Here is a 57,671-nt window from a genome sequence, read left to right as displayed (position 1 = left end):
GCCTGCCAGAGCAGGCGGTATCTCGAGCGGCAACGGCGCTTCCTCGCGGTCGCGCGCGAGCTCACAGCCGGAGACCGGCAGCCGGACCACGAACGTGGCCCCACGCCCGGCGCCTTCGCTACGCGCCTCGATATGCCCGCCGTGCATTTCGACGAGCTGCCGCGCGATCGACAAGCCGAGACCGAGGCCGCCATGCTGACGCGCGATGCCGGCATCCTCCTGACAAAAGCGCTCGAACACATGCGGCAGGAACTCGGGCTTGATGCCCTGCCCGTTGTCGACGACCGCGAGCTCGAGCTCGCCCTCGCCACGGCGCAACGCCACCTCGACGACGCCGCCCTTGCCCGTGAACTTGACGGCGTTCGACAGCAGGTTCCAGACGATCTGCTGCAAGCGCGAGGGGTCGGCCAAGATGAGTGCGTCCGCGTCGAGCTCGGACACGACGCGGATGTCCTTGGCTTGCGCGGCCGGCGCAACCGAACGGATCACGTACTCGACGATGTCGACGAGATCGACCCGCTCGACCTCGAGCCGCAGCTTGCCGGCCAGAATGCGCGAGAAATCGAGCAGATCGTCGACCATGCGCGCCTGGGCGCGGGCATTGCGGTCGACGACTTCGAGCCCCTTCCTGACGGCATCGGAGACACTCGTGTCGCGCAGCAGAAACTGCGTCCAGCCGACGATCGCATTGAGCGGCGTGCGCAGTTCGTGTGACAGCGTCGCGACGAATTCGTCCTTCATGCGCGAGGCCCGCTCCGCTTCGGTGCGTGCCGCGCGCTCGGCCGCGAGCAGCGCCTCGCGTTCCTCGGCCAATGCGCGGAAATGCGCCTCGCGCTCGTGTGAGCGCTGCGCTTCGGCAAGCTCGCGTTCGATGCGCAGCTCGCGCAGCACACGCTCGATGGCCTCGGGCAGATAGTCGAGATAGCCTTCGCTCTTGGGCACGACGTCGGCCACGCCCGAGCGCAGCGCCTCGATCACGCGCGCCTCGTCGGCAAAGCCCGTGCACAGGATCGCGGGCACGCCGGTCCCTTCGGCGCGCACGGCGCGCAAAAAATCGAGCCCCGTCTCGAGGCCGCCGAGCGCGTAATCGACGATCAGCACGTCCGGCATCTGCTCGCCCATCACGGCACGCGCATCCTCGGTGCTCGAGGCCGTGCTCACGCGATAGCCGGCCCGTCCGAGCGAGCGTGACGCGAGCCGCAGCAGGCCCGCATCGTCATCCACGAATAGCGCATGCGCATTCATCGTCCGCATGCCGGCAGCTTCACCACTTGCAGGAAGAAGCCGAGCCTGCGCACCGCCTCGATGAACGCGTCGTACTCGACGGGCTTGGTCACGTAGACGTTGCAGCCGAGCTCGTAGCAGCGCTCGATCTCGCGCGGATCATCGGTCGTCGTGAGCACGATGACGGGCAGCGACGCCGTGCGCTTGTCTTCCTTGAGCCGGCGCAGCACTTCGAGGCCGTCGATGCGCGGCATCTTCAGATCGAGCAGGATGACCGCGGCCTGTGCGCCCTCGGCCAGATACCGGCCGCTCTCGCCGAAAAAGTAATCGAGCGCCTCCTGGCCGTCGCGCAGGCGCGTAAAACCGTTGCTGAGACCGGCACGGCGCAGATTGCGCTCGATGAGCGTCGCGTGGCCGTCGTCGTCTTCGATCAGGATGATGCCGACCGATTGGCCCGCGGCAGTTCCTGGTTGCATTGTGTGGCTCCCCTGTTGATTCATACGACGACCTGTGCGGTCGCCTCCGGTAGCGATAGATAAAAAGTCGTCCCCTCGCCTTCCGTCGATTCGGCCCAGACCCGCCCGCCGTGGCGCTCGACCATGCGGCGCACGAGTGCCAAGCCGATGCCCTCGCCAGCCGCCACATTGCCGTGCAAGCGCTGGAAGGCGTTGAAAAGCCTCGGCATCGCGGCCGTCGGTATCCCCAGACCGTTGTCCTTGACGTAGAAGATCCGCAGCGAGTGCACACCGGGCGGCGCCGGCATCGCGCCGATCTCGATACGCCCCGCCCGCTCGGGATGCAGATAGTTGACGGCATTGCCGATCAGATTCGCAAACACCTGCTCGAGCGCAGTCGGGTCGCCCCAGACGGGCGGCAGCTCATGCACGACGATGTCGGCCTCGCACGCACGAATCGAGGCCTGCATCGCGTCGAGCACATGCCGGACGAGCACACTCACGTCGACTTCCTGGCGGCGATATTCGACGCGTCCCACGCGCGAGAGCCGCAGCAGCGAATCGATGATGTGCGCCGCACGCAGCACCGCGCTTTGCAGAAAGCGTAGCGCCTCGCCGATGTCTTCGTCCATGAGCCGCTCGACGCGCTCGCGCTCGTGCGGCCCCAGCGCCGACGCACGCACGGCCGCGCGCAGATCGTCGCACGCGTGCGTGAGCTCCTTCGAAAAACCCTGCAGGTTAACGAGCGGCGCACGCAAGTCGTGCGACACGCTGTAGATGAACATCTCGTTTTCCTGCGTCTGCTGATGCAGCGTCTCGTTGGTACGCGCGAGCTCGTCGGCACGGCGCGCGAGATCGCTCTGGAAACGCGCCTGCAAGCGCTCGGACTCGAGCAGCCGCCGGCTCGTCTCGTGCAGCAGCTCATCGAGTTGCGCGATTTCGTCGTTGCCCGGCGACGGCAACCCGAGCGGCTCGTTCACGGCCAGCCGCAGTGCGTTGTCCGAGAGCCGCGCCAGACGCCCGCGCAAACCGCGCGTGAACAAGAAGACAGCGAGCGCCGTCATCAGCAGCGAGCCGATCACGGCCGCCGCCGTCAGCTGCTGTTGTTGCGCAAGCGCGGCCGCCGCCTGCACCGAGCGCAGCGTATCGATGCGCAGCTCGTCGGCTTGAAACGCGGCCACCTGGCTGCGAAAGCGGTCGACGACGTCGATGCTCGACTGATTGCGAAAGCGCTGCAGCACGTCGTCGCGCCGCCCGTTGCGCAACAAGTCTTGGACGCGGTCGGACCATTGGCGGTAGGCCTGCACGGTCTGGCGAATCTGTGCGGCCCGCTCGACCTGCACGGGATTTTCCGCGACGAGGTCGACCAGTCTGTCGATATTGCGATCCAGATCGACCCACAGCGTGACAGGCGTGGCCGAATTGCGATCGTTCTGCAGCACGGCGCCGCGCATGCGCACGGACTCGATCAGCATCGGCTCGAGAATCGCGCTGGTCTGGCGCAGCACGTCCTTGCTGTGCAGTGCCCACTGCTCGGCCTGTTCGGCGTCGCTCTGCGCCTTCACGAGCCCCGACAGCAGTGCGAGTTCGAATAGCGTCGGAATCGCAATCAGCAACAGGCCTTTGGTCGTCAGTCTCATGCGCGGGTGGAGAAGATTCAGAAGCCGACGCTTCGCGCCGGCAATTGAAGCATTATGTCGACCTTTTTTGGGAATACAAAGCGCGCGTCAGCTCTTGAGGCGATATCCGGTTTTGAAAATCCACGCGACGATGCCCATGAAAATGAACAGGAACAGGGCCGTCATCGCAAGACTCACGCCAACGTGCACATCCGCACTACCGTAAAAACTCCAGCGAAAGCCGCTGATCAGATAGACGACCGGATTCGCGAGCGCAATGGTACGCCAAACCGGCGGCAAAATGCCGATTGAATAAAAACTGCCACCGAGAAACGTGAGCGGCGTGACGATCAAGAGTGGAATGACCTGTAATTTCTCGAAGCCGTCGGCCCAGATGCCGATGATGAAGCCGAACAGACTGAACGTGACCGACGTGAGCACGAGAAACAGCAGCATCCAGGCCGGATGCTCGATCCTGAGCGGCACGAACAGCGCTGCCGTGGCCATGATGATGAGCCCGAGCGCGACCGATTTGGTCGCCGCGGCGCCGACGAAGCTCACGACGAGTTCGAAGTACGACACGGGCGCCGAGAGCAATTCGTAAATCGTGCCGGTAAATTTTGGAAAGTAAATGCCGAACGACGCGTTTGCGATGCTTTGCGTGAGCAGAGACAGCATCACGAGCCCCGGCACGATGAACGCGCCATAGCTGATGCCGTCGATTTCACGAATGCGCGAGCCGATCGCCGCGCCGAACACGACGAAATAGAGCGACGTCGAAATCACCGGCGAAATGACGCTTTGCATCAGCGTGCGCCAGGTCCGCGCCATCTCGAACGCGTAAATCGCGCGAATCGCATAGAAATTCATGAAGCCTCCCGCACGAGATCGACGAAAATGTCTTCGAGCGAGCTTTGCTTGGTCTGCAAGTCGCGAAAGCGGATCCGGGCGTCGTCGAGATCGCGCAGCAGCTTGACGATGCCGGCGCGCTCGCTTTGCGTGTCGTCGTAGGTATAGGTGATCGCACCGCCATCGGCCGACAGGTCGAGTCCGTAGCCGGCCAGTTGCGCAGGCACGTCGCTGATCGGCGCCTCCAGCTGCAGCGTCAATTGCTTCTTGCCGAGTTTGCGCAACAGATGCGCCTTTTCCTCGACGAGAATGATCTCGCCCCGGTTGATGACCCCGATCCGATCGGCCATCTCCTCGGCCTCTTCGATGTAGTGCGTGGTGAGGATGATCGTCACGCCGCGCTCCTTCAGTGCCCGCACGAGCTCCCACATGTCGCGGCGCAGTTCGACGTCGACACCGGCCGTCGGCTCATCGAGAAAGAGCACCGTCGGTTCGTGCGCGAGCGCTTTCGCGATCAGCACGCGACGCTTCATCCCGCCCGAGAGCGTCATGATGCGGCTGTCCTTCTTGTCCCACAGCGACAGCGCGCGCAGCACCTGTTCGAGGTAGGCCGGATTGGCGCGCTTGCCGAACAGGCCCCGGCTGAACGAAACCGTTGCCCACACCGTCTCGAATGCGTTGGTCGTGAGCTCCTGCGGCACGAGGCCGATCAGCTCGCGGGCCCGCCGATAGTCGGTGACGATGTCGTGGCCGTTCACGAGAATCCGGCCTTCAGTCGCCTTGACGATGCCGCAGACCGTGCCGATCAGCGTCGTTTTGCCCGCGCCGTTCGGCCCGAGCAATGCGAAGATCTCGCCGCGGCGAATCTCGAGATTGACGCGCTTGAGCGCCTGGAAACCCGACGCGTACGTCTTCGAAAGATTGGAAATGGAGAGGATCGTGTGCATGATCCGCGACAAGATAGCAGATGCTGGTCGCCCTCGCCGGGAGTCGATCCATTGCGCATCGGCGCGCGGAACAGGGAGAAAAAAAAGGCGCCACGAAACCGTGGCGCCTTAAAGAAGTTCTAGCCATTCCGAGGGCCGTGCTAGAACCTGAGAGACGGTATTCGAAACGCTGCTGCGACACCGCTTGGGATGCGCCGTTTCGAAATGAGGTTCCATTCTTTCTCTTTCCTCTGCCCACGTCAAGATAAATTTTTCCGAATCCGGGTTCACCCCATGACAAAAGAAAACGATTTCACGATAAGTAATCGGTAATTTTTCCCTGACTCGAGGAGTTCGACTACGGAAGCGGGCCACCATCGGATCCTGATTTGAAATAAAGTTTCAAAAAACCTTCATAAAAAGACCGTGTCCACATTGATCCCCAACCGCGCCGTTGCGCGCCAGCCCGCCGAAAAGGAAACGTCCGGCGACGAAATCATCGCCCTCTCGCGCGGCCTGACCGTCCTGCGCTGCATCGCCATGGCCGATGCGCCCGTCAGCAATCGTGAGCTCGCCGAGCTCACGGGCATCCCGAAGCCGACCGTCTCACGCATTACGGCCACGCTGGTCGGCGCGGGCTTTCTCTTTCAATTGCCCGACAGCGAACGCTTCGTGCTGACGGCGGCCGTGCTCGAGCTCAGCAACGGTTTTCTGCGCAACTTCGACATTCGCACGCGAGCCCGGCCGTTCCTCGTCGAACTGGCCGAGCGCACGTCGCTGTCGGTTCACCTGGCCGTGCGCGATCGGCTCGACATGGTCGTCATCGACGCGATCCGGCCGCGTTCGGCCATCCTCGTGTCGCGGCTCGAAGTGGGCTCGCGCATGGACCTCACGCGCACTGCCGTAGGTCGCGCCTATCTGGCCGCGCTGGCCGAGCCCGAGCGCGCCGCCCTGCTGGCCGGCCTGCAAGCCGCCTCGGGAGACGACTGGCCGCATCTGCACGCCAGCCTGGCCGGCGCGCTCGAGCAAACGCGCGAGAATGGCTATGCCATCGCCACGGGGGAATGGTTCGAGGGGCTCAACGCAGTCGCGGCCGGCTTCGTCGGACCGTCGGGCGAGCGCTATGCGGTCAATTGCGGCGGCGCGGCGCATCTGTGCCCGCGAGAATGGCTGATCGAGCAAGTGGTGCCGGCCCTGCTCGAGTGCATCGAGCGAATCGTCAGGGAAATCGGCGGCGCGCCCCGGCTGCGGCTCGACGTCTGAACGCGGCGCGATTGCGCCCGCCGTGCACACAACGTTACACACGTAACTACTTGAAAAATACGTGACTGGACTCGCCACGAGCGGGCGACGTAGCATCATGCATCGACGTCGCTTGCCGCGCGGGCCGCGTCACGCCGGTGCGCTGCGCAGTCGCGTAAAGTGGCCCCTCGCGGTACGCTTCATCATCCGCAGCGCACCGCCGCGTCCGAGCCCCTCGGCCGGTACTCACCGCCCGCCTGCAGCGCTTTTGCTCCTTCCATTGAAGTAGAACAGATGGCCGATCAAGAAGACCTCACCGAATCGCAACGCGCCCATTCGCCCGTCCCGCCGCCGCGCCCCGACCTCACGCGTGCGGGTGGCCCGCGCCGCAAGCTGGGCGTCCCGATCGCCGTGGCGCTGATCGCCGCGCTCGCGCTGGTCGTGTGGCATCCGTGGAGCGGCACGAGCCCGGGCGCAAGCAACGGCCCGGCCAGCACGAGTCACGCGGGCCGCGGAGCCGGCGCGACGGGGGCCTTGCCGCAACCCGTGCACGTGGCGACCGCCTCGCTCGGCGACATGCCGATCGTGCTGACGGCGCTCGGCACCGTCACCCCGCTCGCCACCGTGACGGTCAAGACACAGCTCGCGGGTACGCTACAGAACGTCGCTTTCCGGGAAGGCCAGATGGTCAAGCAAGGCGACCTGCTCGCGCAGATCGACCCGCGTCCCTATCAGATCTCGCTCGAAAACGCCCAAGGCGCGCTCGCCAAGGACACGGCGCTGCTGCAAACGGCGCGGCTCGATCTGCGGCGTTATCAGACACTGCTCGCGCAGGACTCGATCGCAAGCCAGCAGGTCGACACGCAAGCGTCGCTCGTCAAGCAGTACGAAGGCCAGGTCCAGTCGGATCATGCCAGCGTCGACACCTACAAGCTCGACCTCACCTATGCGCGCATCACGGCGCCGGTGTCGGGCCGCGTCGGGCTGCGGCAGGTCGATCCCGGCAACTACGTGACGCCCTCCGACGCGAACGGCATCGTCGTGATCACGCAGTTGCAGCCGATCAGCGTGGTCTTCACGACCTCCGAGGACAACCTGCCCGCGATCATGAAGCGCATGCACGGGGGCGCGAAGCTCTCGACCACCGCGTACGACCGCAACAACACGATGCCGCTCGAGAGCGGCTACCTCGACACCGTCGACAACCAGATCGACACGTCGACCGGGACGATCAAGCTGCGCGCGCTGTTTTCGAACGACGAAACGCTGCTGTTTCCGAACCAGTTCGTCAATGCGCGGCTGCTCGTCGACACGCTGCATCAAGCCGTCATCGTGCCGACCTCGGCCGTGCTGAACGGCGCATCGGGGCCATTCGTCTACATCGTGAAGCCCGATCAGACCGTCACGGTACGGCAGGTGAAAGTCGGCCCCGTCGACGGCGAGCGCACGAGCATCGCCTCGGGGCTCGCGGCCGGTGATCGCGTCGTGATCGACGGCTCTGACCGTCTGCGCGAAGGCGCGAAGATCACGATCCCCAGCGATCAGGGAGCCGGCCAGCACGCGCATGCGGCATCGGGCGCGGGCGGCGCATCGTCCGCGCATGCCAAGTCTGGCAAGTCGCACTAACCGACGGTCGCGCTTCGCATGAATCCTTCCCGCGCTTTCATCCTGCGCCCGGTCGGCACCGCGCTGCTCATGGCGGCGATCCTGCTCGTCGGGCTCGTCGCGTTGCGCTTTCTGCCGATCTCGGCGCTGCCCGAAGTCGACTATCCGACGATCCAGGTCCAGACCTTCTACCCGGGCGCCAGCCCCGAGGTCATGACCTCGTCGGTGACGGCCCCGCTCGAGCGGCAGTTCGGCCAGATGCCCTCGCTCAATCAAATGGCCTCGCAGAGCTCGGCGGGCGCCTCGGTCATCACGCTGCAGTTTTCCCTGGATTTGCCGCTCGACGTGGCCGAGCAGGAAGTGCAGGCGGCCATCAACGCAGCCGGCAACCTGCTACCGGCCGACCTGCCCGCGCCGCCGATCTACGCGAAGGTCAACCCGGCCGACGCGCCGATCATCACGCTCGCGATCACGTCGAAGACGATGCCGCTGACCGACGTGCAGAACGTCGCCGACACGCGGCTCGCGGAAAAGATCTCGCAGGTCGCGGGCGTCGGCCTCGTGAGCCTGTCCGGCGGCCAACGGCCCGCCGTGCGCATTCAGGCGAACCCGCGCGCGCTCGCCTCTTACGGCCTGAACCTCGACGACCTGCGCACGACGATCGCGAACCTGAACGTGAACACGCCCAAGGGCAACTTCGACGGCCCCACGCGCAACTACACGATCAACGCGAACGATCAGCTGACCGATGCCAGCGCCTATCAGAGCGCCGTCGTCGCCTATAAGAACGGCCGGCCCGTCATGTTGACCGACGTCGCGAAGATCGTCGACGGCGCCGAGAACACCAAGCTCGGCGCCTGGGTCGGCACGCCGCAAGGCATGACGCAGGCGATTTTGCTGAACGTGCAGCGCCAGCCCGGTGCGAACGTGATCCAGGTCGTCGACGACGTGAAGAAGCTGCTGCCGCAATTGCAGGCCTCGCTGCCGGCTTCGCTCGACGTGTCGATCGTCACCGACCGCACGACGACGATCCGCGCCTCCGTGCGCGACGTGCAGTTCGAGCTCGCGATGTCGGTGGTGCTCGTCGTGCTCGTGATGTACCTGTTCCTCGCCAACATCTACGCGACGATCATCCCGAGCCTGTCCGTGCCGCTCTCGCTGGTGGGCACGCTGGCCGTCATGTACCTGTGCGGCTTCTCGCTCGACAACCTCTCGCTGATGGCGCTGACGATCGCGACCGGCTTCGTCGTCGACGACGCCATCGTGATGATCGAGAACATCGCGCGCTACGTCGAGGAAGGCGACAGCGCGCTCGAGGCCGCGCTCAAGGGCTCGAAGCAGATCGGCTTCACGATCATCTCGCTGACCGTGTCGCTGATCGCCGTGCTGATTCCGCTGCTGTTCATGGGCGACGTGGTGGGCCGGCTCTTTCACGAATTCGCGATCACGCTGGCCGTGACGATCGTGATCTCGGCCGTCGTCTCGCTGACGCTCGTGCCGATGATGTGCGCGAAGCTGTTGCACCACACACCGCCGCCCGAGAGCCACCGTTTCGAAGCGAAAGCCCACGCGGCCATCGACGCGATCATCGCGCGCTATGCACGCGCGCTCGAATGGGTGCTCGCGCGCGAGCGCGCCACGCTCGTCGTCGCGGTGCTCACGCTCGTGCTGACCGGCGTGCTGTATGCCTTCATCCCCAAAGGCTTCTTCCCCGTACAGGACACCGGCGTGATCCAGGCCATCACGCAGGCGCCGCAATCGATCTCGTACGGCGCGATGGCCGAGCAGCAGCAGGCGCTGGCCCAAGTGATCCTGCGCAATCCGAACGTCGTGAGCCTGACCTCGTTCATCGGCGTCGACGGCTCCAACGTCACGCTCAACAGCGGCCGCATGCTGATCAACCTGAAGTCGCACAGCGAGCGCAGCGAAAATGCGAGCGAGATCATCCGCGACATCGAGGCCGACGCGGCCAAGGTAGCGGGCATCTCGCTGTACATGCAACCCGTGCAGGATCTCTCGATCGATTCGACGGTGAGCCCGACGCAATATCAGTTCATGCTGACCGACCCGAACCCGGCCGAATTCGCGACCTGGGTGCCGCGCCTCGTCGAGCGTCTGAAGGCCGCGCCGGAACTGGCCGACGTGGCAACCGATCTGCAGGAGAACGGGCAATCGGTCTACATCGAGATCGACCGCGCCACGGCCTCGCGCTTCGGCATCACGCCAGCCACCGTCGACAACGCGCTGTACGACGCGTTCGGCCAGCGCATCATCTCGACGATCTTCACGCAGTCGAACCAGTACCGCGTGATTCTCGAGTCCGATCCGCAGTTGCAGCACTACACCGATGCGCTCAAGACGATCTATCTGCCTTCGTCGACGGCCGCCGGCGGACAAGTGCCGCTCTCGTCGATCGCGACGTTCGTCGAACGCCCTGCCCCGCTGCTCGTCTCACACCTCGGGCAATTCCCCGCGACGACGATCTCGTTCAACCTGGCGCCGGGCGCGTCGCTGGGCGCCGCCGTCGATGCCATCCACCAGGCGCAGCAGGACATCGGTTTGCCCGCCTCGTTCCAGACGCGCTTCCAGGGTGCCGCGCTCGCGTTCCAGGCATCGCTCTCGAACGAGCTGTTCCTGATTCTCGCCGCGGTCGTCACGATGTACATCGTGCTCGGCGTGCTGTACGAGAGCTTCATCCATCCGATCACGATCCTCTCGACGCTGCCCTCGGCCGGCGTCGGCGCGCTGCTCGCACTGATGGTCTCGGGGCACGACCTCGACATCGTCGGCATCATCGGCATCGTGCTGTTGATCGGCATCGTGAAAAAGAACGCGATCATGATGATCGACTTCGCACTCGAAGCCGAACGCGAGCAAGGCAAGAGCCCGCGCGAGGCCATCTATCAGGCGTGCCTGCTGCGCTTCCGGCCGATCCTCATGACGACGATGGCCGCGCTGCTCGGCGCACTGCCGCTGATGCTGGGCACCGGCGTGGGCTCCGAGCTGCGCCATCCGCTCGGCATCGCGATCGCGGGGGGGCTGGCCGTCAGTCAGTTGCTGACGCTGTTCACGACGCCCGTCATCTACCTGGGCTTCGATTCGCTCGCGCGGCGCATGCGCGAACGCTTCGGCCACGGCTCGAGCGGTGCGCGCCCGGGTGCGACGGACGCGGGAGTGTGAGATGACTGCCCCCACGCTCACATTCGTTCGCTGTCGACCGGAGTTGGCGCTTCAGCGCTTACTCCGGTCCCATGCAAAGCTCCCCCCGAGGGGGCCGTTGCCTCCCTTGAGGCGGCCCGGCGGGGGGCAGCGATGAATCTATCGCGCCCGTTCATCTCGCGCCCCGTCGCGACGACGCTGCTCGCGATCGGCATCGCGCTGGCCGGTTTGTTCGCGTTCGGCAAACTGCCGGTCGCGCCGTTGCCGCAGGTCGACTTTCCAACCATCTCGGTCCAGGCCCAACTGCCGGGCGCCAGCCCCGACACCGTTGCCACGAGCGTCGCGAGCCCGCTCGAGCGCCACCTCGGACAGATCGCCGACGTCACCGAGATGACCTCGCAAAGCTCGGTCGGCTCCACGCGCATCACGCTGCAGTTCGGCCTCAATCGCGACATCGACGGCGCCGCGCGCGACGTGCAGTCCGCCATTAATGCCGCGCGCGCCGATCTGCCGACGAGCCTGCGCAGCAATCCCACGTATCACAAGGTCAACCCGGCCGATGCGCCGATCCTGATTCTGGCGCTGACGTCGCCGACGATGCCGGCGGGCCAACTCTACGACGCCGCCTCGACCGTGCTGCAGCAAGCGCTGTCCCAAGTGGATGGCGTCGGCGAAGTCGACGTGAGCGGCTCGGCCAATCCGGCCGTACGCATCGAGCTCGAGCCGCAGGCGCTGTTCCACTACGGCATCGGCCTCGAGGACGTGCGCGCGGCGCTCGCGTCGGCCAACGCGAACAGCCCCAAGGGCGCGATCGAGTTCGGCCCGCAGCACGTGCAGATCTACACGAACGATCAAGCCTCGCACGCCGAGCAATACAAGGACCTCATCGTCGCGTACCGCAACGGCGCGGCCGTCAAGCTGTCGGACGTGGCCGAGGTCGTGGATTCGGTCGAGGACCTGCGCAACCTCGGCATGATGAACGGCCAGCGCTCGGTGCTCGTGATTCTGTACCGGCAGCCCGGCGCCAACATCGTGGCTACCGTCGATCGCGTGATCGGCATGATTCCGCAGCTGAAAGCCTCGCTGCCCGCCGCCATCGACGTGACGCCCGTAGCCGATCGCTCGACGACGATCCGCGCCTCGCTGAAGGACACCGAGCGCACGCTGCTGATCGCGGTCGCGCTCGTCGTGACCGTCGTGTTCGTGTTCCTGCGCAACTGGCGCGCGACGTTGATCCCGAGCGTGGCCGTGCCGATCTCGATCATCGGCACGTTCGGTGCGATGTACCTGCTGGGCTTTTCGATCGACAACCTCTCGCTGATGGCGCTGATCATCGCGACAGGCTTCGTCGTCGACGATGCGATCGTCGTGCTCGAGAACATTTCGCGGCACATCGAGGAAGGCGTGCCGCGCATGCGGGCGGCCTATCTGGGCGCGCGCGAAGTCGGCTTCACCGTGCTGTCGATCAGCGTCTCGCTCGTCGCCGTGTTCCTGCCGATCCTGCTGATGGGCGGCATCGTCGGGCGGCTGTTCCGGGAATTCGCGCTGACGTTGTCGCTGGCGATCGCCGTCTCGCTGGCCGTGTCGCTGACGGTCACGCCGATGATGTGCTCGCGGCTCTTGCGCGAGGCGCACGACAAGCAAGAGGAAGGCCCGCTCGCGCACTGGCTCGAGCGCGCCTTCACGCGACTGCAGAACGGCTATGCGCGCACGCTCGACACGGCGCTCTCGCATCCGCGGCTCGTCGTGGCGATCCTGCTGGCGACGATCGGCCTGAACGGCTACCTCTATGTGGTCGTGCCGAAGGGCTTCTTCCCGCAACAGGACACGGGCCGGCTGATCGGCGGCATCCAGGCCGATCAGAGCACGTCGTTCCAGTCGATGAAGGTCAAGTTCGCCGAGATGATGCGCATCGTCCAGGCCAACCCGGCCGTGCGCAGCGTGACGGGCTTCACCGGCGGACGGCAGACGAACTCGGGCTTCATGTTCATCGAGCTCAAGCCCAAGAGCGAACGCAAGGCGTCGGCCGACCGGGTCATCGCGCAGCTGCGCAAGCCGCTGTCGAACGTGGCCGGCGCGCAGACATTCCTGCAGGCGGTGCAGGACATCCGCGTCGGCGGGCGGCAGTCGAACGCCCAATATCAGTTCACGATGCTGGCCGATTCGACGCCCGAGCTGTACACGTGGGGGCCCAAGCTCACCGAGGCGCTCAAGCATCGGCCCGAGCTCGCCGACGTGAACTCCGATCAACAGCAAGGCGGACTCGAATCGCTCGTGACGATCGACCGCCAGAGCGCGGCACGGCTCAAGATTACGCCATCGCAGATCGACAACACGTTGTACGACGCATTCGGCCAGCGCCAGGTCTCGACGATCTACAACCCGCTGAACCAATACCACGTCGTGATGGAGGTCGCGCCGCGCTACTGGCAAAGCCCCGACATGCTGAACCAGATCTACGTCAGCACGGCGGGCGGCACCGCCGGCGGCAGCAGTTCGACGAACGCCGTAGCGGGCACCGTCACGCCCGCTACGACGACCGCCACGAGCCAGAGTGGCGCGAACGCGAACGCCGCGTCGATCGCCACCGACACTGCGCGCAACCTGGCGAACAACTCGATCGCCGCGAGCGGCCGATCGAGCGCGTCGACGGGCTCGGCCGTCTCCACGGCACAAGAGACGATGATTCCGCTATCGGTCATCGCCTCGTTCGCGCCCGGCAATACGCCGCTGTCGGTCAACCACCAAGGCCCGTTCGCGGCCTCGACGATCTCGTTCAATCTGCCGCCGGGCAAGTCGCTCTCGGATGCAACGCGCGCGATCCGCGAGACGATGGCCGCGCTCGGCGTGCCGGCGACGATCCACGGCAGCTTCTCGGGCACGGCGCAGGCGTTCCAGGAGTCGACCTCGAACATGCCGCTGCTGATCCTCGCGGCGCTCGCGGCCGTCTACATCGTGCTCGGCATCCTCTACGAGAGCTACATCCATCCGATCACGATCCTCTCGACGCTGCCCTCGGCCGGCGTCGGCGCCCTGCTCGCGCTGCTGATGTTCAAGACGGAGTTCAGCATCATCGCGATGATCGGCGTGATCCTTCTGATCGGGATCGTCAAGAAGAACGCGATCATGATGATCGACTTCGCGATCGAGGCGTCGCGCGAGGGCCTGTCGTCGTACGACGCCATCCATCGCGCGTGCCTGCTGCGGTTTCGTCCGATCATGATGACGACCTGCGCGGCGCTGCTCGGCGCGCTGCCGCTCGCGTTCGGCAGCGGCGAAGGGGCCGAGCTGCGCTCGCCGCTCGGTATCTCGATCGTCGGCGGACTCATCGTGAGCCAGATGCTCACGCTCTATACGACGCCGGTCGTCTACCTCTATATGGACCGCCTGCGCTTGCGCTGGCAAAACCGCCGCGGCCGCGCCGAGCCGTTCGCTAGCGGTCCGGCTTGACTCGGCTGCCACCGCGGCCCCGCGGCACGCTCGTGCGCCGCAACATTCGATGACGATTCGTCAGACCCTACATCGAACGTTGCGGCACCCACGAGCCGACGCACCGGCGCGCATGTCGCCTGTCGAGCCCACGAAACCACCGGAAACAATTGTGAACAGCCGCGTTATGGCATTGACGCACCACATGGCCTAGCCTTCGAATAGGCGCTGTCGGCTGTCGCGGCGCAAGTAGCTTCCGCATCGAAGGAGAGTCGATCTTGCGCTCAATCAACGCCCGCCTTGTACTGTGCGCCGTCGTGCTCGCGTCGCTGAGCGGCACGGCACAAGCCGCGCGCTGGCGCGTCGGGGTGTACGTGGGCCCGCCCTACCCTTACTACCCGGTGCCCGTCGCACCCGTTCCGTACTACTACGCACCGTATCCCGCTTATCCGCCGCCCGTCCTCGTCGCGCCGGATGACCCGGACGCTTACGTCGAGCGCGGGCAGGACACGCCATCCGCGTCACCAGGCACGTGGTGGTATTGCGATGCGTCGAAGGCGTACTACCCGTACGTCAAGCAATGCCGTGGCGGCTGGCGTGCCGTGCCGGCCAGCCCACCACCGGAGCAGTGAAATGAACCTGCCTCTCGCTCCACTCATTACGCGGCGCGCGAAGTGCCTCGTGCTGGCGGCCTTGGCCACGCTCAGCGCGTGCACCGTGATGCCACCGACGTCACCCAGCGTGATGGCGCTGCCCGGCACCGGCAAGTCGTTCGATCAGTTTCGTGCCGACGACTACGATTGCCGCCAATACGCGTACGCCCAGGTCGGCGGCGTGAGCGCCAATCAGGCGGCAACGGCGAGCGGCATAGGCAGCGCCGCCCTCGGCACGGCGGTCGGCGCAGCGGCTGGCGCCGCCTTCGGTGGCGGACACGGAGCGGCCGTCGGCGCCGGCGCGGGCCTGCTGGCCGGCAGCGCGATGGGTGTCGGCGCCGCACAAGGTTCGGCCTACGAAGTGCAGCGACGCTACGACTACGCCTACGTGCAGTGCATGTATGCGGCGGGCAACCGCGTGCCGATACCGCCCGGCATGGTCAATGCGGCGCCGCGCTATGCGGTGCCGCCGCCCCCTCCCCCCCCGTCGGCTCCGCCGCCACGGTATTGACGCTCGCGGTCGCGGGTGAGGCCGCGCCGCGCGGCGCGGGATAGAACCTCAGGCCCGCTCCGCGCGCGCCAACTTGCGCGCACGCATCAAGCACAGGATATCGGCCGCGACGTGAGCGGCCGCCAGCGCCGTCACCTCGCTGTGATCGTACGGCGGCGAGACTTCGACGACATCGGCGCCGATCAGGTCCACCGCCGTCAGCGAACGCACGATCTCGAGCGCCTGCGCGGAGCTGAGGCCACCGGGCACCGGCGTACCCGTTCCCGGGGCGAACGCAGGATCGAGGCAATCGATGTCGAATGTCAGATAGGCAGGCGCATCGCCGACGATGGTCTTCACCTCGTCGACCACGGCCTGCACGCCGCAGCGATGCACCCACGGCGCATCGAGTACGCGCACGCCGAGAAAATCGTCATTCCATGTGCGGATGCCGATCTGCACGGACTTGGTCGGATCGACGAGCCCTTCGCGGATCGCCTTGTAGAACATCGTGCCGTGATTGAGCGAGTGCGGATTGTCGTCGGGCCACGTATCGCAGTGCGCATCGAAGTGAATCAGCGCGAGCGGCTTGCCGTAGCGTTCGGCGTGCGCCACGAGCAGCGGATACGTGATGTAGTGATCGCCGCCGAACGTCAGCATGCGCACGCCCGCGCCGACGATGGTGCGAGCATGCGCGACGATCGCCTCATGGATGCCACGCGCATCGTGCGCATCGAAGCAGCAATCGCCATAGTCGACGACGTTCAGGTCTGCGAACGGATCGATGCCCCACGGGAACACCTTGAGCTCGGCGAGCTGGACCGAGGCCGCTCGCATCGCGGCCGGGCCAAAGCGCGCGCCCGGACGAAACGTCGTGGCCAGATCGAGCGGGACGCCCGAGACGGCCACGTCGACGCCGGCCAGCTCGCGCGTATAGGGCCGGCGCATGAACGAAAGCACGCCCGCGTAGGTGGGAATGAACGACGGGGTACCGGCGGCGTGCGAGGGGGAATGCGAAGCGCTTTGCGACATGACGGAGGATCGATGACAGATGCGGCGCCGCCGACCAACCGATCAGGCTCGCACGCGGCAACCCGCGCCGCGTGCGCCCATCCGCGGCGCAATGCCCCCGAGGCTATCACAACGGAGACCCGCCGCGGGGGCACACCGCTCTACTGCACGGGGTGCTTGGCGGCCCACGCCTTGACCGCGTTCAGCGTGTTCTCGACATGCTTGTCGGGCGACAGGCTCGTGTATTCGTAGAGGATCGTGCCATCGGGCGCAATCACGTAGGACACGCGATTGGCAATCGATTTCTTGAACGGTATGCCGGCATCGTAGGCGTCGATGACGCGGTGATCCTGATCTGCCGCCACGGGAAATTTGCTGCGGCATTCGCTGACCGAAAAGCGTGTGAGCGTGGCGATGTCGTCGTGCGAGACGCCGATCACCGTCGCACCGTACTTCTTGTATTCATCCACGGCGTCGGCGAATTCGTGCGCCTCGATCGTGCAGCCCGTCGTAAACGCCGCCGGGTAGAAGTACAGCACGACCGGGCCTTTCTTGAGCGCATCGGCCAGCGAATACGTGTAGGTCTTGCCGCCCAGCGATGCTTGCGTCGTGAAATCGGGCGCCTTGTCGCCGGGCTTGAGCACGGCTAGCGCGTCGAACGAACATACGGCCAATACGGCGCCGACGATCGTTGCCAGCGCCATGCCACGGATGCCTCGCTTCATTTCGTTTCCTCGGTTCGAGTTCGGCGAGCATGAGTTGGCGCCTGGCCCAAGTCATACAGGGCGTCTGCGGTGCCCCCGCGAGCGTCGCGTCGCCGGACACGCCCGAGGGTGAGTGTCGTGCGATGCGGGTCACGCCGCACGACAGTCACCCTATTGAACCACGGACGTCGAAGCTTTGCTCAGGCGTTGCCGTGCGCCGCGAACCATGCGGCAGCCGACAGATTGATGTCGGCCAGCACGGCCGGCGTCAGCGCCGCGAATTCGCCATGGGTGAGGCCGGCCGTGCGCGCCGCACGTTCGCCATCGCCCTCCTCCGCCGCTTCGGCCACCGTCAGCAATGCGCCGAGCGGGCCCGCGCCATGCATGATCGCGTCGCCGATCTCGGCGACGAGCCCCAGCTTCCACAGGGCGTCGGCAGGCGCTGCGTCACCGAGCAGCACGTGCACGAGCGAAAGAATGCCCGTCATGAAGGCTGCATCGACGAAGCGCTCGTCGCCGGGCCGCAAACGGCTCGCGGCGAGTTCCATGAAACGCGACCGCGTGCCCGCCAACTGCACGAGCGGATCGGAGCGCCACGGCAGTCCGCCATTCGACGCGTAGAGCAGCAACTGCGCCCAGCGCGCGATCTGGCGCGTGCCCGTTGCCATGATCGCCTCGCGCACCGATGCAATGCGCCGTTCGAGCCCATAGGCACTCGAGTTCACGAGCCGCAGCAGCTGCATGACGACGCTTGGACTGCGCTTGAGCTCGGTCTCGAGTTCGGCCAGCGACGCGTCGCCCGCGATCAGCGCGAGCACGCGCAGCAGCGACTCGCGCGACGGATCGCGGCGGCGCGCGCTCAGCACCTGCGGACGCGCGAAGAAATAGCCTTGGAAAAAATCGAAGCCGAGCTCGTGCGCGAGCGCATAGTCTTCGCGCGTCTCGACCTTCTCGGCCAAGAGCGTCTTGCCGCGTGCATGGACAGCTTGCGCGAGTGCCGGCAGACGCGCCCGGTCGACCAGCAAGAAATCGACCTTGACGATATCGATGTGCGGCAGCACCCGCGCGAGCTCGTCCGACAGCTCGCCAACGTCGTCGAGCGCGATGCGAAATCCGGCGCGACGCAGCTTGGCGATGCGCTCGATGACGGGCGCATCGAGCGTGACCGTCTCGAGCACTTCGAGCACGAAACGCTCGGGCGACAACAGCATCACGATGTCGTCGCACAACAGGTCACGGCCCACGTTGACGTAGCCGCGATGCGGGCCCAGCGCGGCGCTCACGCCGATGCCGCCGACCGTATGCGCGACGACCTGCGCGGTGGCCAGCGCATCGTCGTCCACCTGGGCCCAATTGTCACTGCTCGTCCGGAACAGCAGCTCGTACGCATCGAGCGCGCCATTGCGCGCCAGAATCGGCTGCCGGCCCAGATACACGTATTCGGACTCGTGCCCGGTGCGCGCCGTGCGTTGCTGATCCGGCTGCGCGGTCAGGATTTCGGCCATAGCTTGAGTCCCACTCAGTTCTAACAAAACAAGCGCGCGGCCGCTCGTACCCGCCGCGCACATCCGATGCGCCGGTCCCGCCCACCGCCCGTTCGTGGGCGGTGCAGCGCGGCCGCATCCGTATTCCGCCTTGCCAGCCGATAGCAGGCGGTTTGCGCGGCATTTTCTCAAAAACAACGTCCGCTGCACCTTCGGGCCAATCCCGAGTCTCTTTTTGTGGACTGAAAGCCACGCTTGCCTAAAGAATTCCGGCGCGCGGCCGATAACCCATCCTGATGGGAGGTATGGCGACGAGCGCCTGCGCGAGAAGCACCCCTCCCGCCGAGCGGACCCGGTATGAGAGCAAGCCAGGGGCCCGATCGAGACTCAGACAGTCGCCTGCGAGAACGAATGGAAGCAAAAACACTGAGCGCGCCGCGCCGCAGTACGTGGCGCGCGGCTATCGACCTGTTGCGCGGCCGCACGCATGCGGCGCGCACGGCCGCAGCCGAAGCGAACGCCCGGCAAAGCGCCGCGTTCGCGGCGCGGCTCGAACGTACCGTCGGCGCGGTCGACTTTCTGGCCCACGTCGACGAGGACCAGTGCTTTCTGTACGTCTCGGAAGCCAGTCTGCGCTTCATCGGCTGTCGCCGCGAGTACCTGCAGGCCATCACGTTGCACGAGCTCGTCTCGGCCGCCGATGCGGCCCAGCTCGATGCCTTGATCGCGCGCGCATCGGCGTCGGGCTGCGTCGAAAAGGCGACGCTGCATCTGATGAAGTCCCTGACCTATCCGATCGCCGTCGAGCTGCGCCTCGTGCGCAGCGTGCACGACGGCAAGCCGGGCTTCGCCGTCTCCGCATTCGACGTGTCGGCCTGGCGCGCGGCCGAGGAGCGCCTCGTCTACGAACTGCACAACGACCGCATGACGGGCCTGCCGAACGGCACCGCACTGACGGCGGCCGCCAGGCTCGCGCAAGAGTATGCCGACACGACCGGCAGCGGCGCCGCCCTGCTGCTCGTCGACCTCGACGACTATCAGCGCGTGAACCGCGCGCTCGGCTACGATGCCGGCGATGCACTGCTGCGCGACACCGCCATGCGGCTGCAAGCGCTCGTTTCGCCCGATGAAACGCTCGCGCGCGTGACCAGCGACGAATTCGCGATCCTGCTGCGCGCCGATACGCGCGAACAGGCAGCCTCGGCCGCCGAGGCGCTCGGGCGCCGCTTCATGACGGCCGTCCAGCAGCCCTACTCGTTCAACGGCCAGCCCGTGCACCTGTCGGCCAGTGTCGGCATCGCGTTGCATCCCGACCCGAGCCACGGCGGCACGGGGGCCTGCTACCACGAGCAATTGCTGCGCCGCGCCGACCACGCGCTCGCCCAGGCCAAGGCTGCCGGCAGCAACACGCTCGCGTTCCACACGGCGCATGCCGACCCGGCCGATGCCGAACGCCTCAAGCTCGAGGCCGACCTCTACGACGGCGTGCGCAACGGCGAATTCTCGCTGCACTTCCAGCCGATCACGAGCAGCCAGACCCGCGGCGTCGTCGGTGTCGAGGCCCTGATCCGTTGGCAGCATCCCGTGCACGGGCTCGTGCCGCCATCGAGGTTCGTCCCGCTTGCCGAATCGATCGGCCTCATCAACTACCTCGGCAACTGGGTGCTCAAGATCGCCTGCATGCAGCTCGTGCAATGGGATGCGCAGGGCATCGCGCTACAGTACGTGGCCGTCAACGTCTCGCCGCAGCAGTTCCGCGACCCGCGCTTCACGCAGAACGTGCAGGAAGCGCTCGCGCTGACGGGCCTGCCCGCGCGCCGCCTCGTGCTCGAGATCACCGAAAGCCTGCTGATGCAGGACCCTGCGCATGCGACGGCGCTGCTCGAGGAGATGACGGCGCTCGGCATCCGCTTCGCCGTCGACGACTTTGGTACCGGGTATTCCAGCTTGGCATACTTGCAACGCTTTCCGCTCGCCAAGCTGAAGATCGACCGCAGTTTTGTCGAGAACCTGCTAACCTCACGCAACGATCAAGCGATCGTGTCCGCGGTCGTCGGACTCGCACAGACGCTCGATCTCGAGCTCGTCGCCGAAGGCGTCGAGACGGAGGCCCAGCGCGAGATGCTGACGGCAATGGGCTGCGATCACATCCAGGGCTGGCTGGTCTGCAAGGCACTGCCGTCCGAGGAGCTGGCACAACGCTTCGAAGCCCGCGTGCTGCATCTGCACGAGGCGGCATGAGCGGGACAGGATGCGAGGGAACGGGTACTGGCCGCGATGCGGCACCCACACAATGCAATGACACGCGTATGGTTTGGACGGGATTCACATGGTAAAGGCGGCGCAGCTCGATAAGCTGTGGGCGCGAATGAGCGAGCGCGGCGACTTCCCGATGCTGTCGCAATCGCTGCGCACCACGATGGCCGCGGTGACCAACGACGATCTCGACTTCACGGCGCTCGTGAAAGTCGTGCTGTCGGACTTCGCCCTCACTCAGAAGGTGCTGCGGCTCGCCAACTCGGCCATGTACATGGCCTTCGGCGGCAACATCACGACCGTCACGCGCGCGCTGATGGTGCTCGGCATGGATGCCGTCGGCCATCTCGTCGTCGGCTTGAAGCTCGTCGATCACTTTCATCACAGCGCGCCGCATCGCATCGACGCCAAACTCGAGCTGAACCGCGCGATGCTCTCGGGCAGCGTGGCCCGCAAGCTCACCGAACACGGCGACCTGCGCGCCGGCGAGGAAGCCGTGGTCTGCACGCTGATGCGTCAGGTCGGCAAGCTGCTCGTCGTGTTCTATCTCGAAGCCGAATGGGATCAGATTCGCCGCAAGGCGGCCGAGGGCACGCTGGACGAAAGCGAAGCCAGTACGGCCGTGCTGGGCGTGAGCTTCGAGGAGATCGGGCTCGAGGCTGCCTCGCGCTGGCGCTTGCCGGACATGATCCGCGCGGGCATGAGCAAGTACGAGCCCGACGCCGACGAATCGAGCCAAGTGCAATGGCTGCAGGCGACCACGAACTTTTCGACCGAAGTCGCCGACATCCTGACGATGGCCGACCTGCCCGAACAGGCCTGCGAAGCCAAGATCGCCGGGCTGGCGCAGCGTTATAGCCATGCGCTCGCGATCGAACCCGAGATACTCGCGCAAATGAGCGTCGCGCTCGCACGCGAGGAAGCCGGCGAAGGCGTGATGCGCGAGATCGTCGAACTGCGCGCGAGCGCCGACGCGATCGCGCGTGCAGCCGTGAACGCCGAGGTGCGCATCGCGGCGGGCCTCGAGGATCTGCGTGCGCTACCTTCGGAAAATGCGCTGGCCCCCGTGCTGGCATTGGCGTCCGAAACCGTGCTGGCCGGGCTCAACTTCGCGCATACGGTGATGTTCGTGCGTCAGGCCTCGGGCGTCTTCAAGGCACGCCTGGGCTTTGGACGCGACATCGAGCACCTGCTGTCGACGCTGCGCTTCAACGAGGCGTTCGAGCCCGACGTGTTCCACCTCGCCATCACGAACTCGGTCGGCATCTTCATCGAGAATGCGCACGATCCGAAAATGGTCGCGCGTCTGCCGGCGTGGTTCCGTCAGGCGTTCGACGATACGCGCTCGTTCGTGCTGCTGCCGGTCGTCGCCAACCAATCGACGGTCGCCCTGCTCTACGGCGACTGGTCTGCCACGCAGGAGCCGCGCAAGATTTCGCAGACGGAAATGAGCGCGCTGAACGAGCTCGCGCGCGAGCTGGGTCGGTTCTTCGCTCACGCGCCGGCACGCGAACTCGAGACGCTCTAAGGCTGCCGGTACGCATCCCGTTCTACGCAAAGGCCGTCTGCAGGCTACTGACGAACCCCACGTTTTTTCGTGAACGTGGGGTTTCGTTTTTTTGACGGTTGATTTGGCATCATCCATCTGCTGACGATTCATCCTTTGTCACGGCCGACATTCGCTTGTCCAATCTCGAGTGTCGTTGTGCGCCTATGACGCCCAATCGGCGCAGCCACGGTACTGAAATGAGGAAGCGAATCATGATTGCAGGAAAATCCATCGCGCAGTGGCAGGAAAGCCACCCGCTCATTCGAGACCTGGTCGCACTGAGAGAAACGGCCTGGTTCAATCCGGCCGTGCGGCCCGCGGAAGAGGCCTTGCCCGATGTAGGCTTGACGAAGCAGGATGTCGAGGACGCCAGTGCCAGGCTTGCACGGTTTGCCCCCTACCTCGCGCGCGTCTTTCCGCAAACCAGGGCGGCAGGCGGAATCATCGAGTCGCCGCTGCGGCCCGGATCTCGCCTGCGGGACGCGCTGAGCGAGCGGTACCGGTTGGCGCTGCCGGGTCAGCTATGGCTCAAGCTCGACAGCCATCTGCCGATTTCCGGCTCGATCAAGGCGCGTGGCGGCATCTACGAGGTGCTCAAACATGCCGAAGATCTCGCGTTCGCGCATGGACTGCTCGACGAGGACGACGATTATTCGAAGCTCGACAGCGAAGCGTTCCGCGCCTTCTTCGGCGATTACCGGATCGCCGTCGGGTCCACCGGCAATCTGGGACTGTCGATCGGCATCATGGGCGCCACACTCGGGTTCCAGGTGACCGTGCACATGTCGGCGGATGCCAGGCAATGGAAGAAGGACAAGTTGCGCTCACACGGCGTGACCGTGGTCGAGCATGCGTCGGATTACAGCGCGGCAGTCACCGAGGGGCGCAGGCAAGCGGCACAGGATCGAGCGTGCCACTTCGTCGACGATGAAAACTCCACGAATTTGTTCCTCGGGTACGCAGTCGCCGCTGAGCGGCTCAAACCGCAACTGGCCGCTGCCGGGGTCGTCGTGGATACCGAGCATCCGCTGTTCGTCTATCTGCCCTGCGGCGTCGGCGGTGGCCCCGGTGGCGTGGCGTTCGGTCTGAAGCTGGCATTCGGGGACGCGGTTCACTGCATCTTTGCGGAGCCGACGCATTCGCCTTGCATGCTGCTCGGCGTCTACACCGGACTGCACGACGAAGTATCGGTCCAGGATCTCGGGATAGATAACGTCACGGCGGCCGACGGACTGGCCGTGGGACGGCCCTCCGGTTTTGTCGGCAAGGCCATGCAGCGGCTCGTCGACGGTTACTACACCGTCAGCGATGGTGAACTCTTTGCGTTGCTCGCGCTGCTCGAGCGAGAAGAAGGCATTCGTCTCGAGCCCTCGGCTCTTGCCGGCGTACCCGGCATGGCACGCGTCCTGGCGCAGGATCAGGAAGCCTACCGGCTGCGCATGCAAATGGACCCGGCTCTCCAGGCCAAGGCGACCCACCTCGCGTGGGCGACAGGCGGCAGCATGGTGCCGGAAGAGGAAATGGCCCAGTACCTTTCCAAAGGTCGACGGATCTTGCAGACTTGAGCCGCGTTGTCGCCAGCCGATTCCCAAGGCTGGCTACGCCGCAACACCATGGTCGTGGCGATGCGTCAACGACATTACCGCCGACGAAGGGGGAGCGGACAAACGTGTACAACCTGCCGCCACGGATTGCCCATCGGCTGGACAGCAGCCAATTCGCCAACCTCCATACGTTTCTCGTCGTCGCCCGCTACCTGAGCTTCCAGCAGGCGGCGCAAGCGCTATGCCTGACCGCCAGCGCGGTCAGCCATCGCATCAAGCGCCTCGAGAAAGCGTTGGATATGCGTCTGTTCCAACGGCTCACCCGGAAGATTTCCCTGACGCCCGAAGGCGAGCGCATTTTCCGCATCCTGCATGCAACGATGAGCGAACTCGCCGAGGCGCTGGAGCCCACCCCAGGCGAGCTCGTCGAGGGGCGGATTACGGTCTACGCGCGGCCCTCGGTCGCTCAATGCTGGCTGGTGCCGCAACTGGCAGACTTTGCTACGAAGTACCCGGGCCTATCCGTCGATCTGCGAGTCGGCAACGACAATATCGACTTCCGTACGCAGCATATCGACTTGGCGATCGACTACGCGAATGGCGAATTTCCGGGCCTGGTGAGCCACAAGCTCATGGACGAGTGCATGGCCCCCGTCTGTAGCCCGGAGTATGCGGAGCGACATGGGCTGCATGATCACCCCGAAAACATCGTCACCTGCACGCTGCTGCACGATTCACTCGCGTGGAATCATGCCGCCCATGACGCGGAATGGACACTTTGGGCGAGTCGGACGCTCCCCGACGTCGCGTTGCCGGAACGCAATTTCACGTTCGACCAATCGGACCTGTGCGTCATTGCCGCCGAGAACCATGTCGGGATCGCGATTGGGCGGCAACGGTTGGTGCAAAAGCAGATCGATCGCGGGGAGCTGGTTTTGCCGTTCGGAGGCTTTTCCCAGCCCTGCCCGTACAGCTACTACCTGGTGCATCCTCCCATGCCTGCCATCCCATTGCGAACGTCCGTCTTTATCGCCTGGCTGCAGGAAAGAGAGGCCGCTCAAAGAACCGGGGAGCCGCTGACGGCCCGCGGGCCGTCTTTCGTTTGATCCTCGGTTGCTCTTGCTCTATTCCTCGAAGTGGTCGAGCCCGGCGTGCTCGTCGCTCTGGTCCGACGAGCTGGCCCATGCCGCCGCCGTGATCGCGAGCTCGGTGAGGTCAGCCGAGCTCAAAGGCTCGAGCATCGCCGCGGCCCGATCCACCGCGGCCCAGTCGCCGCGCTCGAGCGCTTCGACCGCGTTCAGCAGCGTGCCGAGCGTGCCTTCGCGATGCAGGATCGCCGCGTGAATGTGACTCGACAGCGACAGCGCATCGAGCGTGTTTTCGAGCGTATCGCCGAACACCACCCCGACCAGCGAGAACACACCGGTCAGGAACGCCCCGTCGACCGTCTTGCGGGTCGCTTGCGCGAGGCGCGCCACAGCCAATTCGATGAAGCGCGCACGCGTGGCGGCCAGTTGCACGAGCGGATCGTCCTCGAGCCGCACCTTGCGGCCGTCGGCGTACAGCAGCAACTGGGTCCAGCGCGCAATGCGATTGGTACCCGTCGCGTTGATCGCCTCGCGCAGCGTCGCGACCTTGCGGCCGATGCTGCCCTCGCCCGAGTTCGCGAGCCGCATCAGGTGCATGACGAGCACCGGGTTCAGCTTGAGCTCGGCTTCGAGCTGCGCGACGCTGGGGTCGGCCGACAGCAGCCGCAGCAGGTTCAGCAATGCCTGGCGCGGTGCACTGGCGCGGCGTGTCGTCTGCTTGTGCGGCGACGCGAAGAAGTAGCCTTGAAACAGATCGAAGCCCAACTCGCGCGCCTCGTCGAATTGCTCCGGCGCATCGACGTTCAACGCGATCAACAGCTTGCCTGCCGACTTCAGCGCAGCTGCCAGCTTGGGCAATAGCCCGGGCGGCACACGCGCGACGTCGATCTTGACCGCATGCACGTACGGCAACAGCTTCGCGAACGTCTCATTGGGCTGCGTCACATGATCGAGCACGAAGCGATGGCGCTTCGCGTGCAGTCCGACCAGACGCGCGATCAGCGCCGGGTCCACTTCGATGTCGGGCGGCAGCTCGAACTGATAGCGATCGGGGGAGATGCGCGTGAACGCATCGGAAAACAGCAGTGCGCGGCTTGCATTCAGATAGCCTCGATGGCCAGCGAGCGCGGCATAGACCCCTCTTGCGCCGAGCGCATCCAACACGCGTGCGGCAGCCTCGTCGGACAGCCGCAGCTCATCGCGCGCGTCGGTGGCCGGTGCCGCGGGTGTGGCGGCCGCCTCTTCGTCTGCGCGCAAAACGAGCTCGAAGCCGCACAGCAAGCCTTCCGCGTCGAGCAGCGGTTGCCGCGTCGGATACATGACAGTCGCATGCGCCGGGGAGACGGCTGGCTCGGCAGGCGCGGTGGCGCGCCTCACCTCGTCGTTCGTCATCTCCATCCAGCCCCCTTTCATTTGTATGAATATTGTTCGTTGCTGAGGCGAAGGTCTCGCTCGCCCGGGATCTTTCAATCAGGGCGGATTATACGATGGGGGCGGTAACGGACGATATCGAGCAAATGCGCTAAAAAAATCGGGCGCCGCAGGTTCTTCGAACCGCGTGCGCCCGCCTGGACCAGATACCTGTTGCGGCCGACGCGCGCATCGCGCGCCACCCGCTTGCCAAGCCACTTTTCGCTTACTTCAGGACAACCTTCACGTCGAAGTACTTGGCGGCGATCTTGTCGAGCGTGCCGTCGGCCTTCAGATCCTTGAGCGCGCGATCGAGCGTGTCCTTGAGTTGCTTATCGCCCTTGCGCAAGCCGTAGCCCGTACCCGAGCCAAGCAGCTTTTCGTCGACGACCGCCGGGCCCGCGAACGCGAAGTTCGCCCCCTGCGGGCGCTTCAGGAAACCCTTCATCGCGGCTTCGGAATCCTGGAAAGTGCCATCGAGGCGGCCGCTGACGAGGTCGGCATAGGCGAGGTCCTGCGACTGGTAGGAAACGACGTCGACACCGGCCGGCGCCCACTTCGCCTTCGCATAGGTTTCCTGGATCGTGCCTTGCAGCACGCCCACGTGCTTGCCCTTCAGCGACGCGGCCGTCGGCAGCAGGCCACTGCCCTTCTTCGCGATCAGCTGGGTGGGGATCGTATAGATCGGGTCGGTGAAATCGATGGCTTGCTTACGCTGCTCGGTGATCGACATGTCCGAGTTGATGGCGTCGAACTTGCGAGCCTGCAGGGCCGGGATCAGGCCGTCGAAGTCGTTCTGGACCCACACGCATTTGACCTTCAGCTTGGCGCAGACGGCATTGCCGACGTCGATGTCGAATCCTTGCAGTTCACCCGAAGCCGACTTCGATTCGAACGGCGCATACGAGGCTTCGAGGCCGAAATGCAGTTCCTTCAGTTCCGCCGCAGACACGCTGCCCGCCACCGCCGCTGCTGCAACAAGCGCGAGCGACACGTTCTTTCGCAAGTTCAGTTTCATCAAGTAGATCCTAGACAGAGTTGATACAAAGGGCAGAACCCGGTGTCCATCGTCACCGGGCAAAAAATGCCGTTCAAACGCCTGCGGCAGCCTTGATGCATTGCACAAGCCGCACGCCGGTCGAGCATTGTAAAGCCCTTGAGCGCTCGTGTTGGCGCGCGTGCGCCGCACGCGGCTATGCAGCACGCGCGACCACACGGCAACGAAGATGCAATTCGATGTCGCTCGGAGGCAAGTGCCGGTATCGGCAGACGGACAATCAGTGGGGAGCAGGATGGTCAGGCAAGGGGCGGCCGAGCGCCCTCGGCAGGCTCGCGGCTCAATCGATTTGCAACGGCTTGCGCGAGGCCGTCGTCTTTTTCGGTAGCGTCAGCGTCAGCACGCCGTCGAGGTATTTTGCGGTCGCTAGCGCGTCGTCGATGTCGCAGGTCAGCGAGAACGAACGGCTCAGCTGGCCCGAATAGCGTTCGCTGCGAATCACGCGCTCGCCTTCCTTCAGCGCTTTGCTGCGCTCTGCCTTCGCGCTGATCGAGACGACGTTGCCGTCGATCTTCACGTCGATATCCTTCTTGTCGACGCCCGGCAGCTCGGCCCTGACCGTAAAAGCGCTATCGCTTTCGGTCACGTCGATCTTCACATCGGCGAACGGCGTCAACAAGCGCATCGGGCTGAAGAGGCCTTGAAACAGGTCGGGAATCGATTCGACCGAGAACGGGTCGTGACGTGTCAAATTGCTCATCGCAGTCGCTCCTGCAAAGTGACCGTGGTCCGAGGACCGCAGCAGAACGATGTGCGCTCAATGTGCGCAAGTCGCATGAACGGTCACTTCCACTGTATGCCACCGTGGCGAGCTGTGCTTGGGAAGCGCCGCACGCCAAGGGCCATGCCGGCCCTTTCGCGTGCGGCGCATCGACACGGGATCAGGACGCGAGCGCGTCCAGCGTCTCCCGTGTCGTATCGACGACGAGCAGGCCTGCGCGCAGGCCCGGTTTGACGGTCGGGTTCGGGAACACGAGGCGCTCCTCCTCGTGCTGCACCGCATAGCGATAATCGCCGTCGCGCGCGAGCAGCGTGCCCTTCGGGAACGGCGTGAAGTTGGCCACATCGGCAGCGACGTACAACTCGAACGCGTCGCTTTGCTTCGTGATCTGATCGACGACGGTGAACACGAGCGGCATCGAGGCTGCGCCGCCCGCCTCGGTGCCGCTGACGATCGCGCGCACGGCGCGATCGGCCGCCGCAAAGCGCGTGAGGTCGTTCTGCCCGAACGGACGCACCTTGCCGAGCTCGAGCGTGCACGCCTGCGCACCGAACGATTCGGCCGTGAAGTGCGTATACGTGTTGCCCTTGGCCGTGTGCAGCAGCACCGCGGCGATGCGTGCCTGCGCGAGCCATGCGAACATGGCGCGCGACGGCGGCGTGCCCGTATGCGGCAGCAACGCGAACTGCTCGAACACGGAGGCGCGAATGGCCGTGTGCATGTCGATGTGCCAGCGCGCGGATTGATCGCCCGGCGCCGCTTCGAAAAAGCGTGCGGCGCAAGCTTCGAGCGCGCCAGCGCGTGGCGCCTCCCGGCTGGCCGCGAGTTGCCGATGGCGGCCGCAGAACAACCGGTTCATGTCGTCGTCGAGGTAGCGCTCGCCCGAGCGCATCGCCGCGATGTTGCCGAGCACGACGAGCAACCGGCATGCGAGCGGCAACGCGCCGCACGCGAGATCGGCCACCAGTTGCGAGAGCAGCTCGATCGGCGCCGTCTCGTCGCCGTGGACACCGGCCGACACGAGCACGCTGGGCAGCGTCGGTGACCCCGGCGCAGTCCGCGGCTCGAGCAACAGCACCCCTTCGTCGAGCCACGCATAGCGCACAGACGCGCCATCGCGCCCACACGTGCCGCTTTGCTCGCTCGTGTCGGGCCGCCCACCGGCCAGCGTAAACGCGAGGAAATCGCCGAGCAGCGGCGGCACGGCAGGCTTAGCGCTGGAAGTCATAGAGCGAGCCCAGGCCGAGGATTTGCGTGAGCTCGTCGAGCGCTGTCCGCGATTCCACGAGCAGGGTCGGGTCGGCCAGATCGGCCGGCGCGAGGCGGTCGCGGTAGTGCTTGCCGATCCACGCGTCGAGCCGTGTGAACAGCGCGTCGTCGATCCATACCCCCGGCGCCGTCGCGGCGCGCTCGGCTTCGGTCAACACCACGCGCAGGCGCAGGCAGGCGGGGCCGCCACCGTTCTTCATGCTCTCGCGCAGATCGAATACGAGCACGTCGGCGATCGGGCCGGCACCGCTGATGAGGTCGTCGAGATAGGCCGACACACGCGGGTTCTCACGGCACTCCTGCGGCACGACGAGCACCTCGGTGCCGTCAGCACGCGTGAGCAGCTGGCTGTTGAACAGATACGAGGACACCGCATCGGCCACGCTCACGCGCGCATCGGGCACCTCGATCACGTTCAGCTCGGCACCCGTTTTCGCGAGCCGCTCGCGCAGGCGGTCGTAGACGGCGCTTTGCTCCACGAAGGCGCGCTCGTGGCAAAACAGCGTTTGACGATTGCCGACCGCGATCACATCGTTGTGGAACACGCCCGCATCGATGACGTCGGGGCGCTGCTGTGCGTAGACGGTCGCTTCCTCGTGCAGGCCGTGGCGCTGCGCGACGGCGCGGCTCGCCTCGAACGTCTGGCGCGCCGGATAGCGCACGGGCTCGGGGCCGCGGCGGTACTCGCTGCGCCCGTACACGAAGAACTCGACGCCACGCTCGCCATAGGCCGAGCAAAAGCGCGTGTGGTTCGCGGCACCTTCGTCGCCGAGCGCCGGCGTGCCCGGCAATGCCTCGTGCACGGCGAAGCGCGCCTCGTCGGCGAAGATCGCGGACAGCGTGCGGCGCGTCGCCTCGTGTTCGATCGCGCGATGCAGCTTGCTCGTCAGGTTGGCCGGCGTAAAGTGCACGCGGCCGTCCTGCGTGTCGGCCGATGGGCTCACCGTCGCCGCGTTGGCGGTCCACATCGCCGAAGCCGAGCTCGCCGCCGCGAGCAGCTCAGGGGCTTCCTTAGCCGCACGTTCGAGCACGCGCGCGTCGTTGCCCGAGAAGCCGAGCTCGCGCAAGAGGCGCAGCGACGGCCGCTCTTGCGGCGGCAACACGCCTTGCAGAAAACCGAGATCGGCCAGCTGCTTCATCTTGCGCAGGCCTTGCTTGGCCGCGGCGAGCGGGTTCGCGGCCGATTTCTCGTTCGCCAGCGACGCCACGTTACCGAACGACAGTCCCGCGTAGTTGTGCGTCGGACCTACGAGTCCGTCGAAATTGGCTTCCCGTGCTTGCATCGTCGTCCCTACTCGATTCTTAGAATTGAAGACCCGGCGAAACGCTCGCGGGCATTTGAAGTTGCGTGCTTTCTACCGAGGCCATCGGATAGGCGCAGTAATCGGCCGCGTAGAACGCGCTGGGCCGATGATTGCCCGAGCGGCCCGTGCCGCCGAACGGCGCCGCCGACGATGCGCCGTTGGTCGGCCGGTTCCAGTTCACGATGCCGGCGCGAATCGTGCGGTTGAAGTGCGTCCAGGCCGCTTCGTCGTCGGCGATGAGGCCGGCCGACAGACCGTAGGCGGTGTCGTTGGCGCGCGCGATCGCTTCATCCAGGCCCGTGTAACGGATGATCTGCGCGAGCGGGCCGAAGTGCTCCTCGTCCGGCAGCTCGCGCACCTCGGTGACATCGAGAATCGCGGGGCTCACGAAGCCGAGCGCGGGGTCGCGTTGCTCCATCGTCAACAGTGCGCGCCCACCGGCATCCAGCAAGCGCTGCTGGGCGGCCACGAGGCGCGACGCCGCGCGTGCCGAGATCACCGCCCCCATGAACGGCTGCGGATCGGCGTTGTAGACGCCATAGGCGATACGCGAAGTGACCTCGGTGAAGCGCTCGAGAAAGCGCTCGCCGAACGCGCCGTGCGGGACGAAGATGCGGCGCGCGCACGTGCAGCGCTGACCGGCCGACAGGTACGCCGACTGGATCGTGTGATGCACGGCCGCATCGAGATCCTCGACTTCGCCGATCACGAGCGGATTGTTGCCGCCCATCTCCAGCGCCAGCACGATCTCGGGCCGGCCGCCGAACTGCTTGTGCAGCAGCGTGCCCGTATCGGAGCTGCCCGTGAAGAACAGGCCATCGATCTGACGATGATTGGCGAGCGCCACGCCGGTGTCCTTCTCGCCTTGCACGAGATTGAGCACGCCGGCCGGCAGGCCCGCATCGCGCCAGATCTGCACGGTCATGCGCGCGACCTCGGGCGCAAGCTCCGACGGCTTGAACACGACCGCGTTCCCGGCGATCAGCGCAGGCACGATGTGGCCGTTCGGCAAATGCCCTGGGAAGTTGTAAGGACCGAACACGGCCACGACGCCGTGCGGACGATGCCGCAGCACCGCGACGCCGTCGGCCATCGACGTGCGCTTCTCGCCCGTGCGCTCCTGATAGGCCGTGATCGAGATCTCGACCTTGGCCGCCATGGTGGCCGCCTCCGTGCGCGCTTCCCACAACGGCTTGCCGGTTTCGCGGCCGATCGCGTCGGCCAGCGCTTCCTTGCGCTCGCCCAGCAGCGCGGCGAAGCGCCGCACGATCTCGCAACGCGCCTCGAACGACAGCGCCGACCACGTCGCGAACGCCCGGCGCGCGCTCGTCACGGCGCGATCGACGTCGTCGGCCGACGCGCTGTTGCCCTGCCAGACGATGTCGTTCGTGCCCGGGTTACGCGACGCGAAGGCGGGGCCGCTCGCCGCACACCACTCGCCGTCGATGAAAAGTTCGTTCATGTCAGCTCATCCCTGTTTGGTTTTGGCCAGCGGCAGCGGCAGCACCCGCACCGCATCGCCTTCGCGTACGTCGAGCGCCTCGGCGTCCTTGGGCGAGACGCGCATCGCCCCGTCCTCGGGCACGCCCGGTGCAACGCCGACGCGAAAATCGTTCAGCGACGTATTCGACACGAGCGAGCGCGGCGCATCGAGCCCCGCGTCAAGCATCGATGCGTCGACGATCACGGGCACGAGCACGCTCTCGCGCACCGTGCGCAAATCGTTGATATGGCATTCGAGCACCGGGCCGGCATCGAAGATGTCGACGTGGTTCTGATAGCGCAGCCCTTCCGCTTCGAGCATCTTGCGCGCGGGCGCCGTGTCGCGATGCGTGAGGCCGATGCAGTCTTGCGCTTCCTGCGGCAGCAAATCGGCGTACACGGGGTAGCGCGGCATCAGCTCGGCCAGGAACGACTTGCGGCCATGCGCGCTCAGGTAGTCGGCGGCGTTGAAGTCGATCTGGTAGAAATGCGAGCCCACCGCGTGCCAGAACGGCGACGTGCCGTCGGCATCGAAATGGCCGCGCAGCTCGGCGCACAGGCGCTCGGGAAAGCGCTCGCGGAACTGCGCGATGAACATGAAGCGCGAGCGCGACAGCAAGCCGCCCACGCCATGCGCGCGATAGCGCGGCGACAGGAACAGCGAGCACACCTCGGCATAGCCCGTGAGGTCGTGCGAGATGTTCAGCAGCGACATCCGGGTCCACACGCCGAGCTCCTGGCTCGCGTGCACGACCGTGCTCACGCGATAGTTGTAGAACGGCTGCTCGAGCCCGACTTGCGTCTCGATGCCGCATACACCGGCCACATCGCCGCTTGCCGTGTCTTCCATGACGAAGAAGTAGCCGGCCTCATGCGGCGCGGCCCGCCCTTCCATCGTCCTCTTCGAGCGCTCGATGCGTGCAGCCAGCGCATCGCGATCGGGCTTGAACGTGGTGAGACCGGGGCCCGTCTCCTGAGCAAGTGCCACGAGCGAGTCCACGTCGCCCGACTTGACGGCACGAACGACGATCATCGCCGACCTCCCGATTGATTGACTGATTGCGTGTCGGTGTAGGGCTCATCGGCATCCGTCTCGTGCGCTTCCGAGTCGCGCCGATGCAGCGGCACACAGCGCACCGTGTCGCCGTCGACGACGCCGAGCGCTGCGCGCGCAGCCGACGTCAACGGCGCGTCGCCGGCTGGCTCACCGCGTTTGCCCGGCGCTGCCGGGCCAGCCAGCTCCGCGAGCACGCAGCGGAAGTCGCCGGCGCGGTTGCTCGCGACGAGGTAGCTCGTCGTGGTGTCGTCGAGCGTGGGCGCGGCGCGCTCCGCCCCTTCGCGCACGATGCGCGTTTCGTTGTGCGCGACGCAGGCGCTGCGATCGACCTGGGCGGTCAGCACCGGGCCCGCATCGAAGATGTCGACGAAGCGATCGGGCTCGAAGCCCTCTTCGAGATGAATGTCGTAAGCGAGCAGCGCCTTCGTGTCCGGCTCGCCGAGCACACGTTGCGCAGCCTCGGGCAACAGCGGCACGTAGAGCGGATAGCTCGGCATGACTTCGGCGATGAACGTGCGGCTGCGTCCGCCCGAGGCCATTTCGATCTGCGCGAAGTCGCGCCCGAAGAACTTGCGCCCGACCGCCTCCCAGAACGGCGAAGTGCCGGCCTCGTCGGTCACGCCGAGCAGCAGCGAGAACACTTCCGACGAAAAGCGCCGCCGGTTCGCGGCCACGTACATCATGCGCGCGCGCGAGAGCAGATGCGCGGCCGCGTCACCCGTCAGCGACGGATCGATGTAAAAGCCGGCGAGCCGGCTCTTGCCCGTCAGCTCGTGCGACATCGTGAGCGCGTGAATCTTGCGGTTCACGTGCAACTCGCGCGACGCGTGAATCAATGCATCGTTGCGAAACGCGTAGAACGGCTCGGCATAGCCGGCTTGAGCGACGATGCTCGCCGTGCCGAGCAGCTTGCCGCTCGCGCCGTCCTCGAGCACGAAGAGATAGAACTCCTCGCCGGGGAAATCGACCTGCGCGCGAAACGAATCCTCCGACAGCGCGACGCGCGCCTCGAGCGCACGCCGGTCGTGCGGCAACGAGTGCAGCACGGGCTGCGCGGCGCGCGCCATTGCCTCCAGCGCGTCGAGATCCGAAAGTCTTCCAGGGCGTACGAAGAGCATCATCGTTCCAGTGGGCCGGTTTTAGCGAGCGGCGGCGTCAGCCGTGGCGCCCGTCACTTCCTCGATCGCCTTCTCGAGGCGAGCGAGGCCCTCGTCGATGTCCGACTCGGGAATCACGAGCGACGGCGCAAAACGCAACACGTCCGGCCCCGCGATCAGCAACATGACACCGTGCTTGGCGGCGGCGTTGACGAAATCCTTCGCGCGGCCTGCGTAGGCGGTCACGAGTTCGGCGCCGATCAGCAGACCTTTGCCGCGCACTTCCTTGAACAGCTCGAAGCGCTTGCCGATCGCTTCGAGCTTGGCCGTGAGCCGGGCGCTGCGTTGCTTGACGCCTTCGAGCAGCGCGGGATCGCTGACGAGCTCGACGACCTTGTCGGCAATCGCCGCACCCAGCGGGTTGCCGCCGTACGTCGTGCCGTGCACGCCGACCTTGAAGTGCGCGGCGATCTCCTTCGTCGTCAGCATGGCGCCGATCGGGAAGCCGTTGCCGAGCGACTTGGCCGTCGTGAGGATGTCGGGCGTCACGCCCGTATCCATGTACGCATAGAAGTGCCCCGTGCGGCCGACACCGGTCTGCACTTCGTCGAAAATCAGCAGCGCGCCGTGCGCGTCGCACGCTTCGCGCAGCGCGCGCAGGAACGCCGGATCGGCGGGCAGCACACCGCCTTCGCCCTGGATCGGCTCGACGATGACGGCGCACGTCTTGGGCCCGATCGCCGCGCGCGCGGCCTCGATGTCGTTGTACGGCAGATGCGTGATGCCGGCCGGCACCGGGCCGAAGCCTTCGGCGTACTTCGGCTGGCCGCCCACGCTGACCGTGAACAGCGTGCGCCCATGGAACGACTGCGTGAACGAGATGATTTCGATCTTGTCGGCGCCGTGACGCTCGAGCGCGACGCGGCGTGCGAGCTTGAGCGCCGCCTCGTTGGCTTCGGCGCCCGAGTTCGCGAAGAACGCGCGATCGGCGAACGTCAGCGCTTCGAGGCGCTTCGCGAGGCGCAGCACGGGCTCATTGGTGTAGGCATTGCTCACGTGCCAGAGCTTCTCGCCCTGCTCGTGCAGCACGCGCACGAGCTCGGGGTGCGAATGGCCGAGCGCGGTCACCGCGATGCCGCCGGTGAAATCGACGTATTCACGCCCTTCGGTATCCCAGAGGCGCGAGCCTGCGCCACGCGCCGGCACGAAAGACGCGGGAGAAAATACCGGCACCATGACTTCGTCGAAAGTCTGGCGGTTCACAGCGAGATCGTTCATGGCAAGTCCTCGTTGAGGTAGTAGCAGTAGTGTAGAAAACGGCGCTCCGTGCGTCTTGCTCAGGCGCGACGTGTTTTTATGGGGATCAACTGTATTCGTCGGGTGGTTCGAGCAACGCGGCCGCGCGCGGCTCACCCGCATAGCCGGGGCCCGCGCCGTGCTGCTTGGCGATCCAGTTGCGGCGCTCCTCGCGCGGCGTCACGCCGAAGCGCTCGCGATAGGCATTGGAAAAGTGCGCGGCCGACGAAAATCCGCAGGCGAGACTCACCTGCACGATCGACTTGCTCGTGCGCTGCAATTGCATGCGCGCTTTCGACAGACGCAAGCCGAGGTAGTACTTCGAGGGCATCGCGCCGAGGTATTGGCGGAACAGACGCTCGAGCTGGCGCCGCGAGACACCGACGAGCCCGGCGATTTCGTCGGTCGTCAGCGGATCTTCGATATTCGCCTCCATCAGCAACAGCGCATCGTTCAGGCGCGGATGGCGCTCGCCGGGGGCCGTCACGAACGGAATGCGCTGGCGCTCCTCGCCCGAGCGCAGCACGCCGATGCCGAGCGCGTCGCCGATGCGCGCCGCCAGCTCGGGGCCGTGCTCACGCGCGATCATCGCCAGCATGAAGTCGACGCTGGCCTGGCCGCCCGCGCAGGTCGCGCGATCGCGGTCGATTTCGAAGATCTGCTGGGTCACGATCGAGCGCTCGAATTGCTCGGCGAACTGCTGGTAGGCCTCCCATTTCACGCTGACGCGGTAGCCCGACAGCTGCCCCGCCATCGCGAGCCACCACACACCGTGGTGGATACCCGTCACGAGCGGCGTGCGCTGCCCTACCCGCGCGAGGCTTGCGAGAAACAGCCGATAGTCGGCGAATTGCTGAAAGCGCTCGGCCACGACGATGAGCCAGTCGCAGGAGATACCGTCGCCGAACGCGCCGTCGGCCGGCAGCACGGCGCCGCCCGACAGCGGGACGGGCCGGCCGTCCCAAGAGAGAATCTGCCAGCGGTACAGCAGACGCCCATCGATTTCGTTGGCGAGCGCGAGCGCATCGACGATCGGGCCCACGCCCGACATCGACACGGGCGGCAGCGCGACGATAGCCACTTGCGTGACGCGCGCCGGGGTCGGCGACGTGCGCGCCATCAGCGTCCTCCCGCCGAGCGTGAGCCGCTCGGGCCGCTCGGGGGGTGTGGCGTCGTCGATCTGCGCAACTGCATGCTGGTCGCCGCGCGCTCGCTTACTTCAGACTGCCGGAGAGGAACTGCTTCAAGCGCTCGCTCTGCGGGTTGACGAGCACTTGCGCCGGGTCGCCCTCTTCTTCGGTGCGGCCCTGGTGCAGAAACATCACATGATTCGACACGTTGCGCGCAAAACCCATCTCGTGCGTGACGACGATCATCGTGCGGCCTTCCTCGGCCAGCTTCTGCATGACCTTCAGCACTTCGCCGACGAGTTCGGGGTCGAGCGCCGACGTCGGCTCGTCGAACAGCATCACGTCGGGGTTCATCGCGAGTGCGCGCGCGATGGCCACACGCTGCTGCTGACCGCCCGACAGGTGCGACGGGTATTGCATCTCGAGCCGCGGCGCCAGACCGACCTTCTCGAGGTACATGCGCGCGCGTTCCTCGGCTTCGCGGCGCGACACGCCGAGCACATGCACGGGCGCCTCGATCACGTTCTCGAGCACGTTCATGTGCGACCACAGGTTGAAGTGCTGGAACACCATCGACAGCTTCGTGCGGATGCGCTGCAACTGCTTCTGATCGGCCACTTCGAGGTTGCCGACGCGGTCCGCTTTCGTGCGCACTTCCTCGCCGTCGACGACGATCTTGCCCGCGTTGGGCCGCTCGAGAAAGTTGATGCAGCGCAAGAACGTGCTCTTGCCCGAGCCGCTCGCGCCGATGATGCTGATCACGTCGCCCGCCTTGGCCTCGAGCGTGACGCCCTTCAGGACCTCGTTGTCACCGTAGCGCTTGTGAATGTCGAGCGCCGCGAGTTTCACGGCGGCGGATTGAGAAGTCTGCTGGAGCACCATGCTCTCCCGTAATCCCAAATGAATCAATGGCGGCCGACGGCCAGATAAGCGAGCCAGCGCTGCTCGGCCCGCCTGAACACCGCGACGAGTGCGAACGATACAGCAAGATAGATCAGCGCGGCGAGGCCGAACGCCTGGAACGACATGTAGGTCGCCGAATTGGCGTCGCGCGCGACCTTCAGCACATCGGGCACTGTGGCCGTGAACGCGACGGTGGTCGCATGCAGCATCAGGATGACCTCGTTACTGTACAACGGCAACGCGCGGCGCAAGGCCGACGGCAGGATCACGCGGCGATACAGCGTGAGGCCGCCCATGCCGTACGCGCGGGCCGCCTCGACTTCGCCGTGCGAAATCGAGCGGATCGCACCCGCGAAGATCTCGGTCGTGTAGGCGCCCGTGTTCAGGCCGAACGCGAGGATCGCGCAACGCAGGCCGCTGCGGAAGAACGTGTCGAGCAGCTCATGTGAGCGCACGAATTCGAGGCTGTAGAGACCGCTGTAGATCAACAGCAGCTGCACGAACAGCGGCGTGCCGCGAAACACGTACGTGTAGCAGCGCACGGGCGTGGACACCCAGCGGTTCCTGGACACGCGCGCAACGGCCAGCGGCACGGCCATCACGAAGCCGATCAACAGCGAGGCGACCAGCAGCCACAGCGTGACGGCCAGGCCCGAGAAGCCGCTGCCGTCCCAGTACAGGAACGCGCGGCCGTATTGCGACAGGATCTCGATCATAGTTCTGCGTGGCGCACGCCGATGGAGTAGCGCTTCTCGAGCCACACGAGCACGAGGTTCGACACCGTCGTGATCGCGAGATAGATCAACGCCGCGATGAAAATGAAGAAGAACATGTTGAAGGTGCTCTTGCCGGCGTCCTGGGCCGCCTTCACGACATCGGCGAGGCCGATGATCGACACGAGCGCCGTAGCCTTCACGAGCACCTGCCAGTTGTTGCCGATGCCGGGCAGCGCAAAGCGCATCATCTGCGGGAACAGGATGCGGCCGAACACGCGCATGCCGCTCATGCCATAGGCGCTGCCCGCCTCGAGCTGCCCGCGCGGCACGGCCAGGAACGCGCCGCGGAACGTCTCGGTGAAGTAGGCGCCGTAGATGAAGCCCAGCGTGAGCACGCCCGCGACGAACGGGTCGATGTCGATCTGGGCCATGCCGAGCGCGTCGGTCACCTCGTTGACGCCGATCTGGATGCTGTAGAACAGCAGCAGCATCAGGACGAGATCAGGGACGGAGCGGATCAGCGTCGTATAGGCCGTCGCCGCGCTTGCAATGGCGCGATTGCGCGACAGCTTGGCGACCGCGCCGATGAGCCCGAGCAGCACCGAAACCGCGAGCGAGAGCACCGACAGTTCGATCGTCTTGATCGCGCCGGCAAGAAGGATCGGGCCGAAGCCGTAGAGAAACACGGGTGTCTCCGTTGTAGGAATCGTCAGTTACGCCTCGGGCACGAGGCACCATCCCCGCCGCGTCTTGCCGCGCGGCTCGCATGTGCTTCTTGCTGCCTAGCGGCGATAGTCGCAAGCGACACGGGATTTTTCAAACCGCATGCGCCAACTGTGCCGCAGCGCAACAATGCGTCGCTCCGGCAGCGGCACACGCGCCATAGCGGCGCTCGAGCAAACGCAGGCGGAAGTCTCATGCGATCGTCCGCATGGCGATTGCCCAAATTTCCCGTCGCTTTTTCGATATTCGCAGCGATCGATAAGAGGCTTGCGGCTACCTACCGGCAGCGCGTTTGCGGAAGCCCAAAAACAAAACCGGCCCTCATGCGCGATGAGCAGCCGGTAAGGTCGAGGCGCGCGACGCGATCTGCGTCGGCAGAAAAGGAAGCCGGACACGCGGCCGATCGACATCGTCCATCAGGGCGCGGTGTTTCGCGTGCGTGCGAGCGCGTGGCAACGAATGCCCCACCTCGAACGCCCCCGTAGCTCGAGACCGCGCCGGGTCGTCTGGCCGAACGTTGTGCTGTGTCCGGATGCCTTCAATGTAGACGCAAGCGTTCATGCGAACCAGGGCGTGTTTACACCGAATGCGCGTGACCGCACGATGGCCCGGGTCAGCGCACGAGGTCCGCGTCGCGTACCTCGGCGCGTGCGGCTGCACGCTGCTCGAGCGGGACCGATGCACCTTGCGCGGCCCGAGCGGCACCGCCGTGCGGCGCGGCCGGCAAGCGCTTGCGCGCATGCATGAGCTCGGCCAATTGCCATGAGCCGAGCGCGATACAACCGAACACGACCTCGCGCATCCGCTTGACGAGCGCGAGCGAAAGCGCCACCTCGTGATCGACGCCGAACATCTGCGCGAGCATCACGACGGCCGCCTCCTGCACGCCGAGGCCCGCCGGCACCATGAACGCCGCGTGGCGCACGGCCTGCGTCAGCGCCTCGATCGCGACGGCCCCGCCCAGCGAGACGGGGTGCCCCAGCAGCGCGAGCGCCCAATACGTCTCGAGCGCGCCGAGCACGTAGCCGGCCAATTGCCAGAGGAATGCACGGAACACGACGCCCGTGCGCCGCATCAGCGCGTCGATCTCCTCGTCGAGCCGCTTGCCGTCGATGCCTTGCAACAGCCGATGCTCGCTGCCGAGCGCGCGGGCCGCGAACCGCTCGATCGCATGGAACACGCCGCCACGCCGCAGCAGCGCCACCATCAGCACGGGCAGCGGCAGCGAGAGCAACAGGGCGAGGCCAATCGCCTTGCCGTTGTTACCGCCGCTGGATAGCAGAATCAGGACGAGCCCGAGCGCCGAGAAGGCGTATTGGACGACGATCGTCACCAGCACTTCGACGATCACCGACGCACTCACGCAGCTCGCATCGCGGACGCGCCAGCGCGCAAGCCGAATGCCCACCAGCTCGCCGCCCACGCTGACCACGGGCAACAGCCGGCCCACGGCCTCGCGCACGGTCGCCACCCACCACAGGAACGCGAGCGGCGCGCGGCGGCCGAGCAGCAGGTGCCACGCACGGGCGTCGAGCAGCAGCGGCAGCGCATGGAACGGCACGAGCCACAGCAGCGCAAAGCCGGCCTGGCCGATGATGTGGGCGATGTCGCCCGCGCCGTTGCGCAGCACGAGCGTAATCAGCAGGCCGATGCCAACGGGCCAGCCAGCCCATTTGAGCCATCGCGTCATGCCGCCCCCCCCTGCCCGGCGACGAAGCCGCGGACGCGGCACACGTCGGCGAACCCGCCGCGCGCCACACCAGCCGCATCGAATGCGGCGCGCACGCGCGGCGACAACAACGCATCGAGCTCGTCGGCATGCCGATACGTCTGCATGGATGGCGTCAGCGGCGCGTCACCGCTTTCGGCCGGATGACAGTAGATCTCGCCGATGCCGGCGGGCAGCTCGGCGAGTGCCGCCAGCAGCACGCCTTCATCCATGCCGCCCGTGTCGGCGATGCCGACGACGTAGTCGTTATGGGCAACGCCGGCGCGCGCAAGCCGCGCGCGCATCAGTGCAATCCACGGCGCGAGCCACCAGGGCGCGTGCGCCTCGAATGGCAGGCGCACGGCGCGCAGGCCGTACTCGCGCCCGATCTCGAGCACGAGCGAGAGCACCGTCGGATGCACGTGGAAATGCTTGTGCGCATTGACGTGATCGAGCGGCAGGCCCGTTGCGGCGAATTGCTCGAACTGCGCCCGGATCTCGCGCGCGAGCTGCGCGCGCACATGAGGAAGAAAGAAGAAGCGAAAGCCGTCGCGCACCATCGCATCGCCGAAGCGCCCGTCACGGCCGACGAGAGCGGGGATGCGCTCGACGGGCGACGTCGCGGCGCCGTCGGCCAGCACGAGGTGCAGACCGACGCGCAGGCTCGGCAGCCTGCGCGCGCGCTCGACGGCATCGCTGGCGGCCGGCGCGCTGACCATGAGGCTCGCGCTCGTGAGCACGCCCTCGCGATGTGCGCGCTCGACGGCCGCGTTCACGCGCTCATGGAGCCCGAAATCGTCGGCCGTGACGATCAGGGCGCGCTCGGCCGAACCCGACACGGCGTTAAGCCTCGTGAGCCCGCAGGAAGCGGAAGAACTCGACGCCTTCGCGCAGACGGCGTTTCATCATGTCCCAGCTCGTCAGCATCTCGCGCACGATCTCCCAGATCTTCGACGGGCGGAAGTAGAACTCCTTATAGAACTTCTCGAGATGGTGGTAGATCTCGTCGCGCGACAGATGCGGATAGCCGATCGCCGCGAGCTGCACGCCTTCCTTGCTCACGAGGTTGATGACCTTGTTTTCCTCGAGCCAGCCGTTCTCGACGGCCTGCTTGTACAGCGTGGTGCCCGGATACGGCGCGGCCAGCGACACCTGAATCGTGTGCGGATTGATTTCCTTCGCGTACTCGATCGTCTTGCGGATCGTCTCGGGCGTCTCGCCCGGCAGGCCGAGAATGAACGTGCCGTGGATCTTGATGCCGAGCTTCTTGCAGTCCGCGTTGAAGCGGCGCGCGAAGTCCGTGCGCACGCCCTTCTTGATGTTGACGAGGATCTGGTCGTCGCCCGACTCATAGCCGACCAGCAACAGGCGCAGGCCGTTTTCCTTCATGACCTTGAGCGTCGCGTACGGCACGTTCGCCTTCGCGTTGCACGACCATATCACGCCGAGCTTGCCCATCCCGCGCGCGATGTCTTCGGCGCGCGCCGTGTCGTCCGTGAAGGTGTCGTCGTCGAACATGATCTCCTTCACTTCCGGCATGTTGTCGCGAATCCACTTCACTTCCTCGAGCACGTTCTCGACCGAACGCGTGCGATAGCGGTGGCCGCTGACCGTCTGCGGCCACAGGCAGAACGTGCAGCGCGACTTGCAGCCGCGCCCCGTGTAGATCGACACGTAGGGGTAGTTCAGATACCCGATGAAGTAGTTGTCGATCTTGAGATCGCGCTTGTAGATGGGCGCGACGAACGGCAGCTCATCCATGTTCTCGAGGATCGGGCGCGCTTCGTTGTGCTCGATCGAGCCGTCCTTCGCACGCCAGGTCAAACCCTTGATCTCCGGGAACGGCTTGCCTTCGGCGATTTCCTTGCACGTGAAGTCGAACTCTTCGCGGCAGACGAAATCGATGGCCTCGGACGCCGTGATCGAGTTGTGCGGATCGACGGCCACCTTCGCACCGACCAAGCCGATCAGCACCGACGGCTTGCGCTTCTTCAGGTCTTGCGCGAACAAGGCGTCCGTCGGGAACGACGGCGTGCTCGTGTGGATGATCACGAGGTCGTATTGCTCGGCGATCTTCAGGGTCTCTTCGACCGACGTGCCGTCGGCGGGCGCGTCCATGACACGGCTGCCAGGCACGAGCGCAGCGGGCTGCGCCAGCCACGTGGGATACCAGAACGAGCGGATTTCGCGCTTGGCTTGGTAGCGCGAACCGGCTCCGCCATCGAAGCCGTCATACGACGGGGCCTGCAAGAACAGCGTTTTCATGAATGCTCCGGCAACCTGCATGGATGCTGATGAGATTTGGAAAAAATTCGAGTGGTCAGGGGCCATCGGAGCCCTCGATCACTTGAGCGACGACCGGCATACGGGCGCCGCGCCATACGACGTGCGAGCCAAACGCCGCCACGAACCACTGCAGCGCGAGCAAGGCGTCGCGCAGCGGGACGAGCGGCAGGTCGCGCCAGAACGTGCGCGCATCGAGTGACGCGCGCGCGTGCAAACCAACGCGCGCCAGCGTGCCGAGCGCCGTGCAAGCGCCGAGCACCGCTTCGCGCAGCGCCCCGCCGTTGCCATCGAAGCCGTACGCGAGCAGCACGGCCGCGACGAGCCACGGCGAAGTAAACGTGATGAACAGGAACGCAAACCCGAGCGGATTGATCGAGCGGATCGTGCGCAGCCAGCGCGTCTCGCGCAGCCACAGCGAGCCGAAATCGGGCTCGATCACGTCGGTCGCGACGACGACTTCCGACAGCACCGTCGTCAAGCCACGCTCACGCGTATGCTCGGCCAGCCAGTAATCGTCGGCCAGGCAATCCTTGAGCGCCTCGAAGCCGCCCGTTTGCGCCAGCGTGTCGGCCCGCAGCGCGAGCGTCGCACCGAAGCCGAACTGACGCGAGCCGCCCGCATGCGCGATGCGCACCGACGGCGCGAACCATTCGTTGATGAACAGCGACCCGACTCGCGTCCAGAAGCCGCCGACGCTGCGCGCATGATAGAGGCACGTGACGATGCCGACCTGCGGATCGGCCAGCGGCGCGGTCACGGTTTCCAGGTAGTTGGGCTCGACGGCGATATCGCTGTCGGCCAACACGATGAACTCGTGCTTGGCGTGCGACGCGAGATTGATGAGGTTGCTGACCTTCAGATTCTGGCCGTGCACGAGCGGATCGACGACGAGCGCGATGTCGTGCTGCGGATAGGCCGCCTGGAGCCGGCGCACGACGCCGATGGCCGGATCGTTCGGCGAGGACACGCCGAACAGCAGCTGGTAATGCGGATGGGTTTGCTCGCAGAACGTCGCCAGATTCTCGAACAGGCGCGGCTCGGCCCCGCACAGCGGCTTGAGCACGCTGACGGCGCCGACAGCCGACCGCCCTTGGCCCCCGCGACGCGTGCACGCGGCACGCATCGTCCGCGCAGCCGAAGGCAGCGCCAGCGCCGCGATCAGCACATAGGCCGTCGCCACGCAGCACAGCACGATCAGCAGCCAGTCGGACACGCTGGACGCCGTGACCGTCATTGTCCTCGCCCCCCGCCTGCGCGCGCCGCATGTGCGGCTACCGCCGCCCGGCGCACGGAGGATTGGGTCAGGTTGACGCTTGCTGGCACGTTCGCTACTCCTTCTTTCTTCTCGCGCCCCGATCGGGGCCGGACAGCCTGCGGCGCTGCCTCGCGGACGAGAGGCCGCCGCCGGTGACGAGCGTTGGCGTCCGGGCGCTGCGGCGTGCAATGGGACAAAGAAGAAAGCGCATTGAAAGGTCAAGGCCTTTCAAAGCCGGCTCGAGGACCGTGCGCGACGCGCGTTTCTAGTTGTCGATGCGGGGCAGGGCTGCGAACACGATTACTTCGTCGGCGGCGCGCGCTCGCGCATCGTCCGACGGTACAAAAACCGTAAGCTCGGTTGCAAACTGCTTATTGTAGCAGCGCATCCGGGAAAACGCCGAGCCGCGATAGCCGGGCGTTGCCATTTCGTCAATTCCCGCGCTCTGCCGCTGGCCGCGTCGCAGTCCCGCCCCGGCCTCTTGGTGGCCCACCGCGCGGCTGACCGATGACGCGACGCAACAACTCATGTATCGTGTTTCGGGTCGGGCACCACAGGGCCGTGCCCGCCGGCGAGCCACTCGCCGACCTTGTGGGGCGCGGGCAGCGCCCGAAGCGAAGCCATCATGAAAAACGTCCTGAGCATTCAGCCACACGTGGTCTTCGGCCACGCGGGCAACAGTGCGGCGGTGTTTCCGATGCAGCGCCTCGGCGTGAACGTCTGGCCGCTCGAAACGATGCAGTTCTCGAACCACATGCAATACGGCCATTGGGCCGGCAGCGCAATCGATGCGCCGCAGATGGCCGAGCTCGTCGAGGGCATCGGCGCGATCGGCATGCTGCGGCGCTGCGACGCGATCGTCTCGGGCTATCTCGGCTCGACCGATCATGTGCAGGCCGTGATCGACATCGTGCGTTCGGTCAAGGCCACCAATCCGCGTGCCTGGCATTTCTGCACGCCCGTGATCGGCAAGGGAGCCGGCGCGGGCGTCGACGAATTCCTGCTCAGGCATATGCCCGAGGCCGTCGACGGCATGTCGCCCACGCACGATACGCTGCAAAAGCTCGTCGGCCGCACGATCGAGACCGTCGACGAAGCCGTGCTCGCCTGCCGCGAAGTGATTCGCCGCGGGCCCAGCGTGGTCCTCGTCAAGCAATTGCTCGACCGCAACAGCCCGGCCGATCGCGTCAACCTGCTCATCGTCACCGAAAACGAAGCGTGGATGAGCCAGCATCCGCGCTACCCGTTCGCGCGCCAGCCGGTGGGCGTCGGCGAACTGACGAGCGCCGTGTTCGTCGCGCGGCGGCTGGCCGGCGACAGCATCCGCACGGCGTTCGAGCACACGGTGGCCGCCGTGCACGCGGTGCTCAAGGCCACCTACGACGCGGGCCGCTACGAGCTGGAGCTCGTCGCCGCGCAGGACGACATCGCCAGGCCGCGCGAATGGCTCGGCGCCTGGTTCGTCGATGCGGCATAAAAAGGCATAAAAAAACCGCCCTCGTCGCAGGATACGACTCGGGCGGTGGAGCGAGATTTCGTCGCGGCGCGCTTTCGTCCTCGCGCCGCGGTCAGTCGACTCAGTCCAGCCTGAACTGCGCGACGGTGCTCGCGAGGTTGATGGCCTGCGTCTGCAGCGCCGCAGCCGCCGCAGCCGATTCCTCGACGAGCGCCGCGTTCTGCTGAACCATCTCGTCGAGCTGCGAGACGGCGCGGTTCACTTCTTGAATGCCACGCGTTTGCTCGTCGGCCGCATTCGTGATCTCGGCCATGATCGTCGTGACGTTCGACACGTTGCTGACGATCTCGGTCATCGTGTCGCCGGCACGCTTGACCTGGCTCGAACCCGACGAAACGCTGTCGATCGTCGATTCGATCAGCGACTTGATCTCCTTGGCCGCCTGCGCGCTGCGCTGCGCCAGGCTGCGCACCTCGCCGGCCACCACGGCGAAGCCCCTGCCCTGCTCGCCCGCGCGCGCCGCTTCGACGGCCGCGTTCAGCGCGAGGATGTTGGTCTGGAACGCGATGCCGTCGATCACGCCGATGATGTCGCCGATCTTGCCCGACGCGGTTTCGATCGTGCCCATCGTATCGACGACTTCCGACACCACTTCACCGCCGCGCGAGGCGACCGTCGAAGCCGATGCGGCCATGTCGTTGGCCTGGCGTGCCGAGCTCGCCGATTGCGTGACCGTCGAGGTGATCTCTTCCATCGAGGCAGCCGTCTCCTGCAGGCTCGCCGCGGCCGATTCCGTGCGGCCCGACAGGTCGAGGTTGCCCGCTGCGATTTCGTCGGCAGCCGTGCGTACCGATTCGCTCGTGTCGCGAATCTGCCGCATCACGTCGCGCAGCTTGTCGACGAATGTGTTGAACGCGCGCGCGATCTGCGCGACCTCGTCGGTGCCGTCCGACGGCAGGCGCTTGGTCAAATCGCCGTTGCCCGAGCCGATCGCATCCATCGCGTCGCGCACGAGCGACAGGCGCTGGAAGGCCTTGGACGTGATCGCCGAGACGATCGCCGCAGCCACGGCCACGATGATCAGCAGCGCGATGGCCGACGTCGTCAGGAACGAACGGATGCCGGCCTTCGCTTCGGATTCGTCGAGCGCGACGACGACCGTCCAGTCCGTGCCCGGCACACTGACCCCGCGCAACAGCACCGAACGGCTGTCGACGGCGGCCTCGACGGGCTGGTCGGTGCCGGCCAGCGAGCTGATGCTCGCCGCGGTCATGCTCGGCATCAGCGTCGAAACGGGCTTGAGCGTGAGTTTCGAATCGGGGTGCGCGACGATGTCGCCGGCGCCGTCCACGAGCATGCCGAAGCTTGCCGGGGTCGGGTGAATGGCCTTGACGTTGGCGATCACGCTGTCCATGTTGACGTCGCCCGCGACGACGGCCTTCAAGCTCCCGTCACGCATGATCGGCACCGCGAACGTGACGACGAGCTTGCCGGAACCCGCATCGACATACGGCGCCGTCACGACGGGCTTGCCGGCCGCGGCTGCCTGCTTGTACCAGGGGCGGCCGGTCGGATCGTAGGTGGGCGGCACGCCAGTCGGGTCGCCGAACTTGGCCGTCCTGTCGGCATAACCGGCGTAGACGTTGACGAAGCCGCCGGCCGCCATGATCTGCTTGAACGTAGGAATCGGATCGGCGCTGCCGAGCGTCACGTCCTGCAGCGACGTGATCGCCAGCGTCTTCGACGCGACCCACTCGCCGATGCCGGCATTGTGGCCATTGGCGAGCGCAACCAAGTTATTGTTGATCGAGTCATTCTCGTGCGAGCTGACGACAAAGTAGTTGAGTGCAGCATTGACCACCAACGAACACACCACGATGGCGATGCATGCTGCGAGAACGCGCGAGCGGATTGACGCAAACATTGAGACGTTTCCTTCCGACAAATTGGCTTACGAGGACCAGCAGTCCACAGCCAAGTAAACGGCAATGCCACGGTCGAACTTGATGAAACCGGCATAGGGGAATGTTCGTAGTGCTATTACACAAAATTCGCCATTCAGCCTGCTTGTGCATCGGTTTTTCAGGCACATACATATGAAGAATAGGACCGTTGCACATGGGCTCTCGACGGGCCTCTATCGCGCGCGCAGCCCGCGACGCACGTATTTGCCCCGATTGCCGCGATAAAAGGGACTGTGCCGAAATGCGCATGCGGAACGTCGTGAACCGTCAAGACGCGCGCAAATTGGCTTCCTATAGTCGCATCGAGACGAGCACCGCATGGGACGCCGCAAGCCCTGACGGCGCTTTGAAAAGAACATATGACCAGGAGGTCCCGCCACACGCTGCCTGACTCGCCTCACGCGCCGTGCATGACGCGCCGATTTGCGCCCGCCTGCACGTTTTGCCGTTTTCCTCATGTTTGCCGATCAAAGGAAAGAACATGCGTTTTGCGAAGACGATCTCCCCTATCGCCGCTGCTGTTGCCACCCTCCTCGCCTGCGCGCCGCTGGCCGCAAGTGCACAGGCAGGCCCCGTCATCAAAATCGGCTTTGCCGCACCGCTCACGGGCGCGAATGCAAGTTATGGCAAGGACCTGCAAAACGGCGTGCAGCTCGCGCTCGACGATGCCAATAAAGCGAAGGACAACGTGATCGGCGGCAAGCCGGTCACGTTCGAGCTGGTCGCCGAAGACGATCAGGCCGACCCGCGCACCGGCGTGCAGGTCGCGCAAAAGCTGATCGATCAGGGTGTGTCGGTCATCGTCGGCCACTTCAATTCGGGCACGACGATCCCGGCCTCGCAGCTCTACGAAAAGGCCGGCATACCCGACATCGACCCGGCCGCCACGAACCCCGTCATCAGCAGCCGCGGCTTCGCCAACATGTTCATGGTCATTTCGAGCGACGCGCAAAACGCCGGCTCGGCAGGCACCTACGCCGTCAAGACGACCAAGGCCAAGCGCATCGCGATCCTCGACGACCGCACCGCCTTCGGCCAGGGCGAAGCCGACGAGTTCGAAAAAGCGGTCAAGGCAGCCGGCGGCAACCTCGTCGCGCACGAATACACGACGAACCAGGCCACCGACTTCAAGACTCAGCTGACCAAGATCAAGGCCTCCAACCCCGACCTGATCTTTTTCGGCGGGCTCAATCCGCAGGCCGCGGGCGTCATGAAGCAAATGCGAGCGCTGGGCATCAACGCGCAATTCGTAGGCGGTGGCGGCGTGAAGGACATCGACTTCATCAAGCTCGCCGGCGATACGTCCGATGGCGCGATGGCCTGGGAATACGGCCGTCCGCTCGAGAGCACGTCCGAGGGCAAGACGTTTGCCGACCGCTACAAGCAGCGCTTCGGCATGGATGTGCTCTCCTACGCGCCGTTCGGGTACGACGCCGCGATGGCGGCGATCAAGGCCATGAAGGCGGCAGGCTCCAGTTCGCCCGACGCCTATCGCTCCGCTCTCAAGAGCATCAGCTTCGATGGCATCACCGGCAAGATCGCATTCCTGCAGACGGGTGCGCTCAAGAACGGCTCGTCGACGCTGTATCAAGTCAAGAACGGCCAATGGACAGCGGTCACGACTGTGAACGGAAGTTGATCGCGCCGCTTCTCTCGTAGCAAGCCACCCCGGCACGACGCCTCGTCAGGCGTCGTGCTTTTTTCGTTACGGAGTCCCGATGGTTTCGAAAGTCGTAATCGTGGGCGGCGGTGTGATCGGCAGCGCCATCGCATACTTTCTGCGCGCATCCGATGCCACCGTCGAGGTGACCGTGCTCGAGCGCGACCCGACTTATGCGCGGGCATCGTCGGCCCTATCGGCCGCCTCGATCCGTCAGCAGTTCTCGACGGCATTGTCGGTGCAAATGTCGCTGTACGGCATCGAGTTCCTGCGCACGATCGGCGAGCGGCTCGCCGTGGAAGGCAACACGCCATCGATCGATCTACACGAAGGCGGCTACCTGTTTCTTGCCACGCCCGCAAGCGAAGCGATCCTTAGCGAGAACCATGCATTGCAGACATCGCTCGGCGCGCAGATCGAATACCTGCCGCGCGAAGCGCTGCAAGCGAAGTTTCCCTGGCTCCATACCGGGGACCTCGTGGCCGGCACCCATGGCCTCTCGGGCGAAGGCTGGTTCGACGGCTACGGCCTCGTGCAGGCGCTGCGCAAGAAAGCACAGGCGCTGGGCGCGCGCTTTCTTGCGACCGACGCCACCGGCGTCGTACGCAGCGGCCGACGCGTGCAGCAAGTGCGCACCGCCGCCGGCGATACGCTCGCTTGCGACGTGATGGTCAATGCAGCCGGGCCGTGGGCTCGACCCATCGCGCAGATGCTCGGCATCGAGTTGCCCGTGTTCGCGCGCCGCCGCAGCGTCTTCAACGTCAGCTCGCCGGCGCAACTCGCAGCCTGCCCGCTCGTCGTCGACCCGAGCGGCGTGTACTTCCGCCCCGAAGGCAAGACCTATATCTGCGGCACGTCGCCGAGCGCCGATCACGACCCCGACGACCTGCCGCTCGACGAGGTCGACTACGCGCTGTTCGACGACGTGATATGGCCCACGCTCGCGCATCGCGTGCCGCAATTCGAAGCGCTGCGCATCGAACACGCGTGGTCCGGCTACTACGAGTACAACGTGCTCGACCAGAACGCGATCATCGGCTATCACCCCGAGCTCGAGAACTGCGTATTCGCGAACGGCTTTAGCGGACACGGCCTGCAACAAGGACCGGCGACGGGCCGCGGGGTCGCCGAGCTGATCCTGCACGGGCGCTACGAGTCGCTCGATTTGTCACCGCTCGGGTTTGCGCGCGTGCTCGAAGGTCGGCCGCTCGTCGAGCGCAACGTCGTATAGCGGCGTGCGCACGAATCGAAGCCCTGCTCGCCGACGGCCGGCAATGGGCCGTGCCGGACGGCTACTCGATCGTCGATCCGTTCCTGTTCGTGCTCTATCGTTGGGGCAAGAAAGTGGGCGTGCTGACGCACTCGACACATCCGGCGTGGACGGCACTGCACGGCCGGATGCTCGAACGCGCGGCCGTGCGGCGTGCGTGTGAGCGAGAGGGATTGCGCCTAGAACAGTGAGGCCCTGCTCGCATCCGATCTCGCTGACGACGAGCGATAGGTGAAGGCCATGTGGCCTTCACTGTTGGCAGACAGCGCCGACTTCAGAATCAGGTCAAGCGATAAATGTTCGACTTGAGCTTGCCGAGCAAGGTCACGAGTTCTGCGTGCGCAGGGTTATCGGCGCGATCGAGTAGCACATCGTTGATGCGTCGATGGAGATCGGCAAGGCTGGGATTCATGCTGTCGACGATGGTCGAGCGTTCGATCTCCTCAAATTGCAACGCCTTGTAAGTGCTCGTGCCTGCCGCATCGCGTGGCGTGTACTTGACGAAGCACACCTCTTCGGTCGTCAGATGGACGAGGCTCAGCGAGTCGCTGTAGCGGAACCCGTTCGCTACCGGATTAATGATCGACAAGCCGTTGGTCTTCGTCTTCTTGTCCACGCGCGAGCCTTTCCACCGATTGCAGTCGGCGCAGCCGACCGTCAGGTTCGAGAGGTCGAACGTCTTGTCGTCGAAGTCGGCTTTGGGGTAGACGTGCTCGATGTGCCACGCAAAACCATAACGCCCCACCGGTCGGCGACAATAGGCGCAGGCTCTGCGGCTGCGTTGCATTAGCTCCGGGACAAGGCGCTGTTTCAGCCCCTTCATTGCTTCGACCTGCTTCGCGGTGAACTCAACGACGAGCGTTCCCTTGCGGAAGACCTGCTTTGTTTTCGCGGCTGAAAAGCATGTCCACGCCTCGGTGCCGGTCAAATTTCCAGCAGTGACCAAGCCCGACAACTTCTTCAATGCCCCGCTTTCGGCAGCCGATTTGGCGAGGCTCTTCATGATTGCGCACCAGTGTCGAGAACTAGCGCCTGTTTGCGCACCACTCGTACGGCCGTTTCGACGTGATGCCGGTCCTCTTCGCTGATACCAAGCTTTGCGCAGATTTGCTGCAAACGCTTGATCACATCCGCGATTCGATCAGGGTTTTCGACCGCCTCGAGCACCGATTCCGCGATCTTCAAATCGACCTCTTGCGTGCGATAGGTAGCCGTATTGAAGTCGTCGAGCACGAGCCGTTCATGGCTCGCGATGTCGCGGAACAACCGATCGGTAACGATCAGTCGTTCGCCACCCTCACCATCGTCGACATGGTCGATCGCGATCACCGCGGCGTCGTCACTGTCGTGTTTGGCCCCCTCCGAAATGATGACCGGGGAATGAGTCGCGACCACGACGTGTATGCGCTTGAGCCCTTCGAGCAGCCCCTTCAACGAGCGATGGAAATCCATCTGCCAATGAAGGTGCAGGCTGATTTCCGGCTCGTCGATCAGGATCAGCGCCCCCTCTTCCGCCACGGACAACACCTTCGCGAACGTCAGCGCGCGGTTCTGCTCTCCCGTGCTCAGTGCCCCGAAGTCGATGGTCTGGCGCGCCGGATTGCGCCGATGCACGAAGACACGGACCTCGGGGTTCAAATCCATGAACTTTTGCAACGAAGCGACCTGATCCAACTTTAGTGACGAGAACCGCACCTGCCGTCCCAGCAGCTCGACAACAGTTCTGCGGTCAGACACGCTCAGAAAATCGGCAATGGACGCACCACTCTTGAGCTTTCGTCGGTCGACTAGTCGCTGAAGCGGCGGGACCTTGCTCCCCTTTTCCTGCGGCGCGTCGATAGAGAACATGAAGTCCATCTCCAATGTCTCTTCGAGCAGCCGCACGGCGCGCTTGCTGCGCTGCATGCCTTTCAGAATGATCTTCGATACTAGACGATCGATCGCCGTATGGAATACGGCGTTGCCCGAGGATCGCGAACCGAGGTATTCAAGCCCACCGCGAGAAGTCAGTGTGAAGCGGTCATAGACGGCGTTCGATATGCAGCCGATGGCCGCTATGTCGCCTTGAGAAGCGTAGTGGGCGGCAATCCGCGCCAATTGCCGGCTCTTGCCGACACCGTTGTTGCCAATCAGATAGGTCACGCGCGGACCTCCTCCGAAGTGCAACGAGTGTTCGATGTGCGCCTGCAACTTCGCGAACAGCGCGTCTTGCGGAGCCATATTTTGCTCCATCCCGCCGTCGACAAAAGCGTCGCTCTCCATGTGTGGTCATCCCCGATTGTTCTTGTGGTCTTGCCTAGGTTCGAAGCGCACTGTGTTCTTGCGCGTTGAGCGGGACACGGCTGGTTCCCGGCCGCTAGTCGGCGCGACGAGTATACCGGCCTACGCCATCCGACTAGCGCTTGTCGCTGCGCCGTTTCGACACGCGCTTACCAGGCAACATGCCCTGTGAGGGACTTGCCCCCGCTTTGACGCGCTTTGCCTTCAACGCAGAGTACCCGGCGTTAAGTGATGTCGGCTTTATACCGGCAGGCGTCCGATGTATGTTTTTTTGCCGCGACTGCATTCCTCTCATAGTCCGTCCCCCAAAGCCGGGGCGCCACCTTCATCGCCCTCGAAAAACCTCCCCGGCGTCACACCCAGTGTGCGTTTGAACATCGCGATAAACGCACTGACGTTGCCATAGCCCAGATCGAGCGCGACCGTCGTCACAGGCTCGCCGGCCGCAAGCCGTTCCACCGCGCGCATGACCCGCGCCCGCTGCCGCCATGCCCCGAAGCCGTAGCCGGTTTCCTCGACGAACTTGCGCGTCAGCGTCCGGGTCGACATCGCCCCCCACTGCGCCCAAGCTTGCAGCGTGCGTTCGTCGTCGGGATGGGCCGCGAGCTCCCGCGCGATACGCAGTGCTCGTGCATCGCGCGGCATTGGCAGATCGAAATGCGCGCGCGGCGCCGTCGCGATCTCGTCGACGATCACCTGAGCAAGCCGCACTTCATGGGGCTTCAGCTCATCGTGCGTCCAGCCTGCTGCCCGCGCGACCGCTTCGCGCAGCAGCCCGGTGACGCGCAGCATGCACGGCTGCGCCGGCAACGACGCGCACGCGTGCGGTGCGACGTACGCGCCCCAGCCTTCGAACGGGCCATGCGAACGCACCGAATGCATGTGATCGGGCGGAATCCACACCGCGTGAATGGCAGGCACGACCCAGAGCCCGGTTTGCGTGCCGACCGAGAGCAGGCCACGACTCGCGCCGAACAGTTGACCGGGCTTGTGTGCGTGAGCCTGCGTCACGCGAATCGTCGTCTGCACCCAGCGCTTGGCGACGACGAGCGGCGTGTCTGCGTGTGCATCGGAAGGGAGGTCGAGACGTTCAAGCAATGACATGGCGCAATTGCGGTATCGAATGGCTTCGACACCGTATCGCGCCCCGATGGCGTTGTCTATAGTCGATCCACCTCAACTCTGGGAGAACCCCCATGCGTGCAGAAGACGTCCTTCCCGACAATATGCAAGAACGCGAGTTCCGTGGCCAGACAGTCCGCAAGGGCACCATCGCCGCGTTCATCGCCAACGCCCAGACGATCGGGAACCCAGCGGCCTCCGAAGCCGAACGCGCCACGGCGACCGACGATCTCATCGCGAGCGTCCCCTCGGTGCGCGCGATCGGCGTATTCGACGTGTTCGCGATTCGCGACCCACGCGTGCAGGCGCTCATCGATGCAAGCGAAGCGGTGCCTGCCGCGCAAGGTTGAATCTGACACGGTAGCGGCGTGCGTTCAGCGCGCCGCACCCTGCACGACGATCTGCGAGCTCGCATCGCGCGCCATGCGCTCGAGCACGCCACGCGCAGCAGCGAATTCCTCAGGGGTGCAGACCGCCTTGCCGAAGCTTGCACGCAAGTGACGCGTGACCTGGACGGTGCGCGTGGCGGGATCGTAGACGTAGTGCGCAGCGTAGTCGAAGACGTCGTCACGGACAGTCACGTCGGGAGGCACATAGACGGCCTTCAGGTTCGACGGCAAACTGAACTCGCCTGTTTCGTCGAAGTTACCGTCCTCGCACACGTAAGGCTGCGTGCGTTCGGGCACCGCCAGCCAGCCTCCGAGCTGCGATGCGATGCCGCCGGCCAAGCTGGATAAAGCCGGCCACGCCGTCATGCCGTCGGGCCACGCGAGGTGATCGAGCGCGCCGGTCATGGAGACTGTGAACGGCCCCGTCGTCGCATCGGTATCGCCGGTCTCGATGTCGGCCACGCCGTGCATTCCCGTCTCGCGCAGCCGCTCGTTCGCGAGTTGCAGCCGGCGCTCGCGCGTGGCACGTCGAAACACGTTGCGCTCGAGCTCGGCCGTCCAGCCGCTGTCCGTCACGCGGTACGCGAACTGCGCGGCGCCGCCCGTGTCGATGCCTATCTGCAGGCGCGCCGTTCGGCTGCGCGGTTCGGCGGCCGGTGTGCGCACGAGCACGCCGTCGTCCACCAGCAGCGCGGGCCGATCCATCACGCCAGGCGGCAAGTAGCCGAAGGCGACGCCACCGGCCGTCGTATCGGCGAATATCTGAAGCTCGGGAATCCATACGATCACATGGTTGATCGCGCTCGCACCATAGCCCGCTACCGACGGCAACGCGTACACGCCGCCGAGCCCGATCAACGCAGGCTCGCTGCGCACGCCTACAGCCGCCAGCAGCGCACCGTACAGCGCGACGTGATCCTTGCAATCGCCATAGCGGTTGCGTAGCACATCGATCACGCGATGCGGCACAGCCGCCGTCTCGCCGAGAAACAGCGCGACGTAGCGCACGTTCTCGCGCATCCAGTCGTACAGCACGCGCGCCTTCGTCCAGGTGTCGGGAGCGTCGGCCGTCAAGGCACGCGCAAGCGCGACGACTGCGGGGTCGCCGGCGCTCACATCGACGGCCGCGTCGCGATAGCGCGCGGCGAACGCCGCGAAACTCGGCATCGTCGACACCATCAGGCGGTCGCCATATTGGGCGTAGCTGACGGAACCGGGCTCGAGCGGCGCGTACGCCCCATGCCGATAGTCGAATTCGTAGCGCGTACGGCCGTGTTCGGTCATCGGCTCGCGCGCGACATAGCCGCGTGCATCAGCGTAAAGCGGCATGTCGGCAGGCAGGTCGAAGATCAGCTTCTGGCTGTCGACGGGCTCTCGCGTCGGCTGCACGTAGTACTCGAACATGCCGCGCAGCGCAGGCTTCGTGCGCGTCTTGCGGAACGTCAAATGCACGCGCCAGCCTGGCTCGATACCCGGAAAAATCGCGGTACGCAGCACGCCGTCTTCGAAGACGGGCGCACCGAGCGAGCGCGGCTCCTGCACGTCGCGAATCGCATCGGAACCGACCGGGTGCGCGTGGCCGTCAGGATCGATCGATTCGGCCGTGAAGGTGTCGATCGTTTCGACATCCTTATTGAACCAGACGTAGCGTTCTGCGACGGCATCCACGCCCGTCGGCGTATTGGCGCGCAGGATGGTGTCGTCCTCTTCGGCGACCGTGCCGTCGTGCTGGACGACGAAGCGGTGCACATCCGATTCGATCGTCGCGGGGGGCAGTTCGTCGGTTGACGCACGCGCGGGGACGCTTTGCGCGGCGCTGCCCTGCGCAGGCAAACCGGCGCAGCAGGCCACGAGAACGGCCAGGGCCAACGGCTGCGACCGACAGCGCATCGCGTCCATCTTCGGCATCCCGCGTTTTACCAAGATTGCCCTCGCCAAGTTGCCTACGATCGTCCCCCTCCGGCGCGAGCAAATCAAGCCGCGCGCGGCTCGGGCTCGACACCGAGAGCATATGACGAATCTGAACGAAGGCGGGCTGTGGCATGCACGCCTTTCGTGCACTGACCACAGCCGGGCGCTCACCCGACATCGGCGTCAGCGATGACGTCGATGGCTAGCTCGCCGGCAGCGGGTCGAGTTCGTCAATCGCGCGGCGCACCGACAACGCAATGCCGTGCGCCGCCAGCTCGATCTCGGAGAGGCTCGGAAAGCTCGGCGCGATGCGCAGATGCGTATCGTGCGGGTCGATGCCGTACGGAAACGCGGCACCGGCCGGCGTCAGCACGATGCCGGCCTGCGCGGCAAGCTCGACCGTGCGCCTGGCTCGCCCCGGCGGCACGTACAGACTCACGAAATAGCCGCCTTGCGGCGCCGTCCACGACACGCCGGGCACCGACTTCAAGTGCGCGTCGAAGACGGCCGCCAGCACGCCGAACTTGGGGCGCAGCAGCGCGCGATGGCGCGCCATCAACCGCGCGAGCGCCGCACGGTCGCGCACGTAGCGCACATGACGAAGCTGGTTCAGCTTGTCGGGCCCGATCGTGCGCACGGCGACGTGCTGTTGCCACCACTGAACGTTGCGCGCGGACGAAGCGAGGAATGCGACACCGCCGCCGGCCAACGTGACCTTCGACAGCGAGGCAAACACGAACGGCCGGTCGCCATGCCCTGCCCGCGCGCACGCATCGACGATGTCGGGGCTCGCATGTTCATGTTCGGTCAGATGGTGAAAGCGGTAGGCGTCGTCCCAGAACAGACGGAAGTCGGGCGCCGCGCACGGCATGCTCGCCAGCCGTTCGACGACCTGCGCCGAATAGATCGTGCCCGTAG

The 57,671-nt window shown here is 65.5% G+C and carries 46 protein-coding genes and 1 pseudogene (2 of these 47 running past the window's edge); 15 read left to right on the top strand and 32 right to left on the bottom strand.

Translation table 11 applies throughout. The annotated features are described in order from the left end of the window. From D7S89_RS01025 to D7S89_RS01005, 5 genes are all read right to left on the bottom strand, one after another. A protein-coding gene (locus D7S89_RS01025) for an ATP-binding response regulator (protein ID WP_245982576.1) crosses the window boundary here: on the bottom strand, positions 1–1,254 show its 5' portion. Its footprint begins 399 nt before the window's first position; 1,254 of the gene's 1,653 nt are visible here — the first part of the coding sequence; the start codon lies at positions 1,252–1,254; its stop codon lies off the left edge, out of view. Further along, on the bottom strand, positions 1,242–1,700 hold the full coding sequence (locus D7S89_RS01020; RefSeq protein ID WP_121274875.1) for a response regulator: 459 nt from the start codon (positions 1,698–1,700) through the stop codon (positions 1,242–1,244). Before D7S89_RS01020 ends, D7S89_RS01025 begins: the two co-directional genes overlap by 13 nt. A gap of 20 nt (positions 1,701–1,720) precedes the next feature. Next, positions 1,721–3,319 (bottom strand): sensor histidine kinase, encoded by a 1,599-nt coding sequence (locus D7S89_RS01015; protein WP_121274874.1) that lies wholly within the window; start codon positions 3,317–3,319, stop codon positions 1,721–1,723. Between the two features lie 87 nt (positions 3,320–3,406). Then, a complete protein-coding gene (locus tag D7S89_RS01010; protein WP_121274873.1) occupies positions 3,407–4,168 on the bottom strand; it encodes an ABC transporter permease in 762 nt (253 codons plus the stop codon). After that, on the bottom strand, positions 4,165–5,094 hold the full coding sequence (locus tag D7S89_RS01005; protein WP_121275950.1) for an ABC transporter ATP-binding protein: 930 nt from the start codon (positions 5,092–5,094) through the stop codon (positions 4,165–4,167). The genes D7S89_RS01010 and D7S89_RS01005 overlap by 4 nt, the downstream gene beginning before the upstream one ends. 405 nt (positions 5,095–5,499) lie before the next feature. Here D7S89_RS01005 and D7S89_RS01000 point away from each other — a divergent pair, with 405 nt between their 5' ends. The 6 genes from D7S89_RS01000 to D7S89_RS00975 all read left to right on the top strand — a co-directional run bounded on the left by D7S89_RS01000 (position 5,500) and on the right by D7S89_RS00975 (position 15,672). Further along, the gene (locus D7S89_RS01000) at positions 5,500–6,336 is read left to right on the top strand and encodes an IclR family transcriptional regulator (protein WP_121274872.1); all 837 of its coding nucleotides are present in this window, start codon (positions 5,500–5,502) and stop codon (positions 6,334–6,336) included. Between the two features lie 273 nt (positions 6,337–6,609). Continuing rightward, positions 6,610–7,941 (top strand): MdtA/MuxA family multidrug efflux RND transporter periplasmic adaptor subunit, encoded by a 1,332-nt coding sequence (locus tag D7S89_RS00995; RefSeq protein ID WP_121274871.1) that lies wholly within the window; start codon positions 6,610–6,612, stop codon positions 7,939–7,941. An 18-nt stretch (positions 7,942–7,959) separates the two neighbouring features. Further along, entirely contained in the window at positions 7,960–11,100 is a 3,141-nt protein-coding gene (locus tag D7S89_RS00990) for an MdtB/MuxB family multidrug efflux RND transporter permease subunit (protein WP_121274870.1), read from the top strand. A 132-nt stretch (positions 11,101–11,232) separates the two neighbouring features. Beyond that, positions 11,233–14,529 carry an efflux RND transporter permease subunit gene (locus D7S89_RS00985; RefSeq protein WP_121274869.1) on the top strand — a complete coding sequence of 1,099 codons (3,297 nt, stop codon included), beginning with the start codon at positions 11,233–11,235 and terminating at the stop codon, positions 14,527–14,529. Positions 14,530–14,786: 257 nt separating this feature from the next. Next, positions 14,787–15,140: a hypothetical protein gene (locus D7S89_RS00980; RefSeq protein ID WP_121274868.1), complete on the top strand. Its 354-nt coding sequence runs from the start codon at positions 14,787–14,789 to the stop codon at positions 15,138–15,140. Position 15,141: 1 nt separating this feature from the next. Beyond that, complete coding sequence (locus tag D7S89_RS00975; protein ID WP_121274867.1) at positions 15,142–15,672, top strand: hypothetical protein; 531 nt, start codon at positions 15,142–15,144, stop codon at positions 15,670–15,672. A 48-nt stretch (positions 15,673–15,720) separates the two neighbouring features. Here the strand turns inward: D7S89_RS00975 and speB are convergent, their stop codons facing one another. From speB to D7S89_RS00960, 3 genes are all read right to left on the bottom strand, one after another. Continuing rightward, entirely contained in the window at positions 15,721–16,683 is a 963-nt protein-coding gene (speB, locus tag D7S89_RS00970) for an agmatinase (protein WP_121274866.1), read from the bottom strand. 140 nt (positions 16,684–16,823) lie between these two features. Beyond that, positions 16,824–17,387: a peroxiredoxin gene (locus tag D7S89_RS00965; RefSeq protein ID WP_121274865.1), complete on the bottom strand. Its 564-nt coding sequence runs from the start codon at positions 17,385–17,387 to the stop codon at positions 16,824–16,826. 179 nt (positions 17,388–17,566) lie between these two features. Further along, entirely contained in the window at positions 17,567–18,871 is a 1,305-nt protein-coding gene (locus D7S89_RS00960) for an EAL and HDOD domain-containing protein (protein ID WP_121274864.1), read from the bottom strand. A 390-nt stretch (positions 18,872–19,261) separates the two neighbouring features. Here D7S89_RS00960 and D7S89_RS00955 point away from each other — a divergent pair, with 390 nt between their 5' ends. From D7S89_RS00955 to dsdC, 4 genes are all read left to right on the top strand, one after another. Next, a complete protein-coding gene (locus D7S89_RS00955) occupies positions 19,262–21,091 on the top strand; it encodes a putative bifunctional diguanylate cyclase/phosphodiesterase (RefSeq protein WP_121274863.1) in 1,830 nt (609 codons plus the stop codon). An 88-nt stretch (positions 21,092–21,179) separates the two neighbouring features. Further along, a complete protein-coding gene (locus D7S89_RS00950; protein ID WP_121274862.1) occupies positions 21,180–22,634 on the top strand; it encodes an HDOD domain-containing protein in 1,455 nt (484 codons plus the stop codon). Positions 22,635–22,867: 233 nt separating this feature from the next. After that, the gene (gene dsdA, locus D7S89_RS00945; RefSeq protein ID WP_121274861.1) at positions 22,868–24,220 is read left to right on the top strand and encodes a D-serine ammonia-lyase; all 1,353 of its coding nucleotides are present in this window, start codon (positions 22,868–22,870) and stop codon (positions 24,218–24,220) included. A 104-nt stretch (positions 24,221–24,324) separates the two neighbouring features. After that, the gene (gene dsdC, locus D7S89_RS00940; RefSeq protein ID WP_121274860.1) at positions 24,325–25,305 is read left to right on the top strand and encodes a DNA-binding transcriptional regulator DsdC; all 981 of its coding nucleotides are present in this window, start codon (positions 24,325–24,327) and stop codon (positions 25,303–25,305) included. 18 nt (positions 25,306–25,323) lie between these two features. Here the strand turns inward: dsdC and D7S89_RS00935 are convergent, their stop codons facing one another. The 18 genes from D7S89_RS00935 to D7S89_RS27330 all read right to left on the bottom strand — a co-directional run bounded on the left by D7S89_RS00935 (position 25,324) and on the right by D7S89_RS27330 (position 45,128). Beyond that, on the bottom strand, positions 25,324–26,685 hold the full coding sequence (locus D7S89_RS00935) for an EAL and HDOD domain-containing protein (protein ID WP_245982574.1): 1,362 nt from the start codon (positions 26,683–26,685) through the stop codon (positions 25,324–25,326). Positions 26,686–26,923: 238 nt separating this feature from the next. Beyond that, entirely contained in the window at positions 26,924–27,715 is a 792-nt protein-coding gene (locus tag D7S89_RS00930) for an ABC transporter substrate-binding protein (protein ID WP_121274859.1), read from the bottom strand. A gap of 319 nt (positions 27,716–28,034) precedes the next feature. Continuing rightward, positions 28,035–28,454 carry an Hsp20/alpha crystallin family protein gene (locus D7S89_RS00925; RefSeq protein WP_121274858.1) on the bottom strand — a complete coding sequence of 140 codons (420 nt, stop codon included), beginning with the start codon at positions 28,452–28,454 and terminating at the stop codon, positions 28,035–28,037. A 181-nt stretch (positions 28,455–28,635) separates the two neighbouring features. After that, on the bottom strand, positions 28,636–29,703 hold the full coding sequence (astE, locus tag D7S89_RS00920; RefSeq protein ID WP_121274857.1) for a succinylglutamate desuccinylase: 1,068 nt from the start codon (positions 29,701–29,703) through the stop codon (positions 28,636–28,638). After that, positions 29,687–31,027 (bottom strand): N-succinylarginine dihydrolase, encoded by a 1,341-nt coding sequence (gene astB / locus D7S89_RS00915; RefSeq protein WP_121274856.1) that lies wholly within the window; start codon positions 31,025–31,027, stop codon positions 29,687–29,689. The genes astE and astB overlap by 17 nt, the downstream gene beginning before the upstream one ends. A 19-nt stretch (positions 31,028–31,046) precedes the next feature. Continuing rightward, positions 31,047–32,510, bottom strand: coding sequence for a succinylglutamate-semialdehyde dehydrogenase (gene astD, locus D7S89_RS00910; RefSeq protein ID WP_121274855.1), 1,464 nt, complete (start codon positions 32,508–32,510; stop codon positions 31,047–31,049). Between the two features lie 6 nt (positions 32,511–32,516). Next, on the bottom strand, positions 32,517–33,563 hold the full coding sequence (gene astA, locus D7S89_RS00905) for an arginine N-succinyltransferase (protein WP_121274854.1): 1,047 nt from the start codon (positions 33,561–33,563) through the stop codon (positions 32,517–32,519). Beyond that, entirely contained in the window at positions 33,560–34,705 is a 1,146-nt protein-coding gene (gene aruF, locus D7S89_RS00900; protein ID WP_121274853.1) for an arginine/ornithine succinyltransferase subunit alpha, read from the bottom strand. Before aruF ends, astA begins: the two co-directional genes overlap by 4 nt. A 21-nt stretch (positions 34,706–34,726) precedes the next feature. Further along, complete coding sequence (locus tag D7S89_RS00895) at positions 34,727–35,962, bottom strand: aspartate aminotransferase family protein (protein WP_121274852.1); 1,236 nt, start codon at positions 35,960–35,962, stop codon at positions 34,727–34,729. Between the two features lie 85 nt (positions 35,963–36,047). Continuing rightward, entirely contained in the window at positions 36,048–37,100 is a 1,053-nt protein-coding gene (locus D7S89_RS00890; protein WP_121274851.1) for a GlxA family transcriptional regulator, read from the bottom strand. A 94-nt stretch (positions 37,101–37,194) separates the two neighbouring features. After that, the gene (locus D7S89_RS00885; protein WP_183085057.1) at positions 37,195–37,992 is read right to left on the bottom strand and encodes an ABC transporter ATP-binding protein; all 798 of its coding nucleotides are present in this window, start codon (positions 37,990–37,992) and stop codon (positions 37,195–37,197) included. A gap of 23 nt (positions 37,993–38,015) precedes the next feature. Further along, positions 38,016–38,729, bottom strand: coding sequence for an ABC transporter permease (locus D7S89_RS00880; protein ID WP_121274850.1), 714 nt, complete (start codon positions 38,727–38,729; stop codon positions 38,016–38,018). After that, a complete protein-coding gene (locus tag D7S89_RS00875) occupies positions 38,726–39,415 on the bottom strand; it encodes an ABC transporter permease (protein WP_121274849.1) in 690 nt (229 codons plus the stop codon). The genes D7S89_RS00880 and D7S89_RS00875 overlap by 4 nt, the downstream gene beginning before the upstream one ends. A gap of 650 nt (positions 39,416–40,065) precedes the next feature. Continuing rightward, a complete protein-coding gene (locus D7S89_RS00870) occupies positions 40,066–41,142 on the bottom strand; it encodes a lysylphosphatidylglycerol synthase domain-containing protein (RefSeq protein WP_121274848.1) in 1,077 nt (358 codons plus the stop codon). Continuing rightward, positions 41,139–41,999: a hopanoid biosynthesis-associated protein HpnK gene (gene hpnK / locus D7S89_RS00865; RefSeq protein WP_121274847.1), complete on the bottom strand. Its 861-nt coding sequence runs from the start codon at positions 41,997–41,999 to the stop codon at positions 41,139–41,141. Before hpnK ends, D7S89_RS00870 begins: the two co-directional genes overlap by 4 nt. A gap of 4 nt (positions 42,000–42,003) precedes the next feature. Beyond that, positions 42,004–43,446: a hopanoid biosynthesis associated radical SAM protein HpnJ gene (hpnJ, locus tag D7S89_RS00860; protein ID WP_342766884.1), complete on the bottom strand. Its 1,443-nt coding sequence runs from the start codon at positions 43,444–43,446 to the stop codon at positions 42,004–42,006. Positions 43,447–43,480: 34 nt separating this feature from the next. After that, entirely contained in the window at positions 43,481–44,680 is a 1,200-nt protein-coding gene (hpnI, locus tag D7S89_RS00855; RefSeq protein WP_121274846.1) for a bacteriohopanetetrol glucosamine biosynthesis glycosyltransferase HpnI, read from the bottom strand. 286 nt (positions 44,681–44,966) lie between these two features. Beyond that, on the bottom strand, positions 44,967–45,128 hold the full coding sequence (locus tag D7S89_RS27330) for a hypothetical protein (protein ID WP_183085056.1): 162 nt from the start codon (positions 45,126–45,128) through the stop codon (positions 44,967–44,969). 198 nt (positions 45,129–45,326) lie between these two features. Between D7S89_RS27330 and pdxY the strand changes: the two genes are divergently transcribed. Then, positions 45,327–46,178, top strand: coding sequence for a pyridoxal kinase PdxY (gene pdxY / locus D7S89_RS00850; RefSeq protein WP_121274845.1), 852 nt, complete (start codon positions 45,327–45,329; stop codon positions 46,176–46,178). Between the two features lie 100 nt (positions 46,179–46,278). Here the strand turns inward: pdxY and D7S89_RS00845 are convergent, their stop codons facing one another. Then, positions 46,279–48,081, bottom strand: coding sequence for a methyl-accepting chemotaxis protein (locus tag D7S89_RS00845; protein ID WP_121274844.1), 1,803 nt, complete (start codon positions 48,079–48,081; stop codon positions 46,279–46,281). A gap of 521 nt (positions 48,082–48,602) precedes the next feature. Here D7S89_RS00845 and D7S89_RS00840 point away from each other — a divergent pair. The 3 genes from D7S89_RS00840 (at position 48,603) to D7S89_RS00830 (ending at position 51,242) form a co-directional block, all read left to right on the top strand. After that, a complete protein-coding gene (locus tag D7S89_RS00840) occupies positions 48,603–49,760 on the top strand; it encodes a branched-chain amino acid ABC transporter substrate-binding protein (RefSeq protein ID WP_121275943.1) in 1,158 nt (385 codons plus the stop codon). Between the two features lie 79 nt (positions 49,761–49,839). Next, positions 49,840–51,012 carry an NAD(P)/FAD-dependent oxidoreductase gene (locus tag D7S89_RS00835; RefSeq protein WP_121274843.1) on the top strand — a complete coding sequence of 391 codons (1,173 nt, stop codon included), beginning with the start codon at positions 49,840–49,842 and terminating at the stop codon, positions 51,010–51,012. A 50-nt stretch (positions 51,013–51,062) separates the two neighbouring features. Continuing rightward, the gene (locus tag D7S89_RS00830; RefSeq protein WP_121274842.1) at positions 51,063–51,242 is read left to right on the top strand and encodes a glutathione S-transferase family protein; all 180 of its coding nucleotides are present in this window, start codon (positions 51,063–51,065) and stop codon (positions 51,240–51,242) included. Positions 51,243–51,331: 89 nt separating this feature from the next. Here the strand turns inward: D7S89_RS00830 and D7S89_RS00825 are convergent, their stop codons facing one another. The 3 genes from D7S89_RS00825 to D7S89_RS00815 form a co-directional block, all read right to left on the bottom strand. Next, positions 51,332–52,054: an HNH endonuclease gene (locus tag D7S89_RS00825; protein ID WP_121274841.1), complete on the bottom strand. Its 723-nt coding sequence runs from the start codon at positions 52,052–52,054 to the stop codon at positions 51,332–51,334. After that, positions 52,051–53,148, bottom strand: coding sequence for an AAA family ATPase (locus D7S89_RS00820; protein WP_183085055.1), 1,098 nt, complete (start codon positions 53,146–53,148; stop codon positions 52,051–52,053). The genes D7S89_RS00825 and D7S89_RS00820 overlap by 4 nt, the downstream gene beginning before the upstream one ends. A gap of 474 nt (positions 53,149–53,622) precedes the next feature. Continuing rightward, entirely contained in the window at positions 53,623–54,435 is an 813-nt protein-coding gene (locus D7S89_RS00815) for an AraC family transcriptional regulator (protein WP_121274839.1), read from the bottom strand. A gap of 92 nt (positions 54,436–54,527) precedes the next feature. Here D7S89_RS00815 and D7S89_RS00810 point away from each other — a divergent pair, with 92 nt between their 5' ends. Continuing rightward, the gene (locus D7S89_RS00810) at positions 54,528–54,803 is read left to right on the top strand and encodes a hypothetical protein (protein ID WP_121274838.1); all 276 of its coding nucleotides are present in this window, start codon (positions 54,528–54,530) and stop codon (positions 54,801–54,803) included. 24 nt (positions 54,804–54,827) lie between these two features. On the opposite strand, the gene D7S89_RS00805 is transcribed toward D7S89_RS00810, so the two are convergent. Both D7S89_RS00805 and D7S89_RS00800 read right to left on the bottom strand, forming a co-directional pair. Then, positions 54,828–56,741: a DUF3857 domain-containing transglutaminase family protein gene (locus D7S89_RS00805; RefSeq protein ID WP_183085054.1), complete on the bottom strand. Its 1,914-nt coding sequence runs from the start codon at positions 56,739–56,741 to the stop codon at positions 54,828–54,830. 214 nt (positions 56,742–56,955) lie between these two features. Next, a pseudogene (locus D7S89_RS00800) lies at positions 56,956–57,671 on the bottom strand (aspartate aminotransferase type Ic); its annotated part runs 535 nt beyond the window's last position; the annotation flags it as partial.

Origin of the sequence: Trinickia fusca, assembly GCF_003628145.1 — a bacterium.
GTDB lineage: Bacteria > Pseudomonadota > Gammaproteobacteria > Burkholderiales > Burkholderiaceae > Trinickia > Trinickia fusca.
Note: the sequence above shows the minus strand (reverse complement) of the source record. Positions and strands in the feature narration are given on the sequence as shown.

Excerpts from the sequence above, each read along its gene's own strand:
- D7S89_RS01020 (WP_121274875.1), bottom strand. The coding sequence starts at position 1,700 with ATGCAACCAGGAACTGCCGCGGGCCAATCGGTCGGCATCATCCTGATC.
- D7S89_RS01015 (WP_121274874.1), bottom strand. The coding sequence starts at position 3,319 with ATGAGACTGACGACCAAAGGCCTGTTGCTGATTGCGATTCCGACGCTA.
- D7S89_RS01010 (WP_121274873.1), bottom strand. The coding sequence starts at position 4,168 with ATGAATTTCTATGCGATTCGCGCGATTTACGCGTTCGAGATGGCGCGG.
- D7S89_RS01005 (WP_121275950.1), bottom strand. The coding sequence starts at position 5,094 with ATGCACACGATCCTCTCCATTTCCAATCTTTCGAAGACGTACGCGTCG.
- D7S89_RS00995 (WP_121274871.1), top strand. The coding sequence starts at position 6,610 with ATGGCCGATCAAGAAGACCTCACCGAATCGCAACGCGCCCATTCGCCC.
- D7S89_RS00990 (WP_121274870.1), top strand. The coding sequence starts at position 7,960 with ATGAATCCTTCCCGCGCTTTCATCCTGCGCCCGGTCGGCACCGCGCTG.
- D7S89_RS00985 (WP_121274869.1), top strand. The coding sequence starts at position 11,233 with ATGAATCTATCGCGCCCGTTCATCTCGCGCCCCGTCGCGACGACGCTG.
- D7S89_RS00975 (WP_121274867.1), top strand. The coding sequence starts at position 15,142 with ATGAACCTGCCTCTCGCTCCACTCATTACGCGGCGCGCGAAGTGCCTC.
- speB (WP_121274866.1), bottom strand. The coding sequence starts at position 16,683 with ATGTCGCAAAGCGCTTCGCATTCCCCCTCGCACGCCGCCGGTACCCCG.
- D7S89_RS00965 (WP_121274865.1), bottom strand. The coding sequence starts at position 17,387 with ATGAAGCGAGGCATCCGTGGCATGGCGCTGGCAACGATCGTCGGCGCC.
- D7S89_RS00960 (WP_121274864.1), bottom strand. The coding sequence starts at position 18,871 with ATGGCCGAAATCCTGACCGCGCAGCCGGATCAGCAACGCACGGCGCGC.
- D7S89_RS00955 (WP_121274863.1), top strand. The coding sequence starts at position 19,262 with ATGGAAGCAAAAACACTGAGCGCGCCGCGCCGCAGTACGTGGCGCGCG.
- D7S89_RS00950 (WP_121274862.1), top strand. The coding sequence starts at position 21,180 with ATGGTAAAGGCGGCGCAGCTCGATAAGCTGTGGGCGCGAATGAGCGAG.
- dsdA (WP_121274861.1), top strand. The coding sequence starts at position 22,868 with ATGATTGCAGGAAAATCCATCGCGCAGTGGCAGGAAAGCCACCCGCTC.
- D7S89_RS00935 (WP_245982574.1), bottom strand. The coding sequence starts at position 26,685 with ATGGAGATGACGAACGACGAGGTGAGGCGCGCCACCGCGCCTGCCGAG.
- D7S89_RS00930 (WP_121274859.1), bottom strand. The coding sequence starts at position 27,715 with ATGAAACTGAACTTGCGAAAGAACGTGTCGCTCGCGCTTGTTGCAGCA.
- D7S89_RS00925 (WP_121274858.1), bottom strand. The coding sequence starts at position 28,454 with ATGAGCAATTTGACACGTCACGACCCGTTCTCGGTCGAATCGATTCCC.
- astE (WP_121274857.1), bottom strand. The coding sequence starts at position 29,703 with ATGACTTCCAGCGCTAAGCCTGCCGTGCCGCCGCTGCTCGGCGATTTC.
- astB (WP_121274856.1), bottom strand. The coding sequence starts at position 31,027 with ATGCAAGCACGGGAAGCCAATTTCGACGGACTCGTAGGTCCGACGCAC.
- astD (WP_121274855.1), bottom strand. The coding sequence starts at position 32,510 with ATGAACGAACTTTTCATCGACGGCGAGTGGTGTGCGGCGAGCGGCCCC.
- astA (WP_121274854.1), bottom strand. The coding sequence starts at position 33,563 with ATGATCGTCGTTCGTGCCGTCAAGTCGGGCGACGTGGACTCGCTCGTG.
- aruF (WP_121274853.1), bottom strand. The coding sequence starts at position 34,705 with ATGCTCTTCGTACGCCCTGGAAGACTTTCGGATCTCGACGCGCTGGAG.
- D7S89_RS00895 (WP_121274852.1), bottom strand. The coding sequence starts at position 35,962 with ATGAACGATCTCGCTGTGAACCGCCAGACTTTCGACGAAGTCATGGTG.
- D7S89_RS00890 (WP_121274851.1), bottom strand. The coding sequence starts at position 37,100 with ATGGCGCGCACGTCGCCGACCCCGGCGCGCGTCACGCAAGTGGCTATC.
- D7S89_RS00885 (WP_183085057.1), bottom strand. The coding sequence starts at position 37,992 with ATGGTGCTCCAGCAGACTTCTCAATCCGCCGCCGTGAAACTCGCGGCG.
- D7S89_RS00880 (WP_121274850.1), bottom strand. The coding sequence starts at position 38,729 with ATGATCGAGATCCTGTCGCAATACGGCCGCGCGTTCCTGTACTGGGAC.
- D7S89_RS00870 (WP_121274848.1), bottom strand. The coding sequence starts at position 41,142 with ATGACGCGATGGCTCAAATGGGCTGGCTGGCCCGTTGGCATCGGCCTG.
- hpnJ (WP_342766884.1), bottom strand. The coding sequence starts at position 43,446 with ATGCAGGTTGCCGGAGCATTCATGAAAACGCTGTTCTTGCAGGCCCCG.
- hpnI (WP_121274846.1), bottom strand. The coding sequence starts at position 44,680 with ATGACGGTCACGGCGTCCAGCGTGTCCGACTGGCTGCTGATCGTGCTG.
- D7S89_RS27330 (WP_183085056.1), bottom strand. The coding sequence starts at position 45,128 with ATGGCAACGCCCGGCTATCGCGGCTCGGCGTTTTCCCGGATGCGCTGC.
- pdxY (WP_121274845.1), top strand. The coding sequence starts at position 45,327 with ATGAAAAACGTCCTGAGCATTCAGCCACACGTGGTCTTCGGCCACGCG.
- D7S89_RS00845 (WP_121274844.1), bottom strand. The coding sequence starts at position 48,081 with ATGTTTGCGTCAATCCGCTCGCGCGTTCTCGCAGCATGCATCGCCATC.
- D7S89_RS00840 (WP_121275943.1), top strand. The coding sequence starts at position 48,603 with ATGCGTTTTGCGAAGACGATCTCCCCTATCGCCGCTGCTGTTGCCACC.
- D7S89_RS00835 (WP_121274843.1), top strand. The coding sequence starts at position 49,840 with ATGGTTTCGAAAGTCGTAATCGTGGGCGGCGGTGTGATCGGCAGCGCC.
- D7S89_RS00825 (WP_121274841.1), bottom strand. The coding sequence starts at position 52,054 with ATGAAGAGCCTCGCCAAATCGGCTGCCGAAAGCGGGGCATTGAAGAAG.
- D7S89_RS00815 (WP_121274839.1), bottom strand. The coding sequence starts at position 54,435 with ATGTCATTGCTTGAACGTCTCGACCTCCCTTCCGATGCACACGCAGAC.
- D7S89_RS00810 (WP_121274838.1), top strand. The coding sequence starts at position 54,528 with ATGCGTGCAGAAGACGTCCTTCCCGACAATATGCAAGAACGCGAGTTC.
- D7S89_RS00805 (WP_183085054.1), bottom strand. The coding sequence starts at position 56,741 with ATGGACGCGATGCGCTGTCGGTCGCAGCCGTTGGCCCTGGCCGTTCTC.